Origin of the sequence: Paenibacillus sp. RUD330 (assembly GCF_002243345.2) — a bacterium.
Lineage (GTDB): Bacteria > Bacillota > Bacilli > Paenibacillales > Paenibacillaceae > Paenibacillus_O.
This window is the reverse complement of sequence record NZ_CP022655.2, coordinates 15,001-72,671: the sequence shown is the minus strand read 5'-3', so window position 1 is coordinate 72,671 and position 57,671 is coordinate 15,001. Positions and strand designations below refer to the sequence as shown.

The 57,671-nt window shown below is 58.4% G+C and carries 54 protein-coding genes, 2 rRNA genes and 1 riboswitch (2 of these 57 only partly in view); of the genes, 5 read left to right on the top strand and 51 right to left on the bottom strand.

Going from position 1 to position 57,671, the window contains the following annotated elements; all coding sequences use genetic code 11:
• The 5 genes from CIC07_RS00335 to CIC07_RS00315 all read right to left on the bottom strand — a co-directional run.
• Window positions 1-343: the start of a prepilin peptidase gene (locus tag CIC07_RS00335; RefSeq protein WP_076359982.1), read on the bottom strand. It extends 425 nt beyond the left edge of the window; only the first 343 of its 768 coding nucleotides appear in the window; its start codon is at window positions 341-343; the stop codon falls past the left edge of the window.
• 13 nt (window positions 344-356) lie between these two features.
• Window positions 357-839, bottom strand: a complete 483-nt coding sequence (locus CIC07_RS00330) for a prepilin-type N-terminal cleavage/methylation domain-containing protein (protein ID WP_076360049.1) — start codon at window positions 837-839, stop codon at window positions 357-359.
• 114 nt (window positions 840-953) lie between these two features.
• Window positions 954-2,162: a type II secretion system F family protein gene (locus tag CIC07_RS00325; protein WP_076359980.1), complete on the bottom strand. Its 1,209-nt coding sequence runs from the start codon at window positions 2,160-2,162 to the stop codon at window positions 954-956.
• Window positions 2,163-2,165: 3 nt separating this feature from the next.
• A complete protein-coding gene (locus CIC07_RS00320) occupies window positions 2,166-3,209 on the bottom strand; it encodes a type IV pilus twitching motility protein PilT (protein ID WP_076359978.1) in 1,044 nt (347 codons plus the stop codon).
• A 95-nt stretch (window positions 3,210-3,304) separates the two neighbouring features.
• Window positions 3,305-4,969, bottom strand: coding sequence for a GspE/PulE family protein (locus CIC07_RS00315; RefSeq protein WP_076359976.1), 1,665 nt, complete (start codon window positions 4,967-4,969; stop codon window positions 3,305-3,307).
• 304 nt (window positions 4,970-5,273) lie between these two features.
• Here CIC07_RS00315 and CIC07_RS00310 point away from each other — a divergent pair, with 304 nt between their 5' ends.
• Window positions 5,274-10,547, top strand: coding sequence for an Ig-like domain-containing protein (locus tag CIC07_RS00310; protein ID WP_076359974.1), 5,274 nt, complete (start codon window positions 5,274-5,276; stop codon window positions 10,545-10,547).
• 108 nt (window positions 10,548-10,655) lie between these two features.
• Here the strand turns inward: CIC07_RS00310 and CIC07_RS00305 are convergent, their stop codons facing one another.
• The 14 genes from CIC07_RS00305 to yabN form a co-directional block, all read right to left on the bottom strand.
• Window positions 10,656-12,770 carry a hypothetical protein gene (locus CIC07_RS00305; RefSeq protein ID WP_139334470.1) on the bottom strand — a complete coding sequence of 705 codons (2,115 nt, stop codon included), beginning with the start codon at window positions 12,768-12,770 and terminating at the stop codon, window positions 10,656-10,658.
• Window positions 12,742-13,305, bottom strand: coding sequence for a PulJ/GspJ family protein (locus CIC07_RS00300; RefSeq protein WP_076359970.1), 564 nt, complete (start codon window positions 13,303-13,305; stop codon window positions 12,742-12,744). Before CIC07_RS00300 ends, CIC07_RS00305 begins: the two co-directional genes overlap by 29 nt.
• Window positions 13,289-13,867, bottom strand: coding sequence for a type IV pilus modification PilV family protein (locus CIC07_RS00295; protein ID WP_157741986.1), 579 nt, complete (start codon window positions 13,865-13,867; stop codon window positions 13,289-13,291). Before CIC07_RS00295 ends, CIC07_RS00300 begins: the two co-directional genes overlap by 17 nt.
• 274 nt (window positions 13,868-14,141) lie before the next feature.
• Window positions 14,142-14,720 carry a S1 domain-containing RNA-binding protein gene (locus CIC07_RS00290; protein ID WP_076359966.1) on the bottom strand — a complete coding sequence of 193 codons (579 nt, stop codon included), beginning with the start codon at window positions 14,718-14,720 and terminating at the stop codon, window positions 14,142-14,144.
• A gap of 167 nt (window positions 14,721-14,887) precedes the next feature.
• Window positions 14,888-15,169 (bottom strand): FtsB family cell division protein, encoded by a 282-nt coding sequence (locus CIC07_RS00285; RefSeq protein WP_157741984.1) that lies wholly within the window; start codon window positions 15,167-15,169, stop codon window positions 14,888-14,890.
• Between the two features lie 59 nt (window positions 15,170-15,228).
• Window positions 15,229-15,837 carry a spore cortex biosynthesis protein YabQ gene (gene yabQ / locus CIC07_RS00280; RefSeq protein ID WP_076359964.1) on the bottom strand — a complete coding sequence of 203 codons (609 nt, stop codon included), beginning with the start codon at window positions 15,835-15,837 and terminating at the stop codon, window positions 15,229-15,231.
• A complete protein-coding gene (gene yabP / locus CIC07_RS00275) occupies window positions 15,834-16,118 on the bottom strand; it encodes a sporulation protein YabP (protein WP_076359962.1) in 285 nt (94 codons plus the stop codon). Before yabP ends, yabQ begins: the two co-directional genes overlap by 4 nt.
• Window positions 16,119-16,263: 145 nt before the next feature.
• A complete protein-coding gene (locus tag CIC07_RS00270; RefSeq protein ID WP_076359960.1) occupies window positions 16,264-17,274 on the bottom strand; it encodes a siderophore ABC transporter substrate-binding protein in 1,011 nt (336 codons plus the stop codon).
• Window positions 17,275-17,320: 46 nt separating this feature from the next.
• Entirely contained in the window at window positions 17,321-18,079 is a 759-nt protein-coding gene (locus tag CIC07_RS00265; protein ID WP_076359958.1) for an iron ABC transporter ATP-binding protein, read from the bottom strand.
• Entirely contained in the window at window positions 18,076-19,044 is a 969-nt protein-coding gene (locus CIC07_RS00260) for an iron chelate uptake ABC transporter family permease subunit (RefSeq protein ID WP_076359956.1), read from the bottom strand. The genes CIC07_RS00265 and CIC07_RS00260 overlap by 4 nt, the downstream gene beginning before the upstream one ends.
• Window positions 19,034-19,987 carry an ABC transporter permease gene (locus tag CIC07_RS00255; RefSeq protein WP_139334469.1) on the bottom strand — a complete coding sequence of 318 codons (954 nt, stop codon included), beginning with the start codon at window positions 19,985-19,987 and terminating at the stop codon, window positions 19,034-19,036. The genes CIC07_RS00260 and CIC07_RS00255 overlap by 11 nt, the downstream gene beginning before the upstream one ends.
• Window positions 19,988-20,229: 242 nt before the next feature.
• Entirely contained in the window at window positions 20,230-20,511 is a 282-nt protein-coding gene (locus tag CIC07_RS00250; RefSeq protein ID WP_021881315.1) for an RNA-binding S4 domain-containing protein, read from the bottom strand.
• Between the two features lies 1 nt (window position 20,512).
• Complete coding sequence (locus tag CIC07_RS00245; protein WP_048748406.1) at window positions 20,513-20,785, bottom strand: HU family DNA-binding protein; 273 nt, start codon at window positions 20,783-20,785, stop codon at window positions 20,513-20,515.
• 258 nt (window positions 20,786-21,043) lie between these two features.
• Window positions 21,044-22,588 (bottom strand): bifunctional methyltransferase/pyrophosphohydrolase YabN, encoded by a 1,545-nt coding sequence (gene yabN / locus CIC07_RS00240; RefSeq protein ID WP_076359952.1) that lies wholly within the window; start codon window positions 22,586-22,588, stop codon window positions 21,044-21,046.
• A gap of 295 nt (window positions 22,589-22,883) precedes the next feature.
• Here yabN and CIC07_RS00235 point away from each other — a divergent pair, with 295 nt between their 5' ends.
• On the top strand, window positions 22,884-23,156 hold the full coding sequence (locus CIC07_RS00235) for a hypothetical protein (RefSeq protein ID WP_139334468.1): 273 nt from the start codon (window positions 22,884-22,886) through the stop codon (window positions 23,154-23,156).
• A gap of 332 nt (window positions 23,157-23,488) precedes the next feature.
• Here CIC07_RS00235 and CIC07_RS00230 read toward each other — a convergent pair whose 3' ends face one another.
• Window positions 23,489-25,171 carry a polysaccharide biosynthesis protein gene (locus tag CIC07_RS00230; RefSeq protein ID WP_076359948.1) on the bottom strand — a complete coding sequence of 561 codons (1,683 nt, stop codon included), beginning with the start codon at window positions 25,169-25,171 and terminating at the stop codon, window positions 23,489-23,491.
• A gap of 184 nt (window positions 25,172-25,355) precedes the next feature.
• Here CIC07_RS00230 and CIC07_RS00225 point away from each other — a divergent pair, with 184 nt between their 5' ends.
• Window positions 25,356-26,642, top strand: a complete 1,287-nt coding sequence (locus CIC07_RS00225; protein ID WP_076359946.1) for a DUF4397 domain-containing protein — start codon at window positions 25,356-25,358, stop codon at window positions 26,640-26,642.
• A gap of 84 nt (window positions 26,643-26,726) precedes the next feature.
• On the opposite strand, the gene spoVT is transcribed toward CIC07_RS00225, so the two are convergent.
• The 19 genes from spoVT to CIC07_RS00130 form a co-directional block, all read right to left on the bottom strand.
• Complete coding sequence (gene spoVT / locus CIC07_RS00220; protein ID WP_076360045.1) at window positions 26,727-27,269, bottom strand: stage V sporulation protein T; 543 nt, start codon at window positions 27,267-27,269, stop codon at window positions 26,727-26,729.
• A 598-nt stretch (window positions 27,270-27,867) separates the two neighbouring features.
• The gene (locus CIC07_RS00215; RefSeq protein ID WP_076359944.1) at window positions 27,868-28,947 is read right to left on the bottom strand and encodes a peptidylprolyl isomerase; all 1,080 of its coding nucleotides are present in this window, start codon (window positions 28,945-28,947) and stop codon (window positions 27,868-27,870) included.
• Window positions 28,948-29,112: 165 nt separating this feature from the next.
• A complete protein-coding gene (gene mfd, locus CIC07_RS00210; protein WP_240923500.1) occupies window positions 29,113-32,646 on the bottom strand; it encodes a transcription-repair coupling factor in 3,534 nt (1,177 codons plus the stop codon).
• 193 nt (window positions 32,647-32,839) lie between these two features.
• A complete protein-coding gene (locus tag CIC07_RS00205) occupies window positions 32,840-33,073 on the bottom strand; it encodes an anti-sigma-F factor Fin family protein (protein WP_048749648.1) in 234 nt (77 codons plus the stop codon).
• Between the two features lie 142 nt (window positions 33,074-33,215).
• Window positions 33,216-33,776 carry an aminoacyl-tRNA hydrolase gene (pth, locus tag CIC07_RS00200; protein WP_076359940.1) on the bottom strand — a complete coding sequence of 187 codons (561 nt, stop codon included), beginning with the start codon at window positions 33,774-33,776 and terminating at the stop codon, window positions 33,216-33,218.
• Between the two features lie 177 nt (window positions 33,777-33,953).
• A complete protein-coding gene (locus CIC07_RS00195; RefSeq protein ID WP_076359938.1) occupies window positions 33,954-34,598 on the bottom strand; it encodes a 50S ribosomal protein L25/general stress protein Ctc in 645 nt (214 codons plus the stop codon).
• 201 nt (window positions 34,599-34,799) lie between these two features.
• On the bottom strand, window positions 34,800-36,200 hold the full coding sequence (gene glmU, locus CIC07_RS00190) for a bifunctional UDP-N-acetylglucosamine diphosphorylase/glucosamine-1-phosphate N-acetyltransferase GlmU (protein WP_076359936.1): 1,401 nt from the start codon (window positions 36,198-36,200) through the stop codon (window positions 34,800-34,802).
• Window positions 36,201-36,320: 120 nt separating this feature from the next.
• Window positions 36,321-36,608, bottom strand: a complete 288-nt coding sequence (gene spoVG, locus CIC07_RS00185; RefSeq protein WP_020620824.1) for a septation regulator SpoVG — start codon at window positions 36,606-36,608, stop codon at window positions 36,321-36,323.
• Between the two features lie 126 nt (window positions 36,609-36,734).
• Complete coding sequence (locus tag CIC07_RS00180; protein WP_076359934.1) at window positions 36,735-37,124, bottom strand: Rid family detoxifying hydrolase; 390 nt, start codon at window positions 37,122-37,124, stop codon at window positions 36,735-36,737.
• A 14-nt stretch (window positions 37,125-37,138) separates the two neighbouring features.
• Window positions 37,139-37,966 (bottom strand): pur operon repressor, encoded by an 828-nt coding sequence (purR, locus tag CIC07_RS00175; RefSeq protein ID WP_076359932.1) that lies wholly within the window; start codon window positions 37,964-37,966, stop codon window positions 37,139-37,141.
• A gap of 82 nt (window positions 37,967-38,048) precedes the next feature.
• Entirely contained in the window at window positions 38,049-38,903 is an 855-nt protein-coding gene (gene ispE / locus CIC07_RS00170; RefSeq protein WP_076359930.1) for a 4-(cytidine 5'-diphospho)-2-C-methyl-D-erythritol kinase, read from the bottom strand.
• Window positions 38,904-39,013: 110 nt separating this feature from the next.
• Entirely contained in the window at window positions 39,014-39,199 is a 186-nt protein-coding gene (locus tag CIC07_RS00165; protein WP_076359928.1) for a small, acid-soluble spore protein, alpha/beta type, read from the bottom strand.
• Between the two features lie 170 nt (window positions 39,200-39,369).
• The gene (gene veg / locus CIC07_RS00160) at window positions 39,370-39,642 is read right to left on the bottom strand and encodes a biofilm formation stimulator Veg (RefSeq protein ID WP_048749666.1); all 273 of its coding nucleotides are present in this window, start codon (window positions 39,640-39,642) and stop codon (window positions 39,370-39,372) included.
• A gap of 143 nt (window positions 39,643-39,785) precedes the next feature.
• Window positions 39,786-40,682: a sporulation peptidase YabG gene (gene yabG / locus CIC07_RS00155; RefSeq protein ID WP_076359926.1), complete on the bottom strand. Its 897-nt coding sequence runs from the start codon at window positions 40,680-40,682 to the stop codon at window positions 39,786-39,788.
• A gap of 170 nt (window positions 40,683-40,852) precedes the next feature.
• Window positions 40,853-41,725: a 16S rRNA (adenine(1518)-N(6)/adenine(1519)-N(6))-dimethyltransferase RsmA gene (gene rsmA, locus CIC07_RS00150; RefSeq protein ID WP_076359924.1), complete on the bottom strand. Its 873-nt coding sequence runs from the start codon at window positions 41,723-41,725 to the stop codon at window positions 40,853-40,855.
• A complete protein-coding gene (gene rnmV / locus CIC07_RS00145; RefSeq protein ID WP_094248439.1) occupies window positions 41,706-42,269 on the bottom strand; it encodes a ribonuclease M5 in 564 nt (187 codons plus the stop codon). Before rnmV ends, rsmA begins: the two co-directional genes overlap by 20 nt.
• Window positions 42,270-42,485: 216 nt before the next feature.
• The gene (locus tag CIC07_RS00140) at window positions 42,486-43,637 is read right to left on the bottom strand and encodes a resuscitation-promoting factor (RefSeq protein ID WP_049868624.1); all 1,152 of its coding nucleotides are present in this window, start codon (window positions 43,635-43,637) and stop codon (window positions 42,486-42,488) included.
• 241 nt (window positions 43,638-43,878) lie between these two features.
• Window positions 43,879-44,102, bottom strand: a riboswitch (cyclic di-AMP (ydaO/yuaA leader).
• 181 nt (window positions 44,103-44,283) lie between these two features.
• Window positions 44,284-45,057 (bottom strand): TatD family hydrolase, encoded by a 774-nt coding sequence (locus tag CIC07_RS00135; protein WP_076359922.1) that lies wholly within the window; start codon window positions 45,055-45,057, stop codon window positions 44,284-44,286.
• Window positions 45,058-45,082: 25 nt separating this feature from the next.
• Window positions 45,083-46,387, bottom strand: coding sequence for an HD domain-containing protein (locus CIC07_RS00130; protein ID WP_076359920.1), 1,305 nt, complete (start codon window positions 46,385-46,387; stop codon window positions 45,083-45,085).
• Between the two features lie 261 nt (window positions 46,388-46,648).
• On the opposite strand from CIC07_RS00130, the gene CIC07_RS00125 reads away from it, so the two are divergent.
• Entirely contained in the window at window positions 46,649-46,903 is a 255-nt protein-coding gene (locus tag CIC07_RS00125; protein ID WP_048746960.1) for an AbrB/MazE/SpoVT family DNA-binding domain-containing protein, read from the top strand.
• A gap of 204 nt (window positions 46,904-47,107) precedes the next feature.
• On the opposite strand, the gene rsmI is transcribed toward CIC07_RS00125, so the two are convergent.
• The 10 genes from rsmI to CIC07_RS00075 all read right to left on the bottom strand — a co-directional run bounded on the left by rsmI (window position 47,108) and on the right by CIC07_RS00075 (window position 54,563).
• The gene (gene rsmI, locus CIC07_RS00120) at window positions 47,108-47,980 is read right to left on the bottom strand and encodes a 16S rRNA (cytidine(1402)-2'-O)-methyltransferase (protein ID WP_076359918.1); all 873 of its coding nucleotides are present in this window, start codon (window positions 47,978-47,980) and stop codon (window positions 47,108-47,110) included.
• Window positions 47,958-48,725, bottom strand: a complete 768-nt coding sequence (locus CIC07_RS00115; protein ID WP_076359916.1) for a tRNA1(Val) (adenine(37)-N6)-methyltransferase — start codon at window positions 48,723-48,725, stop codon at window positions 47,958-47,960. The genes rsmI and CIC07_RS00115 overlap by 23 nt, the downstream gene beginning before the upstream one ends.
• A gap of 103 nt (window positions 48,726-48,828) precedes the next feature.
• Complete coding sequence (locus tag CIC07_RS00110) at window positions 48,829-49,230, bottom strand: initiation-control protein YabA (protein WP_076359914.1); 402 nt, start codon at window positions 49,228-49,230, stop codon at window positions 48,829-48,831.
• Window positions 49,231-49,275: 45 nt separating this feature from the next.
• Window positions 49,276-50,079, bottom strand: coding sequence for a PSP1 domain-containing protein (locus CIC07_RS00105; RefSeq protein ID WP_048744909.1), 804 nt, complete (start codon window positions 50,077-50,079; stop codon window positions 49,276-49,278).
• 4 nt (window positions 50,080-50,083) lie between these two features.
• Window positions 50,084-51,064 (bottom strand): DNA polymerase III subunit delta', encoded by a 981-nt coding sequence (gene holB, locus CIC07_RS00100; protein ID WP_076359912.1) that lies wholly within the window; start codon window positions 51,062-51,064, stop codon window positions 50,084-50,086.
• An 18-nt stretch (window positions 51,065-51,082) separates the two neighbouring features.
• Window positions 51,083-51,526, bottom strand: coding sequence for a YaaR family protein (locus CIC07_RS00095; RefSeq protein ID WP_076359910.1), 444 nt, complete (start codon window positions 51,524-51,526; stop codon window positions 51,083-51,085).
• Window positions 51,527-51,556: 30 nt separating this feature from the next.
• On the bottom strand, window positions 51,557-51,886 hold the full coding sequence (locus CIC07_RS00090; RefSeq protein ID WP_048745308.1) for a cyclic di-AMP receptor DarA: 330 nt from the start codon (window positions 51,884-51,886) through the stop codon (window positions 51,557-51,559).
• 61 nt (window positions 51,887-51,947) lie between these two features.
• Window positions 51,948-52,577, bottom strand: coding sequence for a dTMP kinase (gene tmk, locus CIC07_RS00085; RefSeq protein ID WP_083688727.1), 630 nt, complete (start codon window positions 52,575-52,577; stop codon window positions 51,948-51,950).
• Between the two features lie 189 nt (window positions 52,578-52,766).
• A complete protein-coding gene (locus tag CIC07_RS00080; protein ID WP_076359906.1) occupies window positions 52,767-54,284 on the bottom strand; it encodes an aminotransferase class I/II-fold pyridoxal phosphate-dependent enzyme in 1,518 nt (505 codons plus the stop codon).
• A gap of 87 nt (window positions 54,285-54,371) precedes the next feature.
• Window positions 54,372-54,563: a sigma factor G inhibitor Gin gene (locus CIC07_RS00075; RefSeq protein WP_021878479.1), complete on the bottom strand. Its 192-nt coding sequence runs from the start codon at window positions 54,561-54,563 to the stop codon at window positions 54,372-54,374.
• Window positions 54,564-54,761: 198 nt separating this feature from the next.
• Here CIC07_RS00075 and CIC07_RS00070 point away from each other — a divergent pair, with 198 nt between their 5' ends.
• The gene (locus CIC07_RS00070; RefSeq protein WP_076359904.1) at window positions 54,762-55,301 is read left to right on the top strand and encodes a hypothetical protein; all 540 of its coding nucleotides are present in this window, start codon (window positions 54,762-54,764) and stop codon (window positions 55,299-55,301) included.
• Between the two features lie 148 nt (window positions 55,302-55,449).
• Here CIC07_RS00070 and rrf read toward each other — a convergent pair.
• Window positions 55,450-55,566, bottom strand: a 5S ribosomal RNA gene (gene rrf / locus CIC07_RS00065).
• Window positions 55,567-55,654: 88 nt separating this feature from the next.
• Window positions 55,655-57,671, bottom strand: a 23S ribosomal RNA gene (locus CIC07_RS00060); it runs 912 nt beyond the window's last position.

Here is a 57,671-nt window from a genome sequence, read left to right as displayed (position 1 = left end):
CGGTGACGATGACGGCGAGGCTGGCCAGCAGCGCGCCGATCGCCCCCTGCGCCGTCAGGCCGAACCGGAGGTAGGCCCAGACGAACAGCAGGCCGGCCGCCAGCTCACCGGCCGGATAGAGCGCCGACACGGGCGTGGCGCAGTATCGGCAGCGTCCCCGGCTGAGCGCATAGCTCAGCACGGGAACGAGGTCCCGCGCGGCGAGCCGCTGCCCGCAGCACGGGCAGCTCGACGGCGGCGCGACGAGCGACTGGCCGAGCGGCACGCGCAGGCCGACGACGTTGAAGAACGAGCCGCAGGCGAGGCCTAGGAGGAAGAGGTAGAGGGTGATTAAAAAAATCATGAGTTATTTAATGCTATTTGGAAGCATTCTCTGCGTCGTTAACAGCCGTGCCTTCTCCTTTAATAACCTCTGAACCTTTAAAGAATTTATCTTTGGTAGCGGTTTTTAAATGCACATAGAGGATCTGACCACTACTATCAAATTTCACACTTCCGTCTGTGATAGGTTCTTTCGTGCTAGGCAAGGTTAGGCTTTGACTAAGGTAGCCTTTTTCCTTAAGACCGGTTTTGTTCGTGGCTTCCGAAATCTCAACTTCAATTCCGGCATTGTTTTTTGTGAATTCGCCATTAAGTTCCGTAGTTCCATATAGCCTTGCTGCATCGTAAACTTGGCGAGCCGTTTGAAAATCAGACTTCTCACGGCTGTTATTTAAAATATTGCCGATCAAAGGAATCGCAATCGCCGCGATAATCCCCAAAATAACGATAACAGCCAAAAGCTCGATCAGCGTGAAGCCCTTCTCATCCTTCTTCAGACGTTTCCATGCTGCCGTCATGTCGATCACTCCCATATTCAATGATTTATTGTCATTCTCAAGGGCATCAGGGTTCACTGCATGCCCCGCTTGCTTCGAACCCATCGATCCATCTATGCCGTTCAAACTGGATGCCTATCCCATCTGTCCATACAAGCTGAACATTGGCAGCATGATCGCCGCGACGATGAGGCCCACAACCCCCGCCAGAAACACGATCAGCAGAGGCTCGATCAGCGACTTCAGCCGGTCGACGGTGTTGTCGACGTCCATCTCGTAGAAATCCGCGACCTTGGCGAGCATCTGATCGAGCGCGCCGGTCTCTTCCCCGATCGCGATCATCTGCGTCACCAGTGGCGGGAACACCCATGCCTTCTTGAGCGGCTCCGACAACGGATTGCCCCGCCGCAGCGAGTCCGCCGACTTGCGCAGATAACCGGCGATGACCCGGTTGCCGACGGCCTCCTCCACGATGTGGAGAGACTGCAGCATCGGCACGGAGCTCGCATAGAGCGAGGACAGCGTGCGCGACACCTGGGCGATGGCGCCCTTCTGCTGCAGCTTGCCGAAGACCGGCATCTTCAGCTTGAGGTAATCAAGCCCGTATCCGCCCCGGTCCGTACGCGAAACGCCATAGATGCCGCCCACGACCGCAATCGCGGCGAGAATCCAGACGTACCATTGGTTCTCGACGCTTTTGCTCATCGCCATGACGATCTTGGTGATCGCCGGCAGCTCCGCGTTCATCGACTCGAACATCGCGACGAACTGCGGCACGATCGCCTTGAGCAGGTACACGACCGCAGCAATCGCCAGGATGCCGACGATGACGGGGTACGTGAGCGCAGACTTGATCTTCTCCCGCGTCACATGCCCCTTCTCGAAGAATGTCGCCAGCCTCTCGAGCGTCCCTTCCAGATCGCCGGATTCCTCGCCGGCCCGGATCATGCTGGTGAACATGACCGGGAATATCCGCTTGTGGTCTTGCGCGGCTTGGGAGAACGAGGTGCCCCTCAGCAGAGCGGAATGCACATCCTGCAAAGCCTTGCGCAGCGCCTTGCTCTCCGTCTGCTGCGCGAGAATCTCGGTCGCGTCCACGATCGTGACGCCGGCGCGGATCAAGGTGGCGAACTGACGGCAGTAGACGATGAAGTGAGCCGTCTTGACCGGATTGCCGATATAGATGTCCATGTTGAACACGGTATTCCGGTGCTCATCCAGCGAAAGGACGATCAAACCGCGCCGGCGCAGCTCCTCCATCGCGGACGGCTTGTCCATCGCCGTGAGCATGCCCTTCAGCTGCTTGCCGCTGCCGCTCTTGACGTGGTATTGAAATTGCGCCAAGCGTCACTCGCCCCTTTCGCTCAAATAAGCTCTGGCTTCCGCCGGATCGGCCAGCCCCTGCTGGAGCAGCATTCTTACGCTGCCCTCCAGCGTGCACATGCCTTGCGCCCTGCCGGTCTGCATGACGCTGCGGATCTGGTGCACCTTTTCCGTCCGGATCAGGTTGGCCACCGCCGGAGTGTTCACCATGATCTCCGCCGCGCACACGCGGCCCGTGCCGTCCGCCCGCCGCAGCAGCCGCTGCGACTGCACGGCGACGAGCAGCGAGGCGAGCTGGGAGCGGATCTGCCCTTGCCTGGATGCCGGAAACGAATCGATGATCCGGTCCACCGTCTGCGGCGCATCGGACGTATGCAGCGTCGACAGGACGAGATGCCCCGTCTCCGCCGCCGTCAGAGCGGCGGCCATCGTCTCCGGATCGCGCATTTCGCCGACCAGGATGACATCCGGCGCCTCCCTCATCGCCGCGCGCAGCCCGCTCTCGAAGCTGGCCGTGTCGACTCCGACCTCCCGCTGGTCGATCAGCGACTTTCCGTGGGAGTGGACGTATTCGACCGGATCCTCCAGCGTCACGATGTGGCGGCTGGATGTCCGGTTGATATGCCCGATCAGCGAAGCCAGCGTGGAAGACTTGCCGCTTCCCGTCGGACCCGTGATGAGCAGCAGTCCTTGGCGGCGCTCCGCCCATTCCCGCGCGACAGCCGGCACTCCGAGCTCTTCGAGCGAGGGCACCGAGGCGGGTATGACCCGCGCGGCAAGACTGATGCCTCCCCGCTGGCGAAAGGCATGAAGGCGGAACCTCGCTCCATCGGCCTCATAAGCGAGATCGGCCTCCCCTAACTCGCGCAGGCTGGTCTCCATCCCGCTGCCGAGCAGCGGCAGGATCATCGCCTCCGTATCGGCGTCGGCGAGCGGCGTTCCCCAGCTCTCCAATCGTCCGGCCGTCCTCAGCATAGGAGGCGCGCCCGGCGACAAATGAAGATCGGAGCTTCCTCTGCGGCGGGCTTCGCCGAGCAGCTCCAGCATCCTGTCCAGCGGCTGCTTCATCGCGATCTCTCCTGTCTCATGCTCTATCTCGGTTCCGGATCATTCTCGTGCCAGCTACATGAAATTTCGTTAGAGAAGAAAGGTCCGCCGCGCTTCTATTGCATGACCGCTTCGCGCATGACCTCCTGAAGCGTGGTCAGTCCTTGCCTCACCTTCTCCATGCCGTCCTGCAGGAGGCCTGTCAGCCCGGCCCGCTCCGCGGCGGCTCGCAGCTCCAGCACCGACGCCTCGCTGCCGATCATCCGGCGCAGCTCGTCGGATACGGCCAGCACCTCGTGGATGGCGATCCGTCCCCGGTAGCCGGTCTTGCTGCAGCTGCCGCAGCCCGCGCCGCGGTACAGCGTATCCGTCTCCACGCCGTAGCTGCGGAGCAGGATGGCTTCCTGCTCCGTCGGCGCATGCGCCTGCTTGCAGTCGGGACATACCCGTCGCACGAGCCGCTGCGCGACGACGCCGACGAGCGAGCTGGCGATCAGATACGGCGCGATGCCCATGTCCCGGAACCGGGTCACCGTGCTGACCGCGTCGTTCGTATGCAGCGTCGACAGCACGAGATGGCCCGTGAGCGAGGCGCGGATGGCGATCTCCGCCGTCTCCGAATCCCGTATTTCCCCGACCATGACGATATTGGGATCCTGCCGGAGAATCGAGCGCAGGCCGGCCGCGAACGTCAGGCCGATCGCCGGATTGACGTGGACCTGGTTGATGCCGTCAAGCTGGTACTCGACCGGATCCTCGACGGTGATGATGTTTTCGCTGTCCTTGTTGAGATGCTGCAGCGCGGAGTACAGGGTCGTCGTTTTGCCGCTGCCGGTAGGCCCGGTCAGAAGCACGATGCCGTAAGGCGACTCCACCATGCCTTTGAACAGGCTGTAGTTCGGAGCGCTGAAGCCGAGCTGGTCGATGCCCTTGACGCCGACGCTGAGATCCAGAATCCGGAGCACGAGCTTTTCGCCGTGTATCGTCGGAAGCGACGAGACCCGGATATCGACGGTGCGGTAATCCACCTGCATCTTGATGCGCCCGTCCTGAGGCAGCCGGCGTTCCGCGATGTTGAGCCGGGCCATGATCTTGAGACGTGCCGTGATGAAGCCTTGCATCTGCTTCGGAATGATCCGCTCCGAACGCAGCATGCCGTCGATCCGGTAGCGGATGACGACCTGGCTCTCGCCGGGATCGACGTGGATGTCGGATACCTGGAGCTGGACCGCCTGCTGGATCATGCCGTTGACGAGCCGCACGACCGGAGAATCCTCGTCGGTAATCTCCATTTCCCCGATGTCTTCCTGCAGCGGCAGATCCCCCAGGATCTGGCTCATAGAGTCCTGCAGGCCGTAGAATCGTGCGATCGCCCGGTTCAGCTCCTCCTTGCTGGAGATCGCCGGCTCGATCCGGAAGCCCGTGCTCATCCGCAGCTCCTCGATCGCGAAGTAGTCGAGCGGGTCCGCCATGGCGACCATCAGCTTGCCGCCTTCCTTATGCAGCGGAATGACCTGGTAGCGGCGGGCAAGGCTCTCCGGAATGATCTGGGCGATCGAAGGGTCGATCTGATATTTGAACAAGCTGACATGCGGGATGCCGAGCTGGAACTCCAGCACTTCGATGAGCTGCTGCTCCGTGATGTATCCCTGCGCGATCAGAAGGTCGCCCAGCTTCTGCTTGGATTTCCCCTGCTCGCGCAGCGCTTCCTGAAGCTCCGCCTCCGTAATGACCCCGCTCTCCACAAGCAGGTCGCCCAGCCTCTTTTTCCCCATGCTCATGCCTGCTCCGCCCTCCGTCCGTTGCTCTATGTAGTAGTGATTCGGCAATTGGAATCGAATTTTTTAGGTCTTAGGTCTGAAATTTAACTCTATTTTCAGGACGGAATGTGAAATAACATTTAATAAGTATTGATATATCGTTATGAACTCTAATGATTATGGCTGAATTCAGCCCGATCCCACCCCTTTGAAACTATTTTTTACCGAAATATATCCTTATTTAGGCATTTGAATTATAATCTTAGATACCTAAATTAGTCTATATTTCCTATAAAACTTTCGACATTCGGAAGGAGAGTCTATCATGCCACGCCGCCGGCGCGCCTTCGTCTTTTATTCGCTCATCCTGCTCCTTCTGATCCAAGCTCTTCCGCTTGGCCGCTCTTCTGCCCCGGCATTCGCGGCCAGCGCAGCCGATCCATCGCGCATCCTGGAAATCACCGATTCCGGCACGACCGACCTCAGCCTGGGCTCCAGCTACAAGGTCGACACCTTCTCCATGAAGAAGTTCGTCGCGATGCGGACCGACATCGACGGCCTGTACGATGCGGTCTATATCGGCAAGGGACTTTACAACCCCGAAAGCCTCGGCCTGCTGACCAGCAACGACGACCGGGACAAGGCGCATAAAACGAAGGATATCCTGAACGACATTACACGCCTGAAAGCCCAGACTCTTATCGACGGCTACGTCAACAAAGGCCTGCTCGTCCTGCTCTACAGCGACAGCGCCACGAAAAACGGGCTGCTCTACCAAGGCAAGGCCGGGGCTCCGAATCCCGGCGTCCTTTATGAAAAATTCAGCCCCTACAACACCCCGTCCGGCAAAAGGGACAACGTGCTGTATCTGGACGCGAACGGCCTCAAGAATCTCGGCGCCACTTTGGCCCAGCCCAAATACGCCGGCCTGCTGGACAAACGTCCGCAGCTCAGGCTGACGTCGTCGCCGGTCAACTATACGCTGAATCCCGACAAGATCTACCGGGCCGGCGACGTGCTGACGTTTCAATACGACAAGCCTGCGCGCTCCAGCCTCCGGGCCAACCTGTACCTGAACCAGGATTCTTCCCTTCCTTATGTGACGGATCAGATCGTTGCCTCCTCGGACGCGGCGGGCTCGTCGGGCCAGCTCAGCTTCCGCATGCCGAGCGGCTTCTCCGGCCTCTACTATTGGAAGCTTGAGCTGATCGATACCGACAGCGGCCTGAAGGATTACGAGTCCGGCGTCATCCGCTATCGCGACAGGCAGACGCAGATCAGCGTCCTTCAGGTCATGCCCAACGGCAATGCGTACAGCGCGCTCACCCAGAATTCCGTCCTCACCCAAAGCTTCCTGTCCTCCGAGGACTACAGCATTTCCATTCGGACGACCGACATGACCAGCTTCAACAAAGCCGGCTCCGAAACGAGCTATGACAAGATCAGCGGCCGCTATGACATGCTGATCTTCGGCTTCAAGGATTCCTACAACGGCAGCGCAGGCATTTCCCAGTTGGCTGCGGACGCCGTCAACGCCTTCATCAAGACGGGCCAGAGCGTCATGTTCACCCACGACACCGTCTACATAAGCAGCGGCACGACCGACAACGTCTGGACGAGCAATTTCAAGAAGAGCACCGGCCAGACCGGCACGTACACCAATATCGGCCTCAATGCGAGGCTCGCATCCACGACGGTGCAGAACGTGAACGACGGCCTGCTCACCCGTTTTCCTTTCAATCTGCTCACCGACGCGGGCGGCAAGGCAAGGACGCCCAAGGTCGCCAGCACGCATGACCAGTATTTCATGCTGGATCTGGAAGATCCCGACGTCGTGCCGTGGTACAACATTACCGGCGGCAGCGGCTCGAACATCCGGGATCCCGAGGACAGCTACAACCACTACTACACCTACTCCAAGGGCAACGTGACCTATTCCGGCACGGGCCACAACTTCACGACCGGCGCGAGCACGTTCCCGGAGTGGGAGCAGCAGCTGTTCGTCAACACGATGTACCGGGCCTACATGGGGTCCAACCACAAGCCCGATCTGAACGTGCAGCTTCCGGTCGCCTACAGTGCGGCCGCCGACAACATCATACCGGCTTATCAGAACATTCCGGTGAGCTTCACGCCGGAGGATCTGGATCTTAATGACCGCAAGCTGCAGGCCAAGGTCGAATTCACCTACACCAAGGACGGCAAAAAGGTTACGGAGACCAAATTCCAGACGACCCAGGCTCTCTCCGGAGCGCTGGTCTCGGACTCCTATCCCAATCCTCTCCCGCAGGGCGGAGATATCGAGGTCAAAATTTCGGTGCAGGACAAGCAGGGGGCCAAATCGGAGGTCGTCATCCCGGTCAAAATCCGGGTCGTATCGGCGAATCTCCAGGTTTCCAGAAGCATCGACGGCCTGCTGAAGGATTCGATGGCCGTCCGGGGCAAGGATTTCCAGCTGAGCTACCGCATCCTGCCGCAGACGGTGCAAAACCGGGCGGGCGAAGAGAGCCGGATGGTCATCGCCTCCCCGACCTTCACGGAGAAGCTGCCGGCCAACATCGAGGTGAGCGGCCTCCCGGCCGGCTTCACCAGATCGGGAACCCTTGCCGAGGGCTATACGATAAGCGGCAATCTGGCCGATATCCAGTACCGCCCGGATGCGTCCGGCACCCTGTACTCGGCTAGTCCCGTGACCTTCTCCCTGACCGCCAAAGCGTTGCAGACGGGAAGTTATTCCCTCAGCTCCGCATCGCTCGGCTTCCGCAACATCGGGCAGCTGACAGCTTCGCAGGCTGCCTTCAATGCCGTCTCGCTGGAAGCGGTCGTGCCGCTGACAAGGCTGGAGATCACGGGAGCGGAGCTGGGCAAAGGAGACAGCTACAAGCTGCTCCCTTCCTACGATCCCGCCGATGCGACGCTGTCCCGGCTTGCGTGGACATCGAGCAATCCAAATGCGGTCAGCGTCAACGACAACGGCACCGTGACCGGGCTCAAGGAGAACTCCAGCTCCGTCATTACCGTAACGGACGGCATCACGGGCATCAGCTCCTCGGCGACGGTCCGGGTCATCCAGACCGGCCTTTCGATCGCAACCGCCGACGGACAGCTGCGCTATGTGCTCGGCAGCCGGATCGGCCTGCAGGCATCCCTGCTCAAATCAACCGGTGAAATCGTAAGCACCGCCGGAGTGGAATGGTCGGTGACTCCTCAGAGGGAAGCCGACAGGGGCGTAGAGGAAAAGAGAAGCACGGACACCAATTCCTGGACCGGCGCTCTGTACCCTGCGCAGCCGGGAGACTACATCATCACCGCCTCCGCCAAAACCAACCTGCATACGTATTCCAGCCCGTCCATCACGGTTACCGTCGTGGAACCGGATCTTAGGCTGAACGGCCCTTCCGCGATTGTGGCGGGGGACAATCTGGCCGAATGGTCCCGCGCTTGGGGCTCTGTCGGGCCGGTCGACACTGCAGCGAGGCCGATCGACTACCTCTGGTCCTGGATTCCGACGGCAGGCGCTGCCGGGTCCTCGTTGTCCGGCAGCTCGACCCAAAGCAAGCGGCTGGCCTCATCACAGGCGGGAAAAGGCATTTTACGGCTGGAAACGCGTCAAAAGCTGGGAAATAACGAATCGGTTGCGCTGAACGTCCGGACTCTGGACATCACCATTGCCGGACTGCCGGAGCTTCTGGCCGGGAAGAGCAGCCTGCTGCCGGGAGAAGCGACCCCGCTGACGTTGAAATGGCCTGCAGCCGCCAGCATGCCAGCCTATTCCGCAGCCTGGTCGACCGGTCAAGGCGGCTCCATCTCGAACGGAACCGCCTCCGGAGCAACCTTTACGGCGCTCAAGCCTGCCGCTGGGCCGGTCCGTGCTTCGGCGGCATTGCGCATGGATACGGGGTATGCGCTGGCACTGCACAAGGACATCGCCATCATCGATCCCGGGCTCAAGCTGTCGGGGCTGTATGACCGTATCGCTGTCAATCAATCGCTGACCGCCGCCGCCGGATCATCCGATCCGTCCGTTAGTCTTGATTTTGCCAAGCTGGCCTGGTCGCTGGAATCCTCCCCATCAGGCTTGGCAAAGACGGAGCCGGCTGCTCAGCCCGCCCTGGTCCAGCTGACCGCGCTGAAGCCCGGAATCGGCACGCTCAAGGCATCGCTCCCTATGAGCGAAGCCTACACTGCGGAAGCCTCCCGTTCCTTCGCCATTGTGGACTTCCACATCAAGGATGCTTATCGTATGAGCAAAGGGGACCGGCTCGCCAGCTTGAATTCGCTGATTCAGGAAGCGAATCCCGACAGCTTGAAAGCCGAGATCCTAGCCGATCTCGCATGGACGAGCAGCAACAGCTCCATTGCGAAAGTCGCAGCCAGCCCCCAAGGCGGCTACAGCCTCACGGGTTTGAATGAGGGCATCGCGACGCTGACGGCATCCTACCGGGCCAACGGAGCGGCAGGCGGGCTGATCACCCGCAGCTTGACGGTAACGGTCCAAGCGCCGCAGCTCAGCCTCGATGCTCCTGCGGATCGTCTTGCGCCGGGACAATCGCTGACCCTCCAAGCCGGCTGGCTGGACCCGGAGAACGGCCGCTCGATGGAGGGCTTGAGCTGGTCCTTGGCCAGCGGCTCCGATTCGACGGCCAGCCTGAATCCTTCCGCCGGCCATCCGGGACAAGCCTCGCTGACGGCAAAAGCGCCCGGAACCGTACAGGTCAAAGCATCCGTGCCTCTGTCGGATGAGGATGCAGCGCCGGCGAGCGCAACCAAGACGTTTACCGTCGTCAACTTCGGGCTGGAGGAGATTTCTCCGCTGATCAAGGGCGAGAAGCTGTCCCTGACAGACAAAAGCCTGACCATCATGCCGAATGCCCTGGCCTCGGCGGTAATCTCCGACATCAACTGGAACAGCAGCAATGCCAATGTTGTTCAGGTCAGCGACAGCGGCATCGTGACGGCGACAGGGAAGGGCACCGCTACTGTCCGAGCTCAATATCTGGTCAATTCGGAAACGGGCGGCATGATTACGCGTGAATTGGCGGTAACCGTATTGGAGCCTCAGCTCCAAATCACCGGCCTCGGCGATCTGCTGCTAGTCGGCCAATCCTCGACAGCGACGGCAAGCTGGCTGAGCGGAGAATCCCTACCGCTAAGCAAGCTGCAATGGCTGGTCTCATCGGGTGAGACGAAGGTCCGGATCACTCCGGACAGCAGTCATGCGGCTGCAGCCATAACGGGCCTGTCCCCCGGTTCCGTGACGCTGAAGGCACAGATTGCCTTGAATTCAAGCTACGCTCCGTACAGAACCAAAACGATGGCCATCGTCGATTATCGATTGCCGCAAACGCTCGCCATGACCCAGAACGACACCAAGGGACTCGACAAGGTTCTGACCGTGCTGCCGGATAAGTCCTACTTCGACCGGGTCAGCTCCCAGCTCGTCTGGACGAGCAGCAATGTCAATGTCGCTGCCGTCGAGAACGGCTTGGTCAAAGCCAAAAATCGCGGAACGGCCACATTGACCGCAACTTACGGGAACACCGGCATCAAGCGCAGCGTCCAGGTGACCGTAACCGCCCCGGCCGGCGACCGGTATTGATGCCGCTACATCATCCCGATTGAACAAAAAGCCTGCAGAGCTACCGATCTCCACATACGAACAAACCCGGAAGGCAGCAGCCTTCCGGGTTCTTTTCTGTCCGTTCTCTCAACGGTTCAGAAGCTTCAGCGGTCCCGTCGTCAGCCGGACCTTGTTCACGCGCGGCAGAGCGACATTTTGATGGGCGAACACCTCGTCGTTGTATTCGATGATGAACCGGGCATGCTTTTCATTCAAGCCCGATTGCTCCGCAAAGGTCAGACGGTCCTCCGCTGCATCCTCTGTCGTGGACCCGAGAGTCGCATTGAGCGTCAGATTGCCTTTGGAGAAGAAGCCGCCGTTCATCCAGAAAGCGCTGCCGACGCCGTACAGGCTCGCCGAGCTGTCCGTGTACAGGAACGCGTCCAGCACCTGGCGCTCGCGCTCCGCCACCGAATCGTATCCCTGCTCGTCCAGCCGCTGGAACGAATCGACCCGGTACAGGTCGATAGGTCCGAGACCGATGAGCACAAGCTCCCTTTTGCCTGAATCTCCAGCGAGCTTCAGTCCCCGGATGGCCGCGTCGCGTATATCGGTGCGTCCCAGCGCCAAGATGGTGGCATCCACATCCACCTGGCCCGAAATCTCGACATTGCCTGTCACGAGCAGATTGCCCCGCAGCCGCAGCTTGCCGGCGGCATCCTCCTTATTCCCATGAAGAATCAGATCGCCGTTGACGATCAGCCAGTTGCTGCGCCCTTTGTTGGCGAAGTCGATCGATTTCAAGTAGGGGCCGAGTTCCAGGGGGCCGTCGATAATCGCCGATGCGGGACGCTCCACGGTTCCCAATCCTATCGTCGCCAGCTTGCCCCCGAGCGCTTCGATCACACGGCTGTACTCATCCATTTCCTCGTTGTACGTCTCGAGCAGCTGTTGATACTCTGCGAGAGCGGCCTCATACACAGCCCAAGCCGGATCTGCCGGAGCTTCGGCAGCCGGGACACCGGTCCCTGTTCCGCCTTCCGCCGCATCTCCCGCATCGGGAGCGGGATTCGGCTGCTGAGGCGGCGGTTGAAGAAGAATATCGGGCATGACGGGTTCCAGCGGAAGCGGCGGCATGCTCTTCAAGTCCTCATAGGAGCCGGCATAATCTTTTCTCAGCATCGACACCAAACCCGGCGCCTGCCCGGCGGCATAGACATTTTGAATGACCGTCCGATCCTGTCTGTACGCCGGCTCTCCCCTCGCGCTCCGGTCTCCGAGCGAATCGCCCACCTTGTCCAAGAAGGAGCTCAGCACGTCGATGGACACGAATTTCTGAGCCGGCATCGGATCAATGACATCCGCGAGCCCATGCGTAACCGCCTTCTCCGCGGACGTGATGGTCCCGTTCAAGCTTTTGTCGTAGAAAGGAATGTATCCGCTGGGAACTCCGCTTCCATATGTGGGGCCATAGCCATAATAAAGATTTTGCGGATTGCCCGTCATCAGCCTGCCGGAACCGGCGACCGGATTCCCATTCGCGCCGAGCCTCGGCTTCAGGTACATGAACTGCGACTTCTGCGTCCGTTCCACCGAATGATAAATGAACTCCGCGGCATCGTTCATCCTCAGGCCTTGGCCCGCATACAGGTTGCCCATAAAATAAGGCGCGCCGTGGACCGTCAGCAGGCCTTCCGAACCGAACGCGTACTTCAGGAAGTCCGGATACGTATCCAGGACGATGACCTGCTGCAGCCGGCGCGCGGCTCCATCGACCTGAGCTTCCGCCGTCACAGTCAGGGAATACTGATAATCCGCCGCGGCGCCGCTCGAGCCTGGAGGAAGGCAGCGCCCCGTCCCCTCTTCTTCTTTTGTGCAGCGGACGCTGACAACCTGGTAAAACGGCGGGGCTGCCGCATCCAGCCTGCTGCCGCCCTTCATGTCTCCGAGCTGCTCGTTGAAGCTCTTCGTAAAGCTCGTCAGCTGGTTGCCGAGATCATCGGGATCGATGGTCCGGTTGTTGAACCTCTCGTAGATGGCGGCGATGGCCTCGTCCAGCCCCTTCTGGGCCAGATGAAGGCTCTGCACGTTCTCCTCGCTGCGCTCCGTCCGCATCGCTCCGCCCAAGGCGGCACCCAGCACGGCCACTCCCAGCATGGAAAGCAGGAGAATAAGAAAGACGACGAGCAGCAGCGACGAACCCCTATCGCCGCTTAGGAGAAGGGCACGCCTTCTAGAATCCGAACCGGCTCTCCAAATCAAGCGTGTACTCCCTCCCCCCGTATGATTGCAGCAATCTCAATCGGATCGTCAGCAGGCCGCTGGCGCATTCCTTGCCTCCGTCCTCGCAGCCCAGAAGGATGGAGGAGGAGCCTTCCCCCTCCGTTACGAGCGAAGACGTCAGCTCCAAAGCCTCCCCGGAATCCGTCTCTTCGAGAACGGCCGGATGATTCCCGATAAACAGCGCTCCAACGCCATCGGCATCCTTGCCGATACGGATGACTTCCGCTTGCGTTTCCGCAAAAGCGGGAATCAGCCTGACGCCGCTGCCGGCATCGAGCTGCGCCAGCTTGTCCGGGCCGTATGTGTACAGCTTGGTCATAATGGCCGTCATCGCCAGGTCTCCTTCATCGCGCAAGGAATTCTGGATCTTCACCCGCTCATAGGAGCTCATTCCGAACGTAATCGTCGCGTAGATCACGCCCAGGACAACCGACAGCAGGCTGAGCGCGGCGATCAGCTCGATCAGCGTAAACCCTCCATCCTCCTTGCGGAGACGGTCAACGAATCGTTTCATCGATCAAATACCCCTCCACTTCCACGCTGTCGCCGGGGCTTCCCGAATCCGGAGCGACCGTCACGACGACAGGCAGCAGATACCGGTCGATCCGGCTTTGCGTCCCGTCGCCCTTGCGGACTTCATCCAGGTCGTCCGGGGTCAGCCGGAGTCCGGGAGCAAGGCTCTCCTGATAACGCACCGACACGGTATACAGAACTCCGTTGATGGAAGGCTGCAGCACCTGCTGGAGGACGGCCGGATTTTTCGCCAGTCCTTGGCATGCTTCCCTTTCGGATGGACTTGAACAGGCTTCGCCGCTTAGAATCCGGTGCGAGGCGCCCTCCTCCGCTTGCGATAGATAAGCCTTGAGCGGCTGGAAAGGCTGCTTCTGGAGATAGGAGAGCGCGTTGCGCCCGAGCTGAACGGCGATCGTCTTGCTCTGGTTGTGCTTGGCATAGGACATCGCTTGAATGAAAAACCCGCTCAGCGTCAGCGACACAACCGACAGGATCACGATCGAGGCCATGATTTCGACCAGAGTGAAGCCTTCTTCTCCTCCGCTGCCGCCTGGTTTGGACATGATCGATAACCTCCGCAATCTGGTTGATGCTATATTCCCTATCATCGTCAGAAACGAGAGCCTCCGTTAGGTCTTTTGGGATGAATAAGGAAACTTTTTAGGGTCTAAGGACTCAGTATTCATTGCCATGCCGATAGGCTGTTTCTGCAAATCCGGAATTCCAGGCATCTTCCCCTTGAGGGGAAGCCGAAGCATCGCTGAAGCCCCCGAAACGCAAAAAAAACAGAGCCCCCATAAGGGCTCTGTTCTCCGGGTCTATCCGATCGAATTGCTGTTAGACCCGCTTGGCTCCGCGTCCGCCGCGTTTGCCTTCGGTATTCTTCTTGAGCGACGAGATCCGTTCTTCGCTGTCTTTTAGGAAACGGGACATCTTATCCTCAAAGGAGGGCTTGCCAAAAGCAGGTCGGCCTGCGCCGGACTTGTTGAACGGACGGCCTCCGCCGCCTCCACCAGGTCCCCGGCCTCCGCCGCCGAAGCCTCCACCGCCGCCTGGACCGCGTCCGGCGCCGCCTGGACCTCCAGGTCCGCCTGGGCCGCGTCCGAATCCGCCGCTCGGGCCTCCGGATCCGCCTTCGCGGTTGAAGCGCTCGCGAGCAGGTGGCGCGCTGCCTTCCGGCCGGTCAATCGCCTGCTTGATGGACAGACCGATTTTGCCGCCTTGGTCGATGTTGATGACTTTGACCGTCACCACATCCTCAAGCTTCAAATGGTCCTTGACGTCCTTCACGTAATTATCGGCAATCTCGGAGATGTGTACGAGGCCGGTGACACCCCCCGACAAATCGACGAATGCCCCAAAATGAGTAATGCCTGTCACTTTGCCCTGTAATTTGGCGCCCACTTCTATTGCCATAAAATAAAATGTTCCTCCCTAAAAGTATGTGCGAAGCATGATCTGCTCCTCATGGGGCCGTTCATGCCGACCCTCCCTCAGGAGGGCACGCTTGAATCAATTATAGCGTAATCGCAAAAGCAAGGTCAACAGACGCGAGCCCGCTTTCCCTGCTGTCCTGCGGCTTCTTAGTCATTGGGCTGTATAAGTTGCTCCCCGGGCTTCACGAGTCCCTGCTGCTTGGTTGCCAGCTGAGCGATGTATTCCGGGTCGTTGAGCTGCTTGATCTTGGCGTGCAGCTCCTGCGTCGTCTTCTGTATTTCCGCGAGGCGGGCTTCCGAAGTGCCGAGCCGTTCCCGGGTCGCGGCCTGAGCCTGCATCTGAGAGAACAGGGTATACCCTGCCCACGCTAGAACTACCGTCATGAATAGAAGCCATAGCTTGTATCTTCTGCGCGAACCATCCGTCACGTGATTTCCTCCCGTTCCATCCTGTAGATTAAGGCTTGAAGGACCGGAAAGCATTCCAATCACTTGCGGAAAAGCCTCTTCCAAGCCTGAATGAATCCATTCGACACGCGGCGGGCAGTCTCCTGCACCTTCCAGCGAATCATCATTCCCTGCAGCCATGTTAGAATCGGCCGCGTCAGCGGGCGGATCATCCAGAGAACCAATTTGGCGAGCGGTCGCAACAATTGTAGCACAGTCTTCCCCGCGAAAATAGAAAAGACGGCCAAAAATCCGGCCAAAACCCGAAGAATCCGGTAGATCCCTATGACCGGCCGGATCAGCAGCACATCCATGCAGCGCAGCAAAAAGCGTATGACCGCTCGAGTCGCGCGGATGAGCCAGCGCACAAGCGCGATGACCGTCCCGCTCAGAGCCAGGAAGTAGAAGCAGATCCCGATCAGGATTCCGAGATACACATACGCCCGCACCTCGCCGTTGTTGCTGGCGTACAGAATCCGGAAGGCGGCCAGCGCCGCCGCGAGCCAATAGCCGATATCAAGCGCGGGCAAAATCCACCGGGGAAAGCGCAGCTCATGGGATACGACCCGGTATCCGTCGAACACGCCTCCCATCAGCAGCCCTGTCGCCATCATCATGGCCAGCGTCCAGCCTTGGGTATCCAGCGTCACTTGAAGATCTTCCCGAATAATCCCTTGGATTTGACGCTCTGGCTTCCATCCAGATAGGCGAGAGAATGGACAAGCCCTTCGATCGCGACGAGCCCTTGCTCCAGGCTGAGATGCTTCATATGCAGATTCTGGCCTCGAATGGCTAGAAAGCCAAGCTCGGTCTCGAGCAAAAACTCCTCGTTGTCGAAGCTTTCGACGTTGAGTACGCCCGTTATCTCCAGCAGCTTGCGGTTGAGCATCTTGACCTCTTGCCGCTTCTGCCCTTTTACAGGTTCAATCATGCCTCGTCCCCTCCTTATAAGCCTATGCTTATTAGGAGGGGACGAGTTTTAGAACCTATAGGAGTGGGGGGTAAGCATCATTAACCACCAGCCGGAGAGTTGAAACAGATGCTTCCCGAACTATATGGTATGCCTTGTCCGGGCTTTAAATGCCGGCTTGGACTTCCTTGACCATTTCGGATACGGACAGAAGGCCGCCGCCGGAAAGGTACCAGTATTGCGGGTTCAGGTAGATGATCTTGCCTTCCTTGGCCGCATTCGTCTTGTTCACGAGGTCGTTCTCGATGACGCCCTTCGCGTTGTCCCCTTCGCCTAGAGCGGCGTCGCGGTCGATGACGAACAGATAATCCGGATTTTTCTCGCCAATGAATTCGGAGGTGATGCTTTGGCCGTGCGTTTCAACCTTCAGCGTCGGATCTACAGCTTCTACTCCCATGGCGTCGTGGATGATGCCGAAGCGCGAGCCGACTCCGTACGCGCTCAGCTTGCCGCCCACAGCAAGTACGATCAGGCCTTTTTTGCCATCCGCCTTCGCTTGTTCGCTTACGGCGTCCACGCTCGTCTTGATCTCGGCCAGCTTCGCATCCGCATCGGCTTCCTTGCCGAACAGGCTTGCCAGCATCTTCACGTTGCTGGAGAAGGAGTTGAAATAATCGGTCTGGTCCAGCTCGACGAACAGCGTCGGAGCGATCTTGCTGAATTCGTCATAAGAGTCCTGCTGGCGTCCGCTGATGATGATCAGGTCGGGCTTCACGGAGTTGATCTTCTCGAAGTCGGGCTCTTTCAGTCCGCCTACGTTCGCAACCTGGCCGCTCTTGTACTTTTCCAGGTAAGCAGGAAGGCTTGTCGCGGGAACGCCCGCGATATTCGCCTCCAGGCCGAGCGCGTCCAGCGTATCGAGAGAGCCGAAGTCGAAGGCGACGATCTTCTGCGGATTTTTCGCGATGGTGGCTTCGCCGAGCTTGTGTTTGATCGTGACCGTTCCGCCGTCCGCTGCCGCTTCGCCGCCCGAATTGGCTGCCGGGCCCGCATCGGGAGAAGCCGCTGGAGCAGGAGACGCGCTGCCGCCGTTGTTGGCATTCGAGGAGCCGCATGCCGACAGCACCAGCGTCAGCACCATGATCGCAGCCAAGGAGAGCCATTTCATCTTTTTCATCTGTGTTACCCCCATATAGTCATTGTTGGAATATCCGCTTGCTTGTTCAGCCGAAATAAACGCATACCCGCCTGCCGTCCACTTCCTGGATCGGAACATCCATCCCGTACAGCTCCTTGAGCACTTCCTGCGTGACGATTGCTGATGTCGTGCCTTCACGGACAACCTTCCCGTCCTTCAGAGCGACGATATGATCCGAGTGGAAGCTGGCGAAATTGACGTCGTGGATGACGAGAATGACGGTTTTCCCCTTCTCCTCCACCAGGCGGCGCAGGACATGCATGATGCCGACGGCATGCTTCATGTCCAGATTGTTGAGCGGCTCGTCCAGGAAAATATACTCCGTGTTCTGGGCGACGACCATCGCGATATAAGCGCGCTGCCGCTGTCCCCCGCTGAGCTGGTCGATGTACTTATGCTGCATCGGACCGAGCTCCATATAATCGATGGCTTCCTCGACGTAAGCCCAGTCTTCCTTGCGAAGGCGGCCCTGGCAGTAAGGAAAGCGGCCGAAGCTGACCAGCTCCCGGACGGTAAGCCGGACATTGATATGATTGGATTGCTTGAGAATGGAGAGCTTCTTCGCCAGCTCCTTGTTGTCCCAGGAGCCGATCGGCCTGCCCTCGACGAGAACCTCGCCCTCGTCATGCGGCATCAGGCGGGTCATCATCGACAGCAGCGTGCTCTTGCCTGCGCCGTTCGGACCGATGAACGAGGTGATCGTCCCCGGACGGATCGAGACCGACACGCCGTCGATGACTTTTTTGCCGGCATAACTCTTGGATACGGATCTGGCTTCAATCACGCCCGATTCTCCTTTAGCAGCAGGTAGAGGAAGTACGCTCCGCCCACAAAGTTGATGATGACGCTGATTGTCGTCGAGAAGGTGAACACATGCTCGACCAGGAACTGCCCTCCGAGGAGAGCGATGAAGCTGACGAGCGCCGCGCCCGTTATCAGGGCGGGATGTCGGTACGTGCCGAGGAACTGGTAGGCCGTATTGGCGACGAGCAGGCCCAGGAAAGTAATCGGGCCGACAAGCGCCGTCGATACGGCGACCAGCACCGCGATGATGACGAGCAGCTGACGTGTGGCCCGCTCGTAAGGAATGCCCAGATTGAGCGCGTGATCCTTGCCGAGGGACAGCGCATCCATGTATTTGGACAGCCTCCAGTACCATAGAAGGACGGCTCCGATCAGCACATAGGACAACGCCAGCAGATCGTACTCGATGTTGTTGAAGCTGGCGAACATCTTGGCTTGGACGACCAGGAAGTCGTCCGGATTGATGAGCGCCTGCATGAAGGAAGACCCGCTCTGGAACAAGGTGCCGAAGATGAGGCCGGTGAGCAGCAGCAGGTATATGCTGCTGTTCTCGCGGCGGAACATGAGCCGGTAAAGCAAGGCCGAGAAGATCATCATGAGCACGATCGACAGCAGGTAGTTCGCCTGCTTGTTGACGACCAGGAAGGCCATGCCCCCGAAGGCGTACACGATGATCGTCTGCAGCAGGTTGTAGAGCGCATCGAGTCCGATAATGCTCGGCGTCAGGATGCGGTTGTTCGTGATCGTCTGGAAGATCACGGTCGACAAGGCGATCGCAAAGCCGGTAAGCACGATCGCCGCCGCTTTCTTGAGCCTTCTCGGAAGGGCGTAGCTCCAATCGTCCACCCCGTACGTAAGGAACAGCGCCGCCATGACGGCGGCCAAGCCTGCGAGCACCAGCAGCTTGCTCTTCAAGGATAATCCGCGGGACGCCTCAGCTTGCATATACATCCCTCCTCATGATGAGGTACAGGAAGATGATGCTGCCGAGAACGCCGACGATCAGGCTGATCGGCAGCTCGTAGGGACGGATGAGGACACGGCTCAGAATGTCGCAGCCGATGACGAATATCGCGCCGAAGACGGCTGTGATCGGCAGGTTGCGCTGCAGGTTGTCACCGCGGAAGATGGAGACGAGATTCGGAATGATCAGCCCGAGGAACGGAATCGACCCGACGGTCAGGATGACCGAGGAGCTGATCAGCGCGATTAGAATGAGGCCGATGTTGACGATCTTGCGGTAGCTGATGCCCAGGTTGACCGAGAATTCCTCCCCCATTCCCGCGATGGTGAAGCGGCTGGCGAACAGATAGGCCGCGATCGTAGCCGGAACGCTGATGTACAGCAGCTCGTAGCGGCCTCTCAGCACGCCGGAGAAGCTTCCCTGCATCCAGGAATTCACGCTCTGGATGAGATCGTACTTGTATGCGAAGAAGGTCGTCACGCTGGCCAGCACGCCCCCGAACATAAGTCCGACAAGCGGAATGAACACCGCGTCCTTGAACTTGATCTTCTCCAGCATCCGCATGAAGACGAAGGTTCCGGCCAAGGCGAAGGCGAAGCTGATCGCCATCTTCTGCATCATGCTCGCGCTGTCGAATACCAGCAGCGCGACGAGCAGGCCCAGCCCTGCGGCCTCCATCGTTCCCGACGTCGACGGAGAGACGAACTTGTTGCGGCTGAGCTGCTGCATGATGAGGCCGGCGATGCTCAGGCTCATGCCGGCGATGATCAGGCTGACCAGTCTCGGCATCCGGCTGATCCAGATGAGCTCCTTCTGGTCGGCCGTCAGGGAGAACAGATCGGCCAGAGACAGCTGCTGCACGCCGATAAACAGGGAGGTAAAAGACAGAATGACCAGCAGCGGCAAAAGAATGGCCATTCTCACCGTCTGCAAATCTCCATAGGCCTATGTAGGTGTAAATCTTTTAGTTGTATAAGAATGAGAATCATTATCACTTACCCCCTTATTTACTATAATAAAGCACACTCGCCGAGTCAACCCTTTTAGAGCCATCCCCTTCTATTTTCTTGACAGCATGACAAAAAAGCCGATTCGAATGCAGATGGCCTGCATTCGAATCGGCTTATTCATTCGCGCCCGCGGCGCGGAGGATCCGGAAATCCCGGCTAGAAGCCGAGGCCGTCATCCTCCCGCTCGCGCGCTTCTTCCTTGAGCAAGGTGTACATCGTCGCAGCCTCGTCCTTGCGGGTCGTCTCCGCCGTCCGCTCGATGCGGACGGTGATGTACTTCTGCCCGTACTGGATGCGCAGCTCATCGCCGGCTTTGACCGAGCTGCTCGGCTTGGCTTCGCGGCCGTTCACCCATACCCGGCCTTGCTCCGACACATCCTTGGCGACCGTGCGCCGCTTGATGAGCCGGGAGACCTTGAGGAATTTGTCCAGACGCAATTTACTTGATGGCTTCTTTCAGTTTGTTGCCGGCTTTGAATGCCGGAACTTTGGATTCCGGAATCGTGATTTCTTGGCCCGTTTGCGGGTTGCGGCCGGTGCGGCCGGAACGCGTGCGGGTTTCGAACGTGCCGAAGCCGATCAGTTGGACTTTGTCGCCGGATGCCAGGGCGTCGGTCACTTCGCCGAGGAAGCTGTTGAGTACGGATTCTACGTCGCGCTTAGTCAGGCCGCTTTTCGTTGCGATGCTGTTGATCAGGTCGTTCTTGTTCATTGTGATTTCCTCCCGATAATGGATGTTCATGTAAAGTGCGACAGTTGCCCTGCGCAAGCAGCAGCCGTTCCTTATTGACGGACAAGCGGCGGCTTCCTGCCGCTTCTTGCCTTCTCTCCCGCAAGCGGTGCCCAGGAGCATGAGAGAAAATTTTACGAGGGTAACGTATTCGTCTCCAGAACGGAGAAATCCTGCTGCCTGCCCAAATTTTTTTGCGGAAAAGGGTCGAGAAGCCGCGAATAGGGTCGAAGGAACCTATTAACCTTTCTTCTTCGCTTCATCCCACCAACGATCCATTTCTAGTAGATCAGTCTGGTCAAAAGATTTGCCGTTTATACGGAGCTGCTCCTCGATATAGAGAAAGCGGCTGCGGAATTTGGCGTTCGTGCGGGCCAGCGCCTCTTCGGGATCCGCATCCAGGAAGCGGGCCGCATTGACGACCGCGAAGAGCAGGTCGCCGAGCTCGCCGGCCTGGGCGTCCTTGTCTCCAAGCGCCGCAGCCTCCCGCACCTCGCGAAGCTCCTCTTCGATCTTGGCGAGGACCGGACCGAGCTCGTCCCAGTCGAAGCCGACCTTGGAAGCCTTCTTCTGCAGCTTGTAGGCGCGCATAAGCGCGGGAAGATCCTGCGGAATTCCATCCAGTACGGAGACGCGGTCCCCGTCCCGGCCTTTGATCCGCTTCTCCTCGGCTTTCATGCGTTCCCAGCTGGCGAGCGCCTCTCCGGAATCCGAAGCTCCCGAATCGCCGAATACGTGGGGATGGCGGAACACGAGCTTCTCGTTCAGCTCCTGGATGACGTCGTAGACGTTGAACGCCCCGGTCTCCTCTTCCATCTGGCTGTGAAGCATGACTTGCAGGATGACGTCGCCGAATTCCTCGCGCATGCCGTCAGGGTCGTCCTGGTCGATCGCCTCGAGCGCCTCGTACAGCTCTTCGATGAAGTTCTTGCGGATGGACTGATGACTCTGCTCCCGGTCCCAGGGACAGCCCCCGGGACTGCGCAGAATGGAGACGATCTCATGCAGCCGGTCGAAGCTGCGGTTCTGCAGCCGCTCATCAAAGCTGGCCGGTATGTAGACCAGGCTCAGGTTGCCGTACTCTTGGCCCCTGTCGAGCTCGTACAGAGGCACGGTGAGAATGCGCTCCGCGCCCGGCACGCCGAGCGCGTGCCCGATGACGACCGGATGGTCCTCCGGATACCGCTCCATCAGCGTCAGCTTGACGTCGGAGGCGGTGAAGGCATCGTAGACCTGGCCGATCAGCGTGTGCAGCTGCGGCCGCAGCATCGACGTCTTCAGCTCCGCCGAATCCAGCAGCTGGAAGCCCTCGATCGGGTCGAAGCCGAGCCGGGTGAAGGCCATGTCGAGGAAGCTCTCGCCGCCGAGCACGGTCAGCTCGATGCCCTCCTGCGGACAAACCTCCCGCAGCAGCCGCACCGTGCGCTCGGCGACCATCGGGTGGCCGGGCACGGCATACAGGATGCCGGAGCCGGACGATGCGAAGTCCGCTTTGGCCAGGGAAGCCAGCTCGGAGACGATCCGGTCGTATACCTCCGGGAATGAATCCGATTCCTCGTAGAACCGGTCGAACGGCTCCACGGCGATGCCTTGCTCGCGAAGCATGCTCATCATAGGATGTTTCTCGGTGCGGACATAGACTTTGGCCGCTGCCTGCAGCCTCCGCCATATGCCCAGCGTCAGCTGGTCCGCGTCGCCTGTGCCGAGACCGGCTACGGTGATGGACGGCCGGGCCGTTATGTGTTCAGCCGCTCCCGGCAGGCTGGATGATGATCCGGATGTCATGGCTGTGAATGCCTCCTTTTGGGACGAAGAAGAGCGCTCTATGAGGCAAGAAGAAGCCGAGGCCCCGGCAAGGGCGGCTTCCGCATGCGCTTGGCCCTCCTCTGACTTTACTTGTCCCGAGCCCCGGAAGCAAGCCGGACCGGTTCCAGAGGCCGAAAATAAGGATATTTTAACCTCAAACTCGGCTTTGGCAGGGATATTGCGGAAGCGTCGGAGGGAATTGGCGTGAAGAGAGGCTTCCGGGAGCGGGGGATTACGTGCCCGCTGCCGGGCTATCGGATATTGGTTCCGCTATTTGACCGTATTCGTGCCCGATCGCCGGGCTATCGGACATTGGTTCCGCTATTTGACCGTATTCGTGCCCGATCGCTGGGCTATCGGACATTGGTTCCGCTATTTGACCGTATTCGTGCCCGATCGCTGGGCTATCGGACATTGGTTCCGTTATTTGACCGTATTCGTGCCCGATCGATGGGCTATCGGACATTGGTTCCGCTATTTGACCGTATTCGTGCACGATCGCTGGGCTATCGGACATTGGTTCCGCTATTTCCTTCGCTGCTCTTGATATCTGGATAAAAGTTCACAAATAACGGATCCTATGTCCGATAATTTGCGAAAAACCTATTTTAGGAGCAAATAACGGATCCTATGTCCGATATTCGTCCAAATGCCGCATGCCGTTCACTTGATTTGCACCTGTACTATTCCTATGAGTCTATGAGGCAGTTCCTGTAAGGAAGAATCATGGTCATGTAAAGCGAAAATGATCGCTAACCACCATGCGATAGGCGAATAGCCCGTTTTTTGGGAGCGCTTATGCAGCTTGATTTTGAGTGCGAGCCTCCCTGGGAAGCCTGCCCTTATAACAGCGACGGGTCTGGGTCTGCGCTGAGAGCTTCAGGCCGGAGGCAGGAGCTTCAGGCGGCGCAGCCTGGCTTCGAGCGCCTCGCCGCCGGGCAGCTGGCGAAGCTCCGCGGCGCTGACGCCGCCCAGCCGCAGCAGCGCCGCGGCAAAAGCCGCGCCGCCGGCCAGCACGCCGGCGAGCGTGAGCGCCGCGGCGAGCAGGCGCGGCGGCAGCGCCGCGGCGAGCAGCGGCTCGAGGCCGCGCGAGGCGGCGAGCGCCGCAGCCGCCAGCGCGGCCAGCGCGGCAGCGGCGCCATAGCCGCGCCGAGCGCCGCGGGCAGGCGCGCCGAGCGCAGCCGCCGAGCGCGCGGCCGCCAGCGCGCCGAGCAGCGCGGCGGCGCCGGTGGCGGCGATGCCGGCCCAAGCGGCGCCGGCGATGCCGAGCGGCGGCACAAGCGCGGCGTTCAGCGCCGTCTTGATCAGCGCGGCGAGGAGCAGCAGTATCACCGGCGCGCGCACGGCGCCGAGCCCCTGCAGCACCGGCGCGCTGACCGCGGTGACCGCCGCGAAGAGGGCCGTGCCGCATACAAGTGCCAGCGTCCCGGTCGCTTGCGCGTCGGTGTAGAACATGACGTTCAGCGGCTCTGCCAGAAGAACGAGCCCCGCCGCCGAGGCCAGGCCGATCAGCCAGGCTGCGCGCATGGCGAGGCGGGCTTGCGCCGCTGCCGCCTCCGGGCGGCTCCGCCGCTGGCGCACCAGCCCCGGCACGAGCGCCCCGGCGGCGGCGCCTGCGACCATCGAGACCAGCTGCACGAGAGGCTGGCCCCGGCTGTAAAGGCCGAAAGCGCTCATCGCTTCGGCCGGACTGCTGCCCGCGCCGGCAAGAAGACGCGGAACCGTGAAGGCGTCGACAGCCCCAAGCACCGGCGCCACGATCGCTCCGAGCGCGACGGGCAGCGCCAGCACCGCAAGACGGCGGATTTCATTCCCCATTGCGGCCAGTCTCCGCACAAGCGGCAGCCGCCACTCCGCATCCTTTGCGAGTTCCTCTTGGTCCCCACTCCCCGCAGCCCTTGCCAGGTTCCCTCGGCTCCGTCTCCCCGCAGCCATCCGAATCATGAACAGCAAGCCGGCAAAACCGCCGAAGAAGGAGCCCGACATCGCCCCGGCCGCCAACGAGCAATCATCCCAGCCGGCGGACCAGCCCCAGTGAAGCAGCAGCAGCATGGCCGCGACGCGCACGAGCTGCTCGATCAGCTGCGACCAGGCGGTCGGTCTCATATCCCCTGTTCCCTGCGTATAACCCCGCAATGCGGCCAGCGCAGGCACGACCCACAGCGCCGCCGCGACCGCCCGGATCGACGCCTCTGCCGAGGAATCGCCGATCAGGTCCGCGAAAGCGGAGGCGCCGGTCCACAGAATGGCGAACCCGGCCGCTCCGAGCACCGAGAGCAGGAGGACGCCGGCCGCTCCCGCGCGGCGCGCTCCCTGCTTGTCCCCTTCTTCCAACAGCGATGCGGTACGGATGGCGACCGCCACGGGCAGCCCGGCCGTAGCCAGCACCAGCATCAGCTGATAGAACGGATAAACGGCATTATAAATGCCGAAAACCCGGTCGCCCGCAATATTTTGCAGCGGTATTTTCTGGAGCGTCCCGATCAGCTTGGACAGCAGAGCCGCTCCCGCAAGCAGCATCGCACCGCCCAACGCGCCTTTCTCCCATTTTTGCCTCGGCATATCCTCTTTGTCTCCCCGCCCGATTTCGTCGATTCATTATACCTTATTCGACCGAACGGCATGAAGAGGACGACTGGCTGTCGAAAGTACGGGGCCCGACTCCGTATGTTGGATAACCATTGGCGCATATAGTCGAACAGCAGGTGTTGAAGAGCGACGACCCAGACAGGGAGGAGACTTGTCCATGTCCAACCATCAGCCCGTATGGGAAGAATGGCAGAAGGCCAGCCTTTACGGCATGCTGGCCGGACTTTACGAATACAGCGAGCCCGAGTGGGGCCGTTATTACCGGCAGCTTCATTCCGAGGCTCTGTCCCGGCTGGCCGCGCTTGTGCGGCAGCACGGTCTTCCATTCGCCCCCGTCCCGGCTCATGGAACTCCGGCTGCCGCCGTGTCCGGACTTCCCGGACTCGACGGCCCGCAAGCCTGGAACCCGGCCTATCCCGGATCCGCGAACTACGACGCCGCACCCGGCTTGCCCGGCTACGCCGGCGCCAATCCATACGGCTATCCCGCCCCGCATGGGCAGCAAGGAAATGCCGTCCTGCCCTACCATGCGGCCGCCCCGCATTGGAGTTCCGAGGAAGCGGGATTTCCTCCCCCTCCCTCTCTCCCAGGCTTTCCAGCTCCCTCCGGCTTCCAAGGGCTCTCCGCATCGGCGGGTTATCCGGGCAGCTACGGCTACCCTTCCCCAAGCTTCTGGCCTGGACCGGCTGGCGCAGCTTCACCCCTGCCCGACTGGACGCCGAGCGCAGCCCCGCAGAAATCCGCGGGAGCGGCTGCTGGCGGATCGGCGCACTCATATGGCAGCCCGACGGATAGTCCCTATAAGCCGAATTCGGGAAGCCCCGTTCCAAGAGAACCGCATCCAGGAGACGGCGAGCAGCATGCCGCTCCCGAGCTGTCCGATTCAGCCGGGCTCCCGCCGGCCCATGTCCGCCTTCTCCATGCCCAGACCGGCAAGGAGAAGCTGGACTTCCACCTCGGAACGACGGTTCAGCCGCTCGATTACCTGGAGGCATCCTCCTATCTTGAAGTCCGTCCGGGCCGTTGCCCGCTCGCCATTCAGGAGGGGCCATCCCGATCCCCCGTCGCCTCAGCCGAGCTCGACTTGCGCAGCGGAGCATGGATGACAGCGGCTGTAGCCGGCAACGGGGAGCTTCTCCTGTTCGAGGATGAGCGGGAATCGTCTGCCGACCGCGCCCGGATCCGGCTGCTCCATCTGGCTGACGGCCGAGCCCCTGCCGACCTCATGATCCGGGATGGAGGCACGCTGTTCCGGCGCGTGGCTTACGGCTCGCCTTCATCCTACATCACGCTGAGTCCGGCCGAGCTCGAGCTGGAGCTATGCGAGGCAGGGTCGCTCCGCACCCTGCTCTCCCCGCAGTCGGTCACGCTCTCTCCCGCCCAAGCCGCAACCCTTCTGTTTACGGGCGACAGCGGCTTGATCGTGCTTGCGGACGGATCTTGATCGCCCCATTCGAATCCGAAATCGGCAGCAAAAAAACAAGCTCCCGATCGGGTGATGGCCGAAGGAAGCTTGTCCTGCTGGATGCTACTGTTCCATTTGCTTGGCCAGGAAGCCGGCTGCGGTTTCCGACATCTTGATTTCCATCTGAGCCATCTTGACGGAATCGTCCTTGCTGAGCAGGACGACCGTGCCGATCGGGTCGCCGCCTGCGATGATCGGGGCCGCGACGAAGGAAGTATACGTTTCGGGACCGTTCTTGACCACTTCGTATTCGCCGCTTGCCGTTTCCACTGCCGTCTTGCGGTTGTCCATCGCCGTTTCCAGCAGGGGACCGACCGGCTTGTCCATATAGTCCTTCTTGGAAGCTCCCGCGATGGCGATGACCGTATCCCGGTCCGTGATCAGGGTGATGTGTCCGGTGCTTTCGCTGAGCGATTCCGCATATTCCTTGGCGAAGTCGCCCAGCTCGCCGATCGGGGAGTACTTCTTAAGGATGACTTCCCCGTCGCGATCGACAAATATCTCCAGCGGGTCTCCTTCGCGGATGCGAAGCGTACGGCGGATTTCCTTCGGGATAACGACACGGCCGAGATCATCGATCCGGCGCACGATTCCAGTTGCTTTCATTGTCATGTTGCCCCACTTTCCTTGAAGAGTAGTAAAGTCGACTGGACGCTGGCGTTTGCTTCTTTTATGCGGAAACAGGAGCTGATCCTTGTCAGGCATATACCTTCGAATCTGACCATAGTATTCATCCGCTCCCAAATTCTTATGCAGGCCCGGCCGGTCCGAGCCTCCGCGGGAGCTAGGCCGGGCGGGGTTCGAAATCCCGCCTGCAGCTGCCTGAGGCCGCCCGCCTGAATTCGGCTTGCCGGCTTATTTTGCCCAGTCCGGCTTCGCGTACTCCCAGATTCTCCAGCCGCTCCTCGCTCCCCAGGCGAACCGAGCTCTATTCAGAGCGCCGTAAAAGGGATCCCGTACTTGCGGCCGCACCGGGATTTCCCTTATGCCCTATGGGTCTCTCCCGGGCAAAGGAGCCGCTCCAATCTGGCCCGGCTTCTCTCCGGCAACGGCCGATTTCCAAATCATACATAGTATTACCGAGTAATTCGATGGGGCGGATACCCTCTTCTTAGCCGCAGGTGCTAGGTGCTTCATTTCCATGAGACAAAAAAACACCCGCACGCGGAAGCCGCGCGCGGGTGTAGCCATTGATCCGTACTCCTTACTTGGAGCCGTTGTTCGCTGCCGCATCGGAGGAATTCGTAGCCGCACCGTTCTCGGCGCCGGAGTTGGCTGCCGGGCTCGCAGCAGGGCTGGCTGCCGGGCTCGGGGACGGATCCTTGAATTCTTCCTTCTTCGTGATCAGCTTTGGAACTTCATTCTGCATGTAGTCGTTCAGCTTGGTCTGGCCGATCGTTTCCTTGATCGTCTGCTTGGAGCTTTCCAGCGTCGGCTCGTCGCGCTTCTCGACCTTGATGACGTGGTAGCCGTATTCGGTCTCCACAGGCTCGCCTACGACGCCGACCTTTTGCTCCAGGCAAGCTTTCTTGAATGCCTCTACATAGGTGGACGGATCGGCATTCGAGTACAGGCCTCCGGTGCTGCTGGAGCCGGGATCATCGGAGTATTCCTTGGCGAGGGCATTCCAGTCGGCGCCTGCAGCCTCAAGCTTCGCCTTGGCTTCCTTGGCGCGCTTCAGGGCGTCTTCCTTGGAGCGCTCCTTGCCGGCGGAATCCTGGAAGCCGACCAGCACATGGCGCACGTCGACCTTGATCAGGCTCTGCTTGTTTTCGTTGAAGTATTTCGTCACGTCTTCATCCGTAACCTTGGCCGCCATCGCTTCGGATACGCCGATAGAGAGGCGGATGAAGTCCTTCACGTCGGTCGAGGTGATGCTGTTGGTCTTGAGCTCCTCGTCGAGCTTGTCCTTCGTAACGGCTTCCTCGATCTTGCCATATTCGGTATCCGCGTCCTTGGTTGCTTTGTCCTTCGCTTCCTTGGAGGCGTCGTTGTAGACGATATGGTACCCGATATACTGGTCAAGCAGCATATTTTTGTATTCGGCCATTCCGAGGTATGGCTCCATTTGCGGGTTGATGACCTTGAGCACGTTCGTGAACGTGGTGAATTCCTTTTCCGTTACCGTTCCGCCCTTGTACTCGGCGATCGTCTTCCCGGAATCCTTGGAGCCGGATTCCCCATTGTCCTTCTTGCCGCATGCTGCCAGCGACACGGCCAGGACGGCCGCAAGAATCAGCAGCATGCTGCGTCCCCAGGCAGGGCGCTTGCTCGAAATATGCATAACGTTCTCCTCTCGGTCTTTTCAGGCTTGTTTCCAGTGTACCAGATGTTTTCCATCTATGCCATGTAAGCGGTTTTGCGGTCCGCAGGCCCGACCATTGATCCTGTGGCCCGACTTGCCGCTCGATCCTCGGATCGAGCCGCGACGCTCCGACTCAGGGGGGACTTACTTGCCCCCGGCCGATTTCTCCAGCTGCGCCGCCGGCTTCACCGCATCCTTCATGCGCTCCAGGAAGGTCAGCGTGAGCGCGAGACGCTCCTCGCTGCCGAGCCCCTTGCCCCGCAGCGCCAGCTCCGTCACCGCGTCCTTGGCGCCGCCGCGCTTGAACCGGTTCTCGAAGTCGAGGCATAGCCTGTCGACCGCCCGGATATCGATCCGATGCGCCGCTCGCGCCGCGAACTTGAGCGTCCATTCGTCGCCCTTGCCGCTTACGGATTCGATGCCGTACAACGAGCCGTAGATTTTCAGCCTCGCCACGTCGAGCAGAGTATCCACGGCCTGCGGCAGATCGCCGAAGCGGTCGGTCAGCTCCTCGCGCAAGTCCTCGGCATCGTCCAGCGAGGACAGCGAAGCGACCTTCTTGTAGATCTCGATCTTCTGGATGCTGTCGTAAATATAATCCGAAGGCAGGTAAGCATCCAGGCTGAGGTCGATGACGGTGCTGACTGGCTTCTCCGTCTCCTCTTCCTCCCCGTACATTTCCTTCTTGCGGCGGGCGATCTCGTCGGCCAGCATCTGCGAATACAGATCGAAGCCGACCGAGGCGATGAAGCCATGCTGCTCCGCCCCGAGCAGGTTGCCCGCTCCGCGAATGGCAAGATCCCGCATCGCGATCTTGAAGCCGGAGCCGAGCTCCGTGAACTCCTTGATCGACTGGAGCCTCTTCTCGGCGACTTCCGTCAGCACCTTGTCGCGCTGGTAGGTGAAGTAGGCGTAGGCGATCCGATTGGAGCGGCCGACCCGTCCCCGCAGCTGGTACAGCTGGGACAGGCCCATTTTGTCCGCGTCATGGACGATGAGCGTGTTGACGTTCGGAATGTCGACGCCGGTCTCGATGATGCTCGTGCTCACCAGGACATCCGATTCCCCGTCGAGGAAATCGAGAATCGTCTTCTCCAGCTCCTGCTCCGACATCTGTCCGTGGCCGACCGCCACCCGCGCCTCCGGCACGAGCGAGGAGAGCAGCTCCGCCATCTGATAGATACCTTGGACCCGGTTGTACAGGTAGTACACCTGTCCGCCGCGGGCCAGCTCGCGCTCGATCGCCTCGCGCACGAGAGCCGTATTGTACTCGACGACGTAGGTCTGCACCGGGAACCGGTTCTCCGGCGGCGTCTCGATGACGGACAGGTCGCGCACGCCGAGCATGGACATATGCAGCGTCCGCGGTATCGGAGTCGCCGTCAGCGTCAGCACGTCCACATTGGTCTTGAGCCGCTTGAGCTTCTCCTTGTGGGACACGCCGAACCGCTGCTCCTCGTCGACGATGAGCAGTCCGAGGTCCTTGAACACGATATCCTGCGACAGCAGGCGATGCGTGCCGATGACGACGTCGACCGTTCCGGCCTTGAGCCCTTTCATCGTATCCGTCTGCTCCTTGCGGGAGCGGAAGCGGCTGAGCACCTGGACGTTGAACGGAAAGTCGGCGAACCGCTCCCGGAACGTCTCGTAATGCTGCTGGGCGAGAATCGTCGTCGGCACGAGCACGGCAACCTGCTTGCCTTCGATGGCGGCCTTGAAGGCGGCGCGGACCGCAACCTCGGTCTTGCCGTAGCCGACGTCGCCGCACAGCAGCCGGTCCATCGGCCGCTGCAGCTCCATGTCCTTCTTGATTTCGCGGATGGCGCGCAGCTGGTCGGGCGTCTCGTCGTACGGGAACATCGCCTCGAACTCGTTCTGGTAGGCCGTATCCTGCCCGAAGCCGAAGCCCTTGGCCTCCTGGCGCTGGGCGTACAGCTTGATGAGGTCGTCGGCGATATCCTTGACGGAGCTGCGGACCTTGTTCTTGACCCGCGTCCATTCGTTGCCGCCAAGCTTGTAGACCTTCGGCTCCTTCTCCTCGGATCCGACGTATTTCTGGATGAGGTCGATCTGGTCGATCGGCACGGAGAGCTTGTCGCCGCCGGCATACATGATATGCATGTAGTCCTTGTGGATGCCGCCGATCTCAAGCGTTCCGATGCCCATGTACTTGCCGATGCCATGGTTCTGATGGACGACATAATCGCCGACCTTGAGCTCCGTATAGCTCTTGATCCGCTCGGCATTGTCGATATTCTTGTCCACGCGGCGGGTCTTGCGCGATTTCTGCGAGAACAGCTCGCCCTCGGTAATGACGACCAGATGCGAGCCCGGAAGCTCGAAGCCGCTCTGCAAGCCGCCTTCCAGGATGACCGGCGGCTCGATGTCGTAATCGCCGAGCACCCGGCGCAGGCGCTCGATCCGCTCGCTGCCTCCGGCCAGCATGAGCACGCTCGCGCCGGCTTTTTTCCAGCGCTCCATCTCCGCCTTCAGCACATTCATCTGCCCATGGAAATTCTGCATGCTGCGGCACATGAAGTTCAGGATATTCTGCGGCTGCGTATGCGGAATCTGGCGCAGGAACAAAGAAAGGAAGAGAGCCGGGAACTTGCGGTTGTGCAGCACCTCGTCCGCCTCGCGGGCCAGCTGGATGCCCGGCAGCGACTTGCCGTTCGAGAGCAGATGAGCCTGCCACTCCGCCTCGTCGCGCTCCAGCTGGCGGCCCGTCTCGATCAGCCGCGTCGGCTCGTCGAGCACGAGCAGCGTATCCTCCGGCATATAGTCGAACAGCGTCTGGCGCTCGGGATAGAGCAAGGCGATGTATTTATAAAGTTCGGGAAAATGGATGTGCTGGCGCAGCCGCTCCAGCTCCGCTCCGATCTCCGTGCGCAGCCGCTCCTTCGCGGTGCGGTCGGTCATGCGCTCCAGCTGCCTCTCGAGCAGCTCCGCGCCATGCTGCGCGGCCGCGCCGAAGCGCCGTTCGTCCGCGATCAGCTCTTGGCACGGGGGCACGGTATACGCGTTCATCTTGTCGATGGAGCGCTGCCCTTCCGGATCGAACGAACGGATGGAGTCGATCTCGTCGTCGAACCATTCCATCCGCACGGCGACCGGCGAGGTCAGCGGGTAGAAGTCCGCTATGCCGCCGCGGACGCTCATCTCCCCCCGGTTCTCCACGCGGTCCACGCGGACATAGCCCAAGCTGTTCATGCGCTGAAGGAACTGCTCCAGCGGGAGCGTATCCCCGACCTTGATCTCGATCTGCGCTTCCGCCATCACGCCCTTGAGCGGCAGATAGCGGCGGACGCCGGAGAAGGGCACGACAACGATCCCGCGGAATCCCCTGGACAGCCGGATGAGCACATCCATCCGCTGGGCCAGCATCTCGGGACTCGAGACGGCGGCTTCGGCGGCGACCAGTTCGTTCGCGGGATACAGCAGGACTTCATCGTCCTTGCAGAGCTCCTGCAGGTCCTCGGCGATTTTCTGCGCCGAGAACATATTGTGGGTCACGACCAGGATCGGCTGATCGAATTCGCGGCGCAGAGCCGCCATCAGCACCTGGCGGGAGGAGCCTGCCAAGCCTGAAATCAGCTGCTCCCTCATCCCTTTGCGGAACCCGGAGACGACCGATTGGAAGTCCCGGTCCGCGGCAAAAGCCTCAAGTAACGCTTTCAATGGCTGCGGCACCCCTTTTCATATGAAAACCGTGCGCTGCGCAGGCATAGAGCATCTGTCCCGAGGGACAGCAACAAGGCCCCCTACCGCTCGGGGCCAAAGAAGTCTCCGCCTTGAACACGCAAAGAAGCCTCAGCTTCAGGCCAAGGCTCTTGCTATACGCGAAGCGCGAAAATCTGCTTTGTCGTTCGTTCTACTGCAGCGGGCTTGATACCAGCAGCAGTTCCGGATTCCGGGCGACGGCCTCGCTGCAATACTCGCAGACAATTTTTACCACCATATCGCCATCCGGGTTATACGCTATTATATCGCTGCGTTCTTCGAGGGTCAAGAAATGCAGGCCGAGCCTGTTCTCCGTAATTCCTTGCACGCTCGAGATCGAGCCGAGCGGCGTCCGGCAGTGCCGGCATTCATAATGGATTGCCATGTGGGTCCTCCTGTCCAACATATCGTTGGCTACAGTATGCCCACTTTCTGGCTTTCCAACTCCTGTCCGGCTGGCGGCAGCGGCCTTTCCGTCCTATGCCGCTCTATCGGGCGGTCCCGCGGGCATCAGGGCAGCCCCCGGCTCAGGCGTTGAACTTGCCCATCGTATCGTCGAACGGATGATCCAGCGCATGCTCCGCTGCATCGCATGCCTTGCCGATCATCGCCTGCACGGCATCCCGGTCGGCCTTCGGGAAGTTCGAGAGGACGTAATCGGCGATGATCATGCCGTTCGTCGGACGCGACACCCCCATGCGGATCCGGTTGAAATTCTGTGTCCCCATATGCTGGATGATGGACTTGATGCCGTTGTGCCCGCCCGGTCCTCCCTGATAGCGCAGGCGAATCTTGCCCGTCTCCGTATCCATGTCGTCATAGACGACGATGAGATCTTCCAGCTTGGCTCCAAAATAATCCATATAGGCCCGCATCGACTCGCCGGACAGGTTCATGTATGTCATCGGCTTGATCAGGACGACCTTCTCCGCCCCGACGCGTCCTTCGCCGATCAGCGCCCTGCATTTGCTCGTATTGACCTTGATATCCCATTTTTCCGCCAGTGCATCCACCACTTTGAAGCCGATATTATGCCGGGTATCCTCATACTGGCTGCCTGGATTCCCCAAGCCGACGATCCATTTCATCTGCTGCCGCACCTTCCTTGTCCTGCCGCTCCTCACGGAGCGCTTCTATCCTGTCACTGTACCATAAAGACCGCTGCCCCGGCTACGAGCAGGCGGGCGCAGGGGGCAGCCTTCCCTGCAGCCATCCTGTAAACGAAAAAAGCGCGCCCGCTGGGGCGCGCCATGGCTGCGGCAGGACTATTCCTCGTCCACCGCGTTGGCATCTTCGGAACGGGCAGCCGCCTTTTCGTCTTCCTTGGCCGCTTCGTCGGCTTCCTCCTCGGAAACTTCCTTCTGCGGAGCGAGGACGGCCACGACGACCTGCTCGGCATCCGACAGCACGGTTACGTTGCCGGGCAGCTTCAGATCGCCGACAAGCAGGTTCTCGCCGACCCCGAGGGAAGAGATATCGGCCTCGATGGATTCCGGGATGTCATTCGGAAGGCACTGAATCTCCAGCTCATGCAAGGACACGGACAGGACGCCGCCTTCGCGGACGCCGGCGGAATCTCCCGCGAGGTCGATGCGCACGGCCGTCTTGATCTCTTCATTCATATTGATTTGATGCAGGTCGATATGGACCACCTTGCGGGAAAGCGCGTCGCGCTGAACGTCGGTGATCATGACCGGCTGCTTGCCCGCATCCGGGATCGACAGCTCGATGATCGCGTTCGGATGGGAACGGAGCAGATGCATGATTTCCTTTTCATCCAGGGAAATAACCGATGAAGATTCCAATTTCTTGCCATATACAACCGCAGGCACCTTTCCCTCCTTGCGGAGCTGGCGCAGGCTTCCTTTGGAAGCGTTCGTGCGGGTCTGTGCTTGCATCGTAATTGCCATAATCGATCTTCCTCCTCTATAGGTCATACACCTGTGGACATATTGTCCGACTTTCCCTAACTATACCCATCCGGACGCTCGTTTAAACACTTGGCGGGCTTGCGGCGTATCTCCGGCCGCTTGCTTTTGGACGGCTTCTCATTTCCACGAGACAGCAAAAACCCCCTGATCCGCAATAGAGGATCAGGGGGATGGCAAAGGCTATTCCGTTTTGCCGCGTTCCTTTTTCGCCTTGGCTCTCGAGCGGATCTTGTCCGCGTAACCCGGCTTGTTCACCTGGCGCTCTCGGGCGATGGCCAGATCGCCTCCCGGCACGTCGTGCGTGACGGTGGAGCCGGCTACGACATAAGCTCCATCCCCGATATGGACCGGAGCGATGAGATTCACGTTGCTGCCGATGAAGGCGTCGTCGCCGATGACCGTCTTCGATTTGTTGAAGCCGTCATAGTTGACCGTGATGGCGCCGCAGCCGATATTGACCCCGCGGCCCACTTCCGCATCGCCCACGTAGCTCAGATGGGATACTTTGCTGTCATCTCCCAGCACGGCGTTCTTCAGCTCCACGAAGTCGCCGATCTTGCAATCCTTGCCGAGCTTGGAGCCCGGCCGCAGATTGGCGTAAGGGCCGATCGAGCTGCCGGCGCCCGCTTCGGACTGATCGATCGTGGAATAGCGGACAGTCACGCCGTCTCCGATGACGGAGTCCGCGATATCCGCCGACGGGCCGATGATGCAGTCCTCTCCGATGACTGTGGAGCCCCGCAGAACGGTGCCGGGGTAGAGAACCGTATCGGCTCCGATCTTCACGTCCGCTTCGATATAGGCGCTCCCCGTATCGATGACCGTGACGCCGTTCACTTGATGGCGGCGCACGATGCGCTGGCGCATGAGGCTTTCCGCCTCACCGAGCGCAACGCGGTCGTTGATGCCGATCGCCTCGGCCAGATCGCTCGTGCAGTAGGCCTGTACCGTCTCGCCTTCCGAGACGAAAATGCCGATGACATCGGTCAGGTAGTATTCTCCCTGGGCGTTGTCATTGGTGACGCGGGAGAGCGCATCGAACAGCTTGCGGTTGTCGAAGCAGTACGTGCCCGTGTTGATCTCGCGGACAGCGGCTTCGGCAGGGGAGCAGTCCTTCTGCTCCACGATGCGCTCGACCGCGCCTTCGGCGCCGCGGATGACACGGCCGTAGCCGGCCGGATTGGGGAATTCGGCCGTCAGCACCGTGGCCGCCGCGCCGCTTGTCCGATGAAGCTCGATCATCGCATTCACCGTCTCGACCGTCACGAGCGGCGTATCCCCGCAGACGACGAGCGTAATGCCCTCCTCTTGCCCGAGCAGCTCCTTGGCTTGAACGACCGCATGGCCGGTGCCGAGCTGCTGCTCCTGCAGCACGAATTCGGCGCGATCTCCCAAATAGGACTGCACCGCTGCGGCTCCGTGGCCGACGACAACGACGGTTCTGGAGCAGGACGCCTGCTCGACCGTATCCACGACATGTCCCACCATCGGCTTGCCGCATACGGGATGCAGCACCTTGTACAGCTTGGATTTCATCCGCTTGCCTTGTCCTGCCGCAAGCACGACCGCCATCACATTCACCGCTTGATTCCCTCCTGTGTTCCCCATTATGTACACTGACTATATCCCATCATAGGGCAAAAAGAAAGGGAGCCCGAGGGGCCCCCCATCCATGCATTTGTCCGAAAGGCCCCTATTGATTCAGGCACCTTCTTCGATTGCAACTTCTTCTTCCGTTGCTGCGCGCTCGTACTCGGCGAGTACGGCAGCTTGAATCTTCTCCCGAGTGGTGGAAGAGATCGGGTGGGCAATATCCCGGAATTCCCCATCCGGCGTACGCTTGCTTGGCATTGCGACGAACATTCCATTGTTGCCGTCAATGACGCGAATATCATGAACGACAAATTCATTATCAATGGTGATGGAAGCAATGGCCTTCATACGCCCTTCGGAATTAACGCGGCGGAGTCTGACATCGGTAATCTGCACTTGTGTTCACCACCTTTGCCTATCGAAGACTTGGTGTATAATTCCACATTTCCATGCAGATTCCTTCTTAATTCTGGGAATTGAAACCCGTTTTAAAAAATAAATTTTGGAAAAAAATATAATTCGTTACGATTCGACAGGGATCGTAGCGATCAGTTCGATTTCGACAAAAACATCCTTCGGAAGACGTGCGACTTCAACGGCCGAACGGGCCGGCTTATGCTCTCCGAAGTAGGAAGCGTAGATCTCGTTGACCGCCGCGAACTGGTTCATGTCCTTCAGGAAGACGGTCGCCTTGACCACATTGCCGAGAGACGAGCCGCCTGCTGCAAGCACGGCTTGCAGATTGCGGAATACCTGATGGGTCTGTTCCTGGATGCCGCCTTCGATCAGCGATCCGTCCTCAAGCAGCGGAATCTGGCCCGATGTGAACAGAAGGCTGCCGAACCGGACCGCGTGGGAGTAGGGGCCGATTGCGGCAGGAGCGCCGGCGGCTGTAATCGGTTGGACATTCATGGATAGGAAGCCTCCTAGGAAGTGAAATAGTTGCCGGGAACGACGGTCGTCTGCTTCGTCTTCATGTCCACGGCCGTAAGCTTGGCCAGCGACACGTAATCCTCGAGAAGCCGCTCCTCGGTCCCGACCTCTCCGGATTCGACGAACACGCCGACGCCGGCTACGGTCGCGTTGAATTCATGCAGCAGGTCCATCATGCCCTGCACGGTGCCTCCCGCCTTCATGAAGTCGTCGATGATCAGGACGCGGGACTGCTCCTTGAGCGCGCGGCGGGCCAGCGACATCGTCTGGATCCGCTTGTTGGAGCCGGATACGTAGTTGATGCTGACGGCAGAGCCCTCCGTCACCTTGTTGTCGCGTCTGACGATGACGACGGGAAGATTGAGGCAGCTGGCGGTAGCGTAAGCGAGCGGAATCCCCTTGGTCTCTACCGTCATGACGACATCGATGCGGCGGTCCGCGAAAGCGGTCGCAAAAATACGGCCGACATCGGCGAGCAGTCCGGGCTGCCCGAGCATGTCCGTCATGTACAGATAGCCGCCTGGCAGCACACGCTCGGGAAGCTCAAGCTCGCGGCATACGCCCTGGATGATCTCCATCGCCGGCTCCTGCGGCATTCGAGGGATGTAGCGCACTCCGCCCGCTGCTCCAGCCAGCGTCTGCAGCTGGCCGATGCCTTCCTCTTCGAATACTTCCTTGATGATAGCCAGATCCTCGCTGATGGAGGATTTGGCCGATTGATATCGATCAGCAAAAGCTGTAAGAGATATTAACGTATGGGGGCGGGATAATAGATATTGGGTCATCTCGACCAGTCTTGCGCTTCGCTTTAATTTCTTCATTGGGAATCCCCCTGGCTAAATCCGAATATTATAAAGACAATATACCATCTTTATACGGATTCAATCAAGGTTGATGTCCATTCTATGTCAGCATTCTTACCACATAGACTTCCTTGCAGAATCCTCGGAGTCCATTGTAGATTCTGGCGAGCTTGGATTCCTTGGTTACGAGACCGAATACCGTCGGGCCGCTGCCCGACATCAGCACGCCGTCGGCTCCGAGGCGCTGCATGCTTTCCTTGAGCTGCGCGACTTCCGGGTACAGGGACAAGGTGACGTCCTCCAGCACATTGCCCATCTCCTCGCAGACTCTCTGGAACGATCCCGTGGAGATCGCCTCCATCATGCCGCCGAGCGAAGGATGGCTCGGCACGCTGTCGGCACGAAAACGTCCATATACGTCGGCGGTCGACACATTGATCGGAGGCTTCGCCAGCACGACCCAGCAGGAAGGCGGGTTGTCGATGCGCTGCAGGATTTCTCCGCGTCCCGTGGCGAGGGCCGTTCCTCCCGTGACGCAGAACGGCACGTCGGAGCCGAGCTCCGCTCCGAGCTTGCACAGCTCCTCGTCCGGAATGCCGAGCTTCCACAAGCGGTTCAGTCCGCGGAGCGCCGCGGCGGCATCGCTGCTTCCGCCTGCGAGTCCGGCTGCCACCGGAATCTTCTTGTCCAGATGGATATAGACGCCTTTGCGCACATCGTAGCGCTCCTTGATGAGACGCGCGGCCTGGAAGGCCAGATTCTTCTCGTCCAGAGGGATGTAGCCCGCCTGGCTGGAAATGATGATCGTGTCTCTCTGAAGCTCTTCCATTTCCAGGCGATCCGACAGGTCTACCATGGTCATGATCATTTCAACCTCGTGATAGCCGTCCGCGCGCTTGCGCAGCACGTCCAGCAGCAGGTTGATTTTGGCCGGGGCCTTCTCGTAGATTTTCATATGTCGTCACCCGTTCGTTAGATAAACTGGATTTATTATACCATCCGAACGGATAAAAGCGAAAGCGGCCCCATGCGCGGGAAACCGCGCCGGAAGCCGCTTGTTATGCTCTAGCTCTGGTTCTGGCGCGCTGCGGCCTGCTCGGCCATCTGAATGGCGCGCTTGACCATATTCCCCGCGTCCTTGGCTTTGATGCCGCCCCATCCTTCTTCCTGGACCGTGTCGTAAAAGCCAAGATCCTTGGCGAGCTCCACCTTCAGCTGTTCGGACATTATGCTGCGTCTTCTGCGGCTCATGCGTAGCCTCCTTGCCCTGCGGCTGTATTGGGCCGTCCATCGGCGACAGCCCTTCCTGTAGTATGAGAGCGGACTCCCGCTTCTATGCGGTCCCCGAAAGCAAGCATAAAAAAAGCACGACAGCCGGCAGCGGTCGCGCGAAGTTCCCCGGTTAAGCATATATGGGACGTTCAGTGAACGGGATTGATCCGTACTTGGCCTTCGTCGTTGCAGACGGTGACCTCGACGGAATCCGTCAGAATGTCCGCGTAACTATAGGACACACGCTTGAAAGCATGCTGATCCTGATCCAGCTTGACAATGAAAACAGATGGGTAGGTTTCTTCCAAAACACCGGAACGTTCAACCGTCTTGCGCCGGCCTCCGTTAGCCCGCAGCATGATCTTGGCTCCAACATGCGCTTCCATGCTGCGCTTGATCTCAGACAAAGCATTTCTAGCCATTGGCAACTACCACCTCTTTCCTTGTCCATTATAGCCCAAGGGAGGAGGCGTTGTCAAATAAACGAAAATTATATCATCGGTCTAACTTTAGTGTCAATGAAAATTTTTCGACTTCGTTTTCAAGATGAATAAGGATTTACAGCTTACGCATAATAAGGGTTTGGCTTCACATTCGTAACCGTCTGCGGCTTCGGAAGACCGACCCTGTAACGTCCCATCGTCTCGATTCCGCCCACTCCGTCGATGCCCGAAATCGTGCCGTGAATGACATCCGGCAGGTTGATCGGCTCCCGGATCGACGTGTAGCTTGCCTTGATGGCGATATAGACCGGATCGAGCGCATGGATAAGGATGCGTCCCGGCGAGCTGGCGAAATTGGCTCCGGACTGAAGCAGCGCCTCATAATGGGACTGACATGCCCCTGCGACCACGATCAGATTGTCGCGGTTCTTGTCGTACTCCCGGGCCACATGGACCGCGTTGACGAAGTTCTGGGAGTTCTTATAACTGCCTATGCTGTAGAGATCGCCTGTAGGGCGGTTCTTTAGCAGGCCGTCATGGCCGGTAATGACGACGACATCCGGCTTCACCTGCGGCAGCAGATGGTACAGCAGATCCGCCATCTGAGCTTCGCCGACATGAAGGCCTTGAGCCGGCACCTTCATCTGATTGTACAGCTGCATGCTTTTGCGCATATAGTTGGCGTCGCCGTCCAGATGCAGAACTTTGCCGGGCAGATCGAAATATGCCTGTGCGGAAGCATTGGAGTCTCCGGGACGGAAGTCCATCTCGTGATGGACGGACTGATCGATCAGCTCTTGGCTCATTCGCTGATTGGACGCCTTCACCTTGCTTCGGACCGACTTCGTGACGCCCAGCTCCTCCGGATCGGCCACCTTCGTCAGGTCGCCGAGCGGCGCGTCGGCGAGCAGACGGTAATCCGCTCCCTTCAAAATGGCGGTATCCCCGCGGACAGCTTCGATGCGGAACAATACATCCCCGCCGTAGGAGCGCCGAACGACAAAATCCCCTTGATTCATTAGGCCCATCACCTCTGCCTTATGGTATGGGCATAGGCCGCCGGAGGTGACAACGGGTTTTCGGCGCTGCGGCGCTGGCGCTGGCTCCCGGCACAAAAAGCCCTCCATGAAAGGATCCGACCGGATCCTCATGAAGAGCTTCGCTTTGACGAAGCAGCGCTGCCGGGTTGTCAGCCCTTGAGGCCATGTGTTTCAAGCGCCGCCGTCAGAGAGGCGTATTCCTGCAGCGACAGCGTCTCGCCCCGCCGCACGGGATCGATACCCGTCGATTCGAGGATGCGGGTAAGCTCCTCCCGCTTGTCCTTGCCGAGCCAGGAGGACAGATTGTTGTGGATCGTCTTGCGGCGCTGCGCGAAGCAGGCCTGAACCGTGCGAAAGAAGAAATCCTCGTCCGCCACGTCGACGGCAGGCTTGTCCCGCATCGCCAGCTTGATGACGGCCGAGTCGACGTTCGGCTGCGGAATGAACACCGTATGAGGCACGATGCAGACAAGCTCCGGCACCGCGTAATACTGGACGGCCACGCTGAGGCTGCCATAGGCCTTCGTGCCGGGCTTGGCCGCCATCCGCTCGGCGACTTCCTTCTGGATCATGACGACGATGTTCTCCAGCGGCAGCCGCTCCTCCAGAAGCTTCATCAGGATCGGAGTCGTCACGTAATAAGGCAGATTGGCCACGACGCTGACGCCGCTCACCTCGCCGAACTGCTCCTTGAACAGCGCCTGCAGGTCGATCTCCAGCACGTCGCCGTGAACGATACGCACATTCTCGTCGGCTTCCAGCACCTCCTGAAGAATCGGGATGAGCCGCCGGTCGATCTCGACCGCTGCCACCTTGCCCGCTTCCCTGGCGAGCTGCTGGGTCAAGGCACCGATGCCGGGACCGATCTCCAGCGCCCCTTTGGTTGCGTCCAGTCCGGCCGCGGCTACGATCTTGTTCAGAATATTGGGGTCGATCAGGAAGTTCTGCCCCAGGCTCTTCTTGAAGGAGAAACCATGCCTCTCGATGATTTCCTTCGTTCTTCTAGGTGTCGCTACGTCCATGGGCGATCTCCTCCTCCATCTGCCGCAAGGCTTGTCCGAATTCTTCCTTCGTGATCTGAAAGCTGGCGCAGCGCTTCAGGAACTGCTTGCCGTTGCAATAGCCGATGCCCAGCCGGTTGCCCATGAGCAGTCGACGCCGGGCCGCATCTCCATGCACCAGCAGACCGGCTTCCAGCAGATCGCTGTTCGAGATTTCCGCCTTCTCCGGATCTCCCTCCGTCCGAACGGACGCCAACGCTCTTCTGACCGCTTCGGGGGAAGCGTTCTCCACGCCGATGTCGCCTTTGCGCAAGGCGTCCTCCTGCGGCAGAAAGGCATGCTTGCAGCCGGGCACCCGCTGCGAGACGATTTTGCGTATTCTCTCTCCTGCGTGGTCGGGGTCGGTGAAGATGATGACTCCCCGACGCTGCATGGCGAGCTCGATCCGGCGCAGCACTTCCTCGCCGATCGCCGAGCCGTTCGTTTCGATCGTGTCGGCTTCCACGGCGCGCCGAATCGCTGCCGTGTCGTCCTTGCCCTCCACGACGATAATTTCTTTGATCAAGGCCTTGTCTCCTTTAATTCAATACGCGTTTGAGGGGGTATAAAAAGAAAAAGAGGCTCGGGCCTCTTGAATGCCGGCCAGCCGAGATCCGGACTGCGGCCGGAAAAGGACGGCAGTCGTCCTAGCATGAGCCAAAAAAGCCCTCTCTAATCTCCTCATAGCCGGTAAACGTCCAAAACGGGACCGCCTCGTAAAGGCGGACCCGTATCGCTTGAATCAGCTCAGCTTCGGCTTGGTTGGTCCCAGCACGTATACGGTGTATCCGCGCTTCTTGCCGAACTGCTTCACGTAAGATTCACTCTCGTAGAACACGTCGATCTTCTTGCCGTTGATCGCGCTCCCCGTATCTTCTGCACGACGGAAGCCGATTCCTTCTATATATACCCACCATCCCATCGGGATGACATCCGGGTCGACTGCAATGGTGCGGCCTTCCGATACTTTTGCTCCGGAAGCGGTGATGCCGTAGCCGGCATCGCCTTTGGATTTGCCTGTCGAGGCAAAACCGGCGGTATAAGCCGTCAGGGTGACGTTGTTCAGCACTTTCTTGGCTTTGAGCGAGAGGCCTGATTTGGTGACGGATTGCGATGCCGAAGACGCTGCGCTGAGAGCGACAGCTTTAGGCTTCGGCTTTTCCTTGGTGCCGACCGCAACGATCTTGTTGACGGCGGGCTGTTCCATCGATTTGGCGAGCAGCGTCATGGATACCATCTTACCATCCTGGTATACCTTTTCGAAGGTTTTGACCAATTGGCCGTTCTGGCCGGCCTTCACCATTTTTAGCTGCCCCTTTTCCAAGGTAGCATCCTCTTTGCGGATGACGGTGAAAGGAATGTCGTGCTTTGTCGTGGTCGTATGCTTGTCGATTCGCAGCACCCGAATCGTCATGTTCGGTTTCAGCTGCGAGGAGGTGTCAGGGAGAATTTTGTCTTGCTCGCGAATCGGAATATTGGACTCTCCGATCGCGGCCTTCACGGTTTTTTCGGTCGTGTACACCGTCGTAGTCTTTCCGTCAGCCATAATCGTCACCGGCACAGCCTGATCGACAATGATCCGGTCCCCATCCTTGAGCGCCGCGCTCAGCGGAACTGAAATCTGGTCGTGCGGTCCGACAGTTATAGCTTGTTCATCCAGTAGGTGCTGCAGGACATCCTGCTTCGTGCTCAGGATCGTTTCCTGTCCGTTCAACACTACGGAGACGTTCTTCTCAGACGTTCCGTGCAACAACACCAAAAACATGAAAGTCATCGCGATTGAGATAATTAAGCTCAGTAGGATCAAACGCAGGTTTTCATGCTTCCATCGCCATTGGAAAGACTTGCTGGATGATCGTTGTACATGGGTGTCCTTTAAGGGAATTGCGCCCACTTCTTCGGTCCTCCTTACATAGCCCCGCCGCCTCGTGTTACGCATGACTATTTAAGACGCGACTATTAGGTTTTGTACGTGCCGAGCAGCACGCCTATCAACCTCTTGCTTCACCTCCACGGTTAACCCTATGTCGACGGTTTACGCAATATTCAAACAAAAAGAAGCCGTCGACAGAGGATCTGTATCGTGGCTTCCCGGGTTGGTCACGCTGAACACATGGAAAGTGGAGCACGAGGTTGATCTCTCTTATATGCGCTTACGAGGTTAGCTGACGGGTTCGGACAAGAGAGCTGCCCTATTCGCCTACTCGGCCTGCTCAAGGCCTTTTGGCGAAATTCACCCCTGGAAAAGGTCAGTTCGTCCATCCAGTCCGCTCCGGAAAATCATGTCATCCGGGACTGCATGGAATCGCTGCTTGGTTCCCCCGCTCTCCCTTGTGGGGAGATTAAGCGAATGATTAAAAAACTGCATCACTCAAAGCTCTGAGTTGAATCATACAGTTTCGGTCAACCGATTGTAAAGAAGAGATAAAAGACTCTTTCAGCCAAATTAGAGGAAAATCCGGCCGTTTTGGGCGGTTTGACAGAGCAGAAATATAATTTTTCTCAGCCAAGCACCTTTTTACAAGCTTTTTCGCCCGATTTTAAGAAAGCTGGAAACATTTTCTTGCATTTGCGGATGTGATGGAAACGATCTCATTCACATTTTTACCTTTTATTTCCGCCGCTGTCTCGGCAACCAATGCCACGAATGCGGACTCATTCCGCTTCCCTCGATGAGGATGAGGAGCCAGATAGGGGGAGTCCGTTTCGATCAGCAGACGGTCCAGGGGAACCTGCGCAAGAACCTCTTTCGGCACCCTGGCATTCTTGAAGGTCACCGGCCCGCCGAACGAAATATAGAAGTTCATGTCCAGACATTGCTTGGCGGTTTCCCAACTGCCGGAGAAGCAGTGCATGATGCCTCCGACCTCAGCCGCCTTCTCTTCCCGAAGGATGCGGACGACATCCTCATGGGCATCGCGATTATGAATGACGATCGGCTTGCCCGTACGCTTCGCGATGCGGATCTGTTCGCGGAATACCTGCTGCTGGACATCCTTTGGAGCGGTGTCCCAATAATAGTCCAATCCGATTTCCCCGATAGCGACGACCTTCGGATGCGCCATCAGCGCCTCCACCCGTTCGAGGTCCCCTTCCCTCACATCGGCGCTGTCCGTCGGGTGCCACCCGACAATGGCGTAGATGAACGGATATTTTTCGGCAAGTTCCAGCGTCGTCGGAATCGTCTCGCGGTTGAATCCGACATTGAACATCAGCTCTACCCCCGCGTCGCGGGCGCGCTGGATCACTTCCTCGCGGTCATTGTCGAATTTGGGGGCGTCCAGATGCGTGTGCGTGTCAATCAATCCTGCCATGTTTCGACTCCTTTCGAATTGCGGCCTACAGGCCAAGTCTTTCCCGAATTTCCGGCTCCATGCGATAGCTGAGCAGCGAAGCCGCTTCGGCATCGTAGAAGAGCCGGTATTGGCCGCGGTGCATGCCCGTTATCGACCTCACGACATCGGATTGCGCCGATATTTCCGTCAGCTGCATGGAGCTGTCAAGAAGCAGGATCGGAGGCTTGCCCCGGTTTCCTTCCTCCTGCTTGTCCATTCCCGAACGATACACATGATAGGGAAGATCGTAAGGAAAATCAATTTCCAGCTCGTAATCGCGGTTCATTCCAGCGGCGGCCAGCCGTTCGCAGAACAGCTGGGCGTCTGATTCATGTTCGCGGTCGAAGGTTATATACTTGTACAATTTGCGATTAAGGAATCGGGTGCATAAGGATGCCAGCAGCTTATCCTCCTCTTCGGTCCAAGCGGCAAAAGCCGTTTGGACAAGCGATTCGTCCAGCTTCAAATAAGAAGCCACATCCAGGTCCTGGCTGAACAGCCGCTTGATCGGCTCGGGAATCCAGGAGAAGGCATAGCCCGAACGGCATAATTCCTGGGCCCTCAGAAGAATTTTCCTCAGAACAATCTCCGAGCTGCGAGTAACCGGATGGAAATACACCTGCCAATACATCTGATATCGGCTCATCAGATAATCCTCGACCGCATGCATGCCGCTGTCCTTGACGACAATCCTGCCTTGGTGGGGGCGAAGCACGCGAAGAATCCGGTCCAGATCGAACGTACCGTAATTGACTCCGGTAAAGTAGGCATCCCGCAGCAGGTAATCCATGCGGTCCGCATCCATTTGGCTCGACACCAAATTAATGACGATCGGCTTCTCGTAGGTTTTCCGGATTACGGAGGCTACTTTGCCCGGAAATCCGGGCTCGACGGAACGCAGGAGCCGGTTCACTTCCGTATCTCCTTCTATAATAGAGCAGCTCCATTCCTCATGGTCGAATTCCATGATTTCTTCAATGGAATGGGAGAACGGCCCATGCCCGAGATCATGAAGCAAAGCCGCGCATAGGCTAAGAAGCTTCTCTTCCCTGGGCCAGTCGGGGTACTCGCTGCGTTCGAACTGCGAGATGATGCGCCGTGTCAGCTCATAGACGCCGAGCGAATGGCTGAAACGGCTGTGCTCCGCGCCATGGAAGGTGAGGAATGTGGTGCCAAGCTGGCGGATTCTTCTCAGCCTCTGAAATTCCGGCGTATCGATCAGGTCCCAAATCAGCTGATCCTGAACGTAAATATATTTGTGGACCGGATCCTTGAACACCTTTTCCTCTTCCAGCTTTGTCATCGTCATCCACCTTTCGTTCAAACTTTCGACAAAATAAACATGTTGTTTGTCGAATAGTGTCGTAATAAGATTTCCAATTTTTCTAGTCTTGTAGTAAGATAACTAGAGATTTAATCCCTTTCCTGTTCTAAAACCTTGAATTTATGTGCTAAAACCAGACTTTTTGATGGTTGACTGATTTGGGAATGGTTGGTATTATTAAAATCATAAAAAGTAGTTTTATGTCGAACGTTGACGAAATAAATCAAGAGAGGCTGGTCGCCCATTATGATGAAATCCACCGGTATTGTTCGGAAAGTTGACGAGCTTGGCCGCGTTGTTATTCCAATCGAGCTGCGCCGTACGCTTGGAATCGGCGAGAAAGACGCTCTGGAAATTTATGTAGACGGAGAACGCATCATGCTCAAGAAATACGAGCCGGCATGCATCTTCTGCGGCAACGCAGAGAACGTCGCCTACTTCAAAGGCAAAATCGTCTGCAATTCCTGTCTTTCCGAAATGCCTACCCCTGTGACAAAATAAGCATAATCAGTTATACTTAACTTTAGCAACTTTAACCAAGGTATTTCTAACCTTTTTATACTCCTACCTTGCCTTCCTGAGCTGGCGACAGCCCGGGAAGGTCCTTTTTTATTCCGGGCCGGCCTCTGTGCTTCCTCAGCCTTCCGCTTCATCTAAAGTTCGCTTTTTGCGATTCACTGTCACGAGGCTGGCCGACAAGCCGGCTTATTTGCGCATGAGCTCGTTGTACACATCCCGTTTCTGAAGCCCACGGTCCGCGGCGGTTTTCCGAATGGCTTCCTTTCTCGGCTCCCCTTGCTCTTCGTACTTGGATGCATGCTCTTCCAGGCTGAGTCCTTCCCACCAAGGCGGGCCTTGCTCCGCCGCTTGATCTTCATCCGCTCCCTCGACAACAAGACAGTATTCCCCGAGCGGCTCGTTCTCCTCCAACCATTGTTCGCATTCCGAGACGGTTCCCCGAACGGCTTCTTCATGCTTTTTGGTCAGCTCGCGAATCATCGCCATCCTTCTGTCGCCGAGCACGGCCCGAATTGCCGGCAGCGTTTTCGCCACCCGGTGGGGCGATTCATAGAACAGCAGCGTGCTGTCCAGCCGCTTCAGCCCGAGCAGCCAGTTTTCCAGCGATTTCTTGTCCCGGGGAGGAAAGCCGGCAAACATGAAGCGTTCGGTGGGCAGCCCCGAGATGATGAGCGCGGCAAGCGCAGCATTGGCTCCCGGCACGGGTACGACGGGAATGCCCCGTTCCACGGCATCCTTCACCAGATCGGCTCCGGGATCGGATATGGCGGGCATCCCGGCGTCGCTCACGAGCGCGATGCTGCTTCCTTCCTCCAGAAGCCGGATAAGCTCAGGGCCGCTGGCTGCTTTGTTATGCTCATGATAGCTGACGAGGCGTCCGTCGATCTCGAAGCGGCTGAGCAGCTTGCGGGTCTGCCTCGTATCCTCCGCAGCAATCAGGGAGACTTCCTTCAGGATGCGGATGGCCCGCATCGTGATATCCTCCAGGTTGCCGATCGGCGTTGCGACCAGATATAGCGTGCCGCAGCTATGCTCCTCAAAGCTCTTTTGCCTGTTCATCCGCAGAGCCTCCTTTAGATCCATAGTAAATTTCCATGATTTCCTGACTGTATCGCTCCTTGTCCGCGTACACGATCAGCGGGGACAGCAGCCTCAGCGAAGGCTTGGCATCACGAACGGCTTCAATCAGCACCATATTCGCTTCGGAGCCGGCATGGGGATGTACGAATCGAAGCCGCTTCGGCTCCAGCTTCCAGCGGGTCATCGACGCCAGGATTTCCACGAGACGCCCTGGCCGGTGCACCATCGATACTTTGCCGCCGGTACGGACGAGCCTTGCGCAATTCTCGACAATTTCCTCCAAAGTTCCATGCACTTCATGACGCGCGACCGCATAATGCTCATTGCCGTTCCGGTCTCCCGTCAAAGGAGGCATATAAGGGGGATTGACGGTCACCGCATCGTAGCTTCCCCAGCCGAGCTCTCTTGATTTCTCGCGCAGATCTCCTTCAACGATTCGAATCCGCGTTCCCATTCCGTTGATTTCCACGCTCCGGCGAGCCATATCGGCGAGGCGAGGCTGAATTTCCACAGCATCGATCGAAGCGCGGGTCCTCGTCGTCAGCAGCAGCGGGATGACCCCGTTGCCGGTGCATAGATCGACAATTCGTCCAGAGGGCGGAACTCCGGCAAAATGCGCGAGAAGCACCGCATCCATGGAGAAGCTGAACACTTCCCGGCTCTGGATGATGCGAAGCTCATGTGTAAGCAGATCGTCCAGCCTTTCGCTTGGCTGCAATTCCATATCCAAAATGCTTCCCTTCCCCTTTCCGGCCTCTCCCAAAGGGAGGAGCCCAAAAACCTCTACGACGACAAAGAGGACCCGCTCACGGGTCCCTTGGTCTGCATTATTTATTCAGGAACGACAGGCAGAACAGGCAGTCTCCTTCGGTACGGAGATGACCATAGTACACGTTGCAAATATGGAAGCCTTCATAATAAAGCCTTGCCAGATTATCGTGTCCTTCTCCAACCGCCTGCGGCAGTTCCTCGGTCAAAGCCCCCGAATCGGAAGCCGGCTGCCGCGCAGGAGCCGATGAACCGGAATGCACCGGCTGCATCGCCTTCTCCGTGTGAGGATTGGTTTCCTTCCTCAACACCTTGCGCAGCTGCCTGTTCTCGATCGAGAGCTGTTTGTTCGCCTCCACCAGCTGCTTGACGATTTGTTTGAGCTCGCCCAATTCCTTGTGAAAGCCGCCCATTCTAGTTTCAAGCTCATCCATATGAAGGAAAAGATCTTTATTCTCCAAGAACTCACACCCCAGAGCTTTCATGCATGACGTTCAGGTTCATATTCATTTTACAACTACATCGTCGATCGGCATTTCTTTTGGTCTTCCGCTGATCTCGAACAGCTGGACGTAGACGCTCTTGGAAGCCGCGTTGATGCCGGTAACCCGTCCTTCTCCGAAGGAGGTGACGACGGTCTTGCCGATGGCGGGCATTTCCTCCCGCACGCTTTCGTAGTTATCATGCTCAAATTTCAGGCAGCACATGAGCCTTCCGCATAATCCCGATATTTTTGTCGGGTTCAGCGACAAGCTTTGATCCTTGGCCATCTTGATGGATACGGGATCGAAATCGCCCAACCAGGAAGAGCAGCACAGGACGCGTCCGCAAGGGCCGATGCCTCCGAGCATCTTGGCTTCGTCTCGCACGCCGATCTGTCTAAGCTCGATCCGGGTACGGAATACGCTGGCCAAGTCCTTGACGAGCTCACGGAAGTCGATCCGGCCTTCTGCCGTGAAATAGAATATGATTTTATTGCGGTCAAACGTGAATTCGACATCCACCAGCTTCATCTTGAGCCCGTGCGCGCGGATCTTATCCAGGCAGACCGAGAACGCGTTCTGCGCGGCGCCTCGATTCTCCTCGACGACCTTGGCGTCCTGGTCGCTGGCGATGCGAATGACTTTTTTGAGAGGGAGAACTACATCCGATTCGTCTACCTGCTTCTGTCCGACTACGACTTTGCCGTATTCCACACCCCTGGCGGTTTCCACAATAACGTGATGGTCCGTGCCTACGGGATGCTCGACGGGATCAAAGTAATAGATCTTGCCCGCTTTTTTGAAGCGGACACCGACGACATTATACAAGGATTTAACCCTCCTGTAGACGTACCAGTAATTGCTCTATGGCGAGCTGGGGAGCCACATTGGCCTTGATCTTCCCCGCCGCCTCCATTGCATGCTCCATGCACGAAACCCAGTAAGCGGCCGGCTTCGTGTACGCATGCTGACTAATCCAATCCAACTGATCTATGAAAACCATCTGTTCAGACCTTCCAGCCTGATAATGAATCATGTCTCTGAACCATAACACCAATAAAGACAGTAGCAGCTGCGAGCTCGAACCCAGATCGGCCTTGATCAGCCTCTGCTGGACGGTCACCATGCCCGCAGTGAATCGGGAAGTGCTCTCCTTGCCTAATTGTATCACTACATTTCGGATTTCTGCAAACCCAATCTGTTCTATTACAGCACGGCATCCGTCCAGGCCGGAAGCCAAATGGACGGCTGCGCGGACATGCGGGGGAGGAAATCCTTCCTGCACGAGCTGCTCCAGCATCTCCTTGGGCGAATAGGGCAAAAAAGGGACCGGCTGCGTACGGGAAGCAATAGTGGGCAGCACGGCCCCGGCATGCGTCGCGAGCAGAATCGCCACTGTCGGCGAAACAGGCTCTTCCAGGAATTTCAGCAGGCTGTTGGAGGCGGGCGGAGTCATCGATTCCGCTTTCTCCATGATATACACCTTGCGCAGGGAGGGATCCGCCGTCCGGTAGGACATCTCCCGCTGCAAGTCGTCAATTTGTCCAAGCTTGATGGAATTGCCATCCGGCGAGATCCGGTGCAGATCAGGCTGGTTGCCATGCTCGAACTTGCGGCATTCCAGGCATTCTCCGCAGGCGTCGTCTCCGCCGGCCGTGCAGAACAGAGCCTGGGCGAAGGCCAGAGCCGTCTGCAGCCTGCCCGTGCCTCCCGGCCCATGGAACAGATAGGCATGCGATACCTTGCCGCTCTGTAGGGCATGCCGCAATATTTGCTTGGCCTTTTCCTGGCCGGGGATTTCCGCAAGTCTCATAGCTGTCCTTTCTCCGCTCTAAAATAACAGGTTGACCAGCAGGCCGCGGATGTCTCCGACCCGCTGCAGCAGCTCCATGCGCCCCTGCTCGCTGAGCAGAAGCTCATCGGCCATCGCGAGCAGGCTCTCGTCAATCTCGTCCAGCAGCTTATGCCGCTTGATCCGGCCGCGCCGGTCCATGCTGCGCACATCCTTGATTACGACGCCGCGCCGGACGGTCATCTCCAGGAACTGCTTGACCATCGCCTTGTAGGCTTTCAGCTCGCGCATCGTCATCGAGCGTGAGAGCCGCTCTCCCTGCTGCTGGATATCCTGCAGCTTCTGCTCCAGCTCTTCACGGCTTCGGCTCTGGTCCTGATAGCGCATCGCATCGGCGAATGATTTGGACTGCACCGGTTTGCCCGCCGCGCTGTCCCTTGCGCGATCCTGTCCCAGCGGACGCCAGCCCGGATCGATCTTCATCTTCGCACGCTCCTGTCAGGTAGATCTGAATTAGAAATGTTCAAAACGCTCCACCGGCATGACGAATACGGCGGCGCCGCCAACCTGAACCTCGACCGGGAACGGGATATACGAATCGGTCGTTCCGCCCATAGGCGACACCGGCGTCACGAGCTGGTCGCGGACCTTGCAGTTGGAACGGATGCAGTGCAGCACTTCATGCACTCGCTCATCCTCGATCCCGATCATGAACGTGGTGTTGCCCGCCTTCAGGAATCCTCCGGTGCTCGCCAGCTTGGTGGCACGGAATCCTTCGCGGACAAGGGCGTTCGACAGACGGTTGCTGTCCTTGTCTTGTACAACGGCAATGACTAGCTTCATCCTCATTCCTCCTATTTGTTTAGATATAAAATTGGACAAAACAGGCGTGAATTCCTGCTTGTCACATCGATAAAGCGGCCATCGCGTCGATTAATACCGATTCCGGAGATCGTTCCGCGTCGATGCGGACGATCCGCTGCGGGTGCAGCTCCAAAAGCTTCAGATATCCGGCGCGCACCCTGGCATGAAAGGACTCGCGTTCCAGATCGAGACGGTTGATTTCCCTGTCTCCCGCCTCGGCGATCCGCCTCAGGCCGATCTCGACCGGCAAATCCAGAAACAGCGTCATATCCGGCATCCAGCCTTCGATCGCGAACCGGTTGATCTCTTCAATGGCGCTCATTCCAAGGCCGCGCGCATACCCCTGGTAAGCGAGGCTGCTGTCGATGTAGCGGTCGCAGATGACGGTCTTCCCCGCCTCCAGCGCCGGAATGACCTTCTCTGTCAGATGCTGCCTTCTAGCGGCTGCATACAGGAGCGCTTCCGTCCGGCTGTCCATTCCGGTGTGCGTCCGGTCCAGAATGACTTCCCGGATCTTCTCGGCAATAGGGATGCCTCCGGGCTCCCTCGTCGTCAGGACTGCATATCCTTGCTTCTCCAAGCCGGCGGCAAGGGATTGGATCAGCGTCGTCTTGCCCGCGCCTTCCCCGCCTTCTATCGTAATAAACCTTCCTCGCTCCACTTGTAACATGCTCCCTGCTCGGTTTTTACCTATCATACCATGACCGGCGCCGCTTACCTATCGGAATGCTTTTAGAGCCGACTTTTCTCCAGCGTACGATGACAGCGGGGCGAATCGAATGCTGCCGCTCATTTCCGGACCTGAAAAAGGGAAAAGCAAGGCATTCACCCTTTCGTCCCCAACACCAAACAGACCGGCTCACTCCGAGGAAGGAAGACGCACTGCGATGCAGCCCCGGTCCTCTTCGCTCATTCCTTGGAATCTGGCTCCCGCCTCCAGCAGCTTCTGTATATGAGCCGCCGTTTCAGGCGTTATCCGCTCACCCTCGTAAACAAGCGGAATTCCCGGCGGGTACGGAACGATCCTCTCTGCGGCAAGCCGCCCTGCCGAATCCTTGACCATCACCTTTTCTTCTCGCTCCGGGTTCCTCTTGCTGCGCTTGAGCAGCACCGGCAGCGAGACAACCTCCGCGCGGCTTGTTTCCGGTTGCAGCAGCGGAGAGAACGCGCGCCTGCTGTCGGCCGGATCGGCCAATCCATGGACGGAGGCAATTTCCTCGAGAGCGGCAAGAAGCGCATCGGCATCTTTTTCCTCGCTCCTGGCTCCAACGACAAGAACGATATAACGGGCATCCGCCATCTCCGGCCAGCAGCCGCGCATCTCGAGCTCCTTCTGCAGCCTGAATCCGCTTAGACAGCCGCTGGCGTCCTCTAAGACGATTCGGAGAGGATCCAGCCGATGCTCCTCCCCTAGCAGCTCCAGCAACCGGAAGGGATGGCGCGCATGTTGATCCGATGCCCAATCCCGGATTCGCTTCGCGGTCTGCAATCCAGGTTCAAACCATTTCTCGCCATAGCTGCCGACTTGGGCGCGGGCCGCGTCCAGCGAGGCCAAGATCGGGAACGACGGCGAAGAGCTCTGAATCATCGTCAGCGCCTGCTTGACGCTTGAACGATCCAGCCTCTCTCCTTGCATATGAAGCATCGCTCCCATCGTAAGGGCAGAGAGGGTCTTGTGCGTGGATTGGACCACTCCGTCAGCTCCTGCCTGGAGAGCTGATCCGGGGAAAGAGGGGTGCAGCCCGTAATGGGCTCCGTGGGCTTCATCCACCAGCAGCACCGCACCGGCCTCATGAATATAGTCCGCATAAGGGCGAAGGTCGGCCGACAAGCCGTAATAGTTCGGATTCGTCAGCAACACCGCTTTGGCCTCCGGATAGAGGGCGAGCCCATCTTGAATCGTCCGCAAGGAGGGAACCAATCCGATTCCGGTTTGCTTATCCATTTCTGGAGTCAGGAATACCGCTCTAGCCCCGCTTAACTGAAGGCCGTTCAGAACCGATTTGTGGACATTGCGCTGGACGAGGACCAGATCACCCGGAAGACAGGTGCCGATGATCAGAGCCATATTTCCAGACGTGCTTCCGCCGACCAGGAAGGAAGTTTCCTCAGCCCCGAAGCATTCTGCCGCGAGCAGCTGAGCCTCCAGGATCGCCCCGCTCGGATCATGGAGATCATCCGTGCTTGCCAGCTCGGTCACATCTATTTCCATGACCATGTCCAGCCATTGCGCGTTTCCGGAGCTCTGAGCCCCGACATGAACAAGAACGTCTTTGTTGCGGTCTCCTCCTTTGTGGCCTGGCACATGGAAGGAGACCGGATTGCCGGCTATATGGGAGTTCAACATCGTGAGCAGCGGAGTCGTCGTTTGATTCATTAAAAGCTTTCCTTTCGCTTGCATTCATTTCTTCCATTGTAATAGAAAAAGGGGCAAAAAAAAGCTTTCTTCCCGCAGGAAGAAAGCTCAGACATTCTTATGCACCCATATTTGCTTCATCTGATGGACATAAAAGGGGTATTTCTCGTCCTTTACATCCGTCTGAACCATTTCATTCTCGCAACTGCCGCAAATGAATTCCGATACGATATGAAGTCCCTGGTCCTGGGGCTTGAATTGGCCGCATACGATGCATTCACACAAAGCGCCCTCATGCATAGTCCATCCGCCTTTCTTTCAAGTACAATGATATTATCAGGATGCCCTGAAATCTATTAATCCATACCTGTAAAATTCGTATAAACGTCTTCCTACACCATATTCAGCCTGGGTCTGTCGGTGCCTATCCCAATTAAACTGAACCGAGTCCTCGGCTCGACCGATAGTAAAGAAGAGTCCCTAATGAGGAGGAGCACCATGTTTCAGCCTTTGTCCGAGCAAAAGGAAGCTACGATTTATCAATACCGGCTTGTCCGCAAGCTTTATTTTTCACCTGCGCTCGTCCGTTATCATTGGGCTGTCGGGCTGCTTCTGGCGGCAGCCTTGCTTGTCCTGTCTCCGATCGGCAGTATGGCCTGCTTGGCTGCAGGGATGCTGTTCATACCCCTTCTTCATTTCGCTCTGATCCGGTTGATCGGCTTGCGCAGCCATCATGAGTTCAGGTCTCGAAAATGGAACTGGAGATTTGTTTTTCCCCTCGTCGGCTATCTTCCCGAGCTCCCTGTCGAGCTGGCCGCCTTCACCCGTCTGCAGATTCATCTGCTCTGGACAGGACTGTGCTGCATCATGCTATTCTATCCCTGGCTGCAGCCGGAAACCCTGTCTTCCCTGCTGCTTGTCCATTTCTGGCTGCTTGCGCCTCACCTGACAGCCGTGTTCTTCCTCCTGAAAGAAAGAAGGGATGGCGTCGTCAAGCTTCCCTTGGAAGAGCCCTATTACTTGTATTATCACCGATAAGCGTCGGAAAAAGAATCTCTTTTTATTACCCGCACATTCTCATGCCAAACACTAATCTCCCGTTCAAGGGGGATTAGTGTCGCTTTATGCCATTTGAAATCAAAAAAAGCCTGATCGGCGATTGCTCGCGGATCAGGCTTCACTCTGTGCTTGGCGACGTCCTACTCTCCCAGGACCCTGCGGTCCAAGTACCATCGGCGCTGGAAGGCTTAACGGTCGTGTTCGGGATGGGTACGCGTGGTTCCCTTCCGCCATCGCCACCAAACGTTACGCGTGTTCAAGACGTGGCTTGCACCTTGAAAACTGGATCGAACCAATAGGATGGATGCTGAGTCCATTTGCTTTTCTTACCATAGGATAAGCCCTCGACCGATTAGTATTCGTCAGCTGCACGCATTGCTGCGCTTCCACCCCGAACCTATCAACCTGGTCGTCTACCAGGGGTCTTACATACTGGGAAATCTCATCTTGAGGGGGGCTTCGCGCTTAGATGCTTTCAGCGCTTATCCCGTCCGTACGTAGCTACCCAGCGGTGCTCCTGGCGGAACAACTGGTACACCAGCGGTACGTCCATCCCGGTCCTCTCGTACTAAGGACAGCTCCTCTCAAATTTCCTGCGCCCACGACAGATAGGGACCGAACTGTCTCACGACGTTCTGAACCCAGCTCGCGTACCGCTTTAATGGGCGAACAGCCCAACCCTTGGGACCTACTTCAGCCCCAGGATGCGATGAGCCGACATCGAGGTGCCAAACCTCCCCGTCGATGTGGACTCTTGGGGGAGATAAGCCTGTTATCCCCAGGGTAGCTTTTATCCGTTGAGCGATGGCCCTTCCATTCGGTACCACCGGATCACTAAGCCCGACTTTCGTCCCTGCTCGACTTGTAGGTCTCGCAGTCAAGCTCCCTTATGCCTTTGCACGCTGCGAATGATTTCCAACCATTCTGAGGGAACCTTTGGGCGCCTCCGTTACATTTTAGGAGGCGACCGCCCCAGTCAAACTGCCCGCCTGACACGGTCCCTGTACCGGTTTCACGGTACCAGGTTAGAACTCCGATACGATCAGGGTGGTATCCCAACGGTGCCTCCACCGAAGCTGGCGCTCCGGCTTCTAAGGCTCCCACCTATCCTGTACAGATCGTACCAAAGTCCAATATCAAGCTGCAGTAAAGCTCCATGGGGTCTTTCCGTCTTGTCGCGGGTAACCTGCATCTTCACAGGTATTAAAATTTCACCGGATCTCTCGTTGAGACAGCGCCCAAGTCGTTACGCCATTCGTGCGGGTCAGAATTTACCTGACAAGGAATTTCGCTACCTTAGGACCGTTATAGTTACGGCCGCCGTTTACTGGGGCTTCGGTTCACAGCTTCGGGTTGCCCCTAACCGCTCCCCTTAACCTTCCAGCACCGGGCAGGCGTCAGCCCGTATACTTCGCCTTACGGCTTCGCACAGACCTGTGTTTTTGCTAAACAGTCGCTTGGGCCTTTTCACTGCGGCCCCCTCGGGCTATTCACCCTACCGAGGCACCCCTTCTCCCGAAGTTACGGGGTCATGTTGCCGAGTTCCTTAACGAGAGTTACTCCGCGCGCCTTAGCATGCTCTGCTCGCCTACCTGTGTCGGTTTGCGGTACGGGCACCTTCGCCTGGCTAGAAGCTTTTCTTGGCAGCTGGAGATCATGACCTTCGGTACTAAAATTTCCCTCCCCATCACAGCCCAGCCTTACGGTTTGCGGATTTGCCAACAAACCAGCCTCACTGCTTGGACGGACACATCCATCGGTCCGCGTCACTACCCTTCTGCGTCACTCCATTGCTCGTAACGGCTTACGGTGGTACAGGAATATCAACCTGTTGTCCTTCGACTACGCCTTTCGGCCTCGCCTTAGGTCCCGACTTACCCTGAGCGGACGAACCTTCCTCAGGAACCCTTAGGCTTACGGCGGATCAGATTCTCACTGATCTTTTCGTTACTCATACCGGCATTCTCACTTGTGTACTGTCCACCAGTCCTTGCGGTCTGACTTCAACCTATACACAACGCTCCCCTACCCAAGTACTCTAAAGTACATGCCATAGCTTCGGTGGTGTGTTTAGCCCCGTTACATTTTCGGCGCAGAGTCACTCGACCAGTGAGCTATTACGCACTCTTTAAATGGTGGCTGCTTCTAAGCCAACATCCTGGTTGTCTGGGCAACTCCACATCCTTTCCCACTTAACACACACTTGGGGACCTTAGCTGATGATCTGGGCTGTTTCCCTCTTGACGATGGATCTTAGCACTCACCGTCTGACTCCCGGTTATACATGACTGGCATTCGGAGTTTGACTGGACTTGGTAACCCTTGGCGGGCCCCGCACCCAATCAGTGC

Bases quoted from the DNA above. Each gene is read 5' to 3' on its own strand.
- CIC07_RS00330 (WP_076360049.1), bottom strand. From the start codon at position 839: ATGACGGCAGCATGGAAACGTCTGAAGAAGGATGAGAAGGGCTTCACG.
- CIC07_RS00320 (WP_076359978.1), bottom strand. From the start codon at position 3,209: ATGAAGCAGCCGCTGGACAGGATGCTGGAGCTGCTCGGCGAAGCCCGC.
- CIC07_RS00315 (WP_076359976.1), bottom strand. From the start codon at position 4,969: ATGAGCATGGGGAAAAAGAGGCTGGGCGACCTGCTTGTGGAGAGCGGG.
- CIC07_RS00310 (WP_076359974.1), top strand. From the start codon at position 5,274: ATGCCACGCCGCCGGCGCGCCTTCGTCTTTTATTCGCTCATCCTGCTC.
- CIC07_RS00300 (WP_076359970.1), bottom strand. From the start codon at position 13,305: ATGAAACGATTCGTTGACCGTCTCCGCAAGGAGGATGGAGGGTTTACG.
- CIC07_RS00295 (WP_157741986.1), bottom strand. From the start codon at position 13,867: ATGTCCAAACCAGGCGGCAGCGGAGGAGAAGAAGGCTTCACTCTGGTC.
- CIC07_RS00290 (WP_076359966.1), bottom strand. From the start codon at position 14,720: ATGGCAATAGAAGTGGGCGCCAAATTACAGGGCAAAGTGACAGGCATT.
- yabP (WP_076359962.1), bottom strand. From the start codon at position 16,118: ATGATTGAACCTGTAAAAGGGCAGAAGCGGCAAGAGGTCAAGATGCTC.
- CIC07_RS00270 (WP_076359960.1), bottom strand. From the start codon at position 17,274: ATGAAAAAGATGAAATGGCTCTCCTTGGCTGCGATCATGGTGCTGACG.
- CIC07_RS00260 (WP_076359956.1), bottom strand. From the start codon at position 19,044: ATGCAAGCTGAGGCGTCCCGCGGATTATCCTTGAAGAGCAAGCTGCTG.
- CIC07_RS00245 (WP_048748406.1), bottom strand. From the start codon at position 20,785: ATGAACAAGAACGACCTGATCAACAGCATCGCAACGAAAAGCGGCCTG.
- yabN (WP_076359952.1), bottom strand. From the start codon at position 22,588: ATGACATCCGGATCATCATCCAGCCTGCCGGGAGCGGCTGAACACATA.
- CIC07_RS00230 (WP_076359948.1), bottom strand. From the start codon at position 25,171: ATGCCGAGGCAAAAATGGGAGAAAGGCGCGTTGGGCGGTGCGATGCTG.
- CIC07_RS00225 (WP_076359946.1), top strand. From the start codon at position 25,356: ATGTCCAACCATCAGCCCGTATGGGAAGAATGGCAGAAGGCCAGCCTT.
- spoVT (WP_076360045.1), bottom strand. From the start codon at position 27,269: ATGAAAGCAACTGGAATCGTGCGCCGGATCGATGATCTCGGCCGTGTC.
- CIC07_RS00215 (WP_076359944.1), bottom strand. From the start codon at position 28,947: ATGCATATTTCGAGCAAGCGCCCTGCCTGGGGACGCAGCATGCTGCTG.
- CIC07_RS00205 (WP_048749648.1), bottom strand. From the start codon at position 33,073: ATGGCAATCCATTATGAATGCCGGCACTGCCGGACGCCGCTCGGCTCG.
- pth (WP_076359940.1), bottom strand. From the start codon at position 33,776: ATGAAATGGATCGTCGGCTTGGGGAATCCAGGCAGCCAGTATGAGGAT.
- CIC07_RS00195 (WP_076359938.1), bottom strand. From the start codon at position 34,598: ATGGCAATTACGATGCAAGCACAGACCCGCACGAACGCTTCCAAAGGA.
- CIC07_RS00180 (WP_076359934.1), bottom strand. From the start codon at position 37,124: ATGAATGTCCAACCGATTACAGCCGCCGGCGCTCCTGCCGCAATCGGC.
- purR (WP_076359932.1), bottom strand. From the start codon at position 37,966: ATGAAGAAATTAAAGCGAAGCGCAAGACTGGTCGAGATGACCCAATAT.
- ispE (WP_076359930.1), bottom strand. From the start codon at position 38,903: ATGAAAATCTACGAGAAGGCCCCGGCCAAAATCAACCTGCTGCTGGAC.
- CIC07_RS00165 (WP_076359928.1), bottom strand. From the start codon at position 39,199: ATGAGCCGCAGAAGACGCAGCATAATGTCCGAACAGCTGAAGGTGGAG.
- veg (WP_048749666.1), bottom strand. From the start codon at position 39,642: ATGGCTAGAAATGCTTTGTCTGAGATCAAGCGCAGCATGGAAGCGCAT.
- yabG (WP_076359926.1), bottom strand. From the start codon at position 40,682: ATGAATCAAGGGGATTTTGTCGTTCGGCGCTCCTACGGCGGGGATGTA.
- rsmA (WP_076359924.1), bottom strand. From the start codon at position 41,725: ATGGACGTAGCGACACCTAGAAGAACGAAGGAAATCATCGAGAGGCAT.
- CIC07_RS00135 (WP_076359922.1), bottom strand. From the start codon at position 45,057: ATGGCAGGATTGATTGACACGCACACGCATCTGGACGCCCCCAAATTC.
- CIC07_RS00130 (WP_076359920.1), bottom strand. From the start codon at position 46,387: ATGACGATGACAAAGCTGGAAGAGGAAAAGGTGTTCAAGGATCCGGTC.
- CIC07_RS00125 (WP_048746960.1), top strand. From the start codon at position 46,649: ATGATGAAATCCACCGGTATTGTTCGGAAAGTTGACGAGCTTGGCCGC.
- rsmI (WP_076359918.1), bottom strand. From the start codon at position 47,980: ATGAACAGGCAAAAGAGCTTTGAGGAGCATAGCTGCGGCACGCTATAT.
- CIC07_RS00115 (WP_076359916.1), bottom strand. From the start codon at position 48,725: ATGGAATTGCAGCCAAGCGAAAGGCTGGACGATCTGCTTACACATGAG.
- holB (WP_076359912.1), bottom strand. From the start codon at position 51,064: ATGAGACTTGCGGAAATCCCCGGCCAGGAAAAGGCCAAGCAAATATTG.
- CIC07_RS00095 (WP_076359910.1), bottom strand. From the start codon at position 51,526: ATGAAGATCGATCCGGGCTGGCGTCCGCTGGGACAGGATCGCGCAAGG.
- CIC07_RS00090 (WP_048745308.1), bottom strand. From the start codon at position 51,886: ATGAAGCTAGTCATTGCCGTTGTACAAGACAAGGACAGCAACCGTCTG.
- tmk (WP_083688727.1), bottom strand. From the start codon at position 52,577: ATGTTACAAGTGGAGCGAGGAAGGTTTATTACGATAGAAGGCGGGGAA.
- CIC07_RS00080 (WP_076359906.1), bottom strand. From the start codon at position 54,284: ATGAATCAAACGACGACTCCGCTGCTCACGATGTTGAACTCCCATATA.
- CIC07_RS00075 (WP_021878479.1), bottom strand. From the start codon at position 54,563: ATGCATGAGGGCGCTTTGTGTGAATGCATCGTATGCGGCCAATTCAAG.
- CIC07_RS00070 (WP_076359904.1), top strand. From the start codon at position 54,762: ATGTTTCAGCCTTTGTCCGAGCAAAAGGAAGCTACGATTTATCAATAC.